Here is a 57,671-nt window from a genome sequence, read left to right as displayed (position 1 = left end):
CAAGTCCCAATGCCAGGTAATCGAGGGCAATATCAATGGTATTCTGATAGATCTCTTCTCCATCGTCAATAGAGGTCATGGAATGATAATTGGCAATAAAATAAAAGGCATCTCCTTTTTCCTGCATCTGTATATGCTGGCGCAGGGCCCCGAAGTAGTTCCCAAGGTGTAGTTTGCCGGACGACTGAATGCCGGATAAAATAGTTTTCATCGATAAATAAGTGCAAGGATTAACATTATAATTCAGAGAGCTTTGCAAAACCGTCCTTTTGGCCAATTTCTGCATTTGAACGAATTCAACATCTTTACATATAATCTGTATGTTGCGGTTTTGAACTCGTTTTGGTTTTGATATTGATCAAAATTCCTGTTCTTTCAAAACACTCTATTTTTCTTCCTTTGAAAATATTCCCGGTTCTAAATCAGGTGTTGCCAGAGGCCCTGATCGTCAGGGCCACACTAAGAGCCTCAACCAGCGCGCCGGCCTTATCCTTTGTCTCAAGATATTCTTTCTCCGGATCGCTGTCAGCTACGATCCCCGCTCCGGCCTGAATATAGACCCTGGAATCCGTTACCAACATGGTTCGGATAACAATACAGGTATCCATATTTCCCGAAAAATCAAAATATCCCACCGCGCCGGCATAGGGACCCCGACGGGTGGGTTCCAGCTCATCGATAATTTCCATCGCCCGGATCTTGGGAGCCCCGCTCACGGTGCCGGCCGGGAAGCACTGCATGAGCGCATCAACGGATGTCTGATCTTCGGCCAGCTGTCCTTTTACATCTGAAACGATATGCATGACGTGAGAGTACCGCTCAATGACCTGCTCCCGCACGGGCTTAACCGTACCCGGCCGACATACACGGGACAAGTCATTGCGTCCCAGGTCAACCAGCATTACGTGTTCGGCGATCTCCTTGGGATCGTTTTTCAGCTCCTCTTCCAGGGCCCGGTCCGCTTCTTCTGTGTCCCCGCGGGGACGTGTTCCCGCAATGGGCAGCAGCTGGGCCGTGCTATCCTGTACGCGCACCAATACTTCCGGGGAGGATCCTACGAGAGCGAAATCCTCGAAATCCAGGAAAAAAAGATAGGGAGAGGGGTTAACCATCCGCAGGGCCCGGTACAACATAAACCGATCACCCTCAAAGTCGCATTCAAAGCGCTGGGAAAGAACCACCTGGAAAATATCACCCTCATAGATATAGTCCTTGGCCTGCCGGACCATTGACTCAAAGGCCGATTGCTCGATATTGCTCGTCAGACTCCCCGGATCTATTGAAAAAGAGTAATCCGTTACCGGATTGGGCTGGAGAACAAGGGTTTCCAGCTCATCGAGTCGTTGCTGAGCGCGGTGGTATTTATCGTCGCTTTCTGCTTCCTTGTCGACAAACACCGTTTTTACGATAATAACCTGCTGCTTGACATGATCGAACGCAAAAACCTCATCATAAAAGGCCCAGATCGCCTCCGGTATCTCCACATCGGCTTCAGGCGCCCGTGGCAGCTCTTCCACTTCCCGCACGGTATCATAAGAGGAAAAGCCCACGGCACCTCCTGTCAGCCTCGGCAGGTTCGGAAGTTTGGGCTCGCTGTGCTGCGTCGTCAACTCTTTCAGGGCTTCAAAATAAGACTGGTCAAGGATCGTGACTTCACTGCCCTTCCGAAGGGAAACCTCCTGCTCCTCATATTTTAACACCTGGTATGGATTGCGCCCTAAAAAAGAATAGCGGGCAAGCTGTTCTCCTCCTTCCACTGACTCCAGCAAAAAGGGATACCGGCTCTGTTCCCTCAGCTTCAGAAACAACGATACCGGGGTCAATATATCCGCCATAAGCGTGCGGTATACGGGGACAGCCGTGAAATTCTTCGCTAACTGTTTAAACTCATCAAGTTGCATATCTGCTTTCCTCTAAACCAAAATAATATCCAAATAAAAAACCCACTCCAGTTTACCTGCAGTGGGTTCTCAAAAAGCTTTTTAATAATCTAACTCATAATCCTGCCACTGCCTGTATGTTTTTCGCTACAGGCCACCACCAATTGCTGTTATTATGAGTTGTTTTTTCCATTACGATCTGAATATAATGTCCGCATCCGCTAAAAGCAAAAAAGAATAACCTCCCGGAAAAAAAAACTTTATTCCTCACCCGTACGCCTCCCTGAAAAACAGGATGCCCCCGATAATGATCCCCTTCAGTATAAAAGCAGAGAAAACCATCATAAGTCCGATTTCCTGGAATAGCAGGATGAGAATGCCATAAAACACAAACAGTGCGATTTTGCCTTTATGTTTTTTGATCGACTGCCTGTCAAAGCTGGGAATTTTATCAAATGGTATCGTGCTCACCATCAAAAACGAAAGCAGGATGATCAGGGGCACGATCACGGTATTGGCACCGTATTTAAAACCTGCAAACAGATCCAGCCGGTTATAAAACGTAAGATAGAAGGCAGCGATCATAATAGCCTGAGACGGTATTGGCAGTCCCCTGAAAAAATCGGCAGGACCCTCCTGGGCATCCACGTTGTATCGTGCCAGTCTCACGGCCCCGCAAAGCGGGGGCAGAGCGCTGAGAATAATCCCGACGAAGGGCATCTCTCCCAGTCCAAAGGTATACAGCAAAAAGCCCGGGGCCACGCCAAAGGAAACCACATCGCTGATTGAATCAAGCTCAATACCAAACTGGCTGGTAGCATTGGAAAGGCGGGCCATAAACCCGTCCAGCGCATCAAAAAGTCCGGCAAACACAATAAGCCAGGCCCCGAAGAACAATCGTCCCTCCGAGATGCTGATGATAGCCAGAAAACCACAAAAAAGGTTCATCAGGGTAAAGAAGCTGGGCACGACGATACGAGGGATCTGTTTACGGGGACGACCGTCTTTCTCTCGCTTCCTGCGGCGCCGAAATCGCTTCCATTTTTGTATGGGATATTTCATTTCAAGAATTTATCGTAGCTAAAATTGTCTTTCCGGCCACAGCTTTTTCTCCTTTCGATACGTTTATTTCCACGTCAGCCGGGACAAGTATATCCATTCTTGAACCAAATTTCATCATTCCAAAACGCTCACCGGCTGTAAGTTCGTCTCCTTTTTGGATATGATAGACAATACGACGCGCTAAAAACCCGGTTATTTGCCGAAAAAATATTTTCATGCCGCTTTTATGCCGTATGCCGAAATCAGCCCGCTCATTCATCGACGAAGCCCGGTGGTCCCACGCCATCAAATACACGCCCGGATGATATTCCAGGTATTCCAGCCGGCCGCTTACGGGCAGGCGGTTCACATGAACATCCAGCGGGGAGAGGAAGATACTTATTTGTATCGCCGCTTCTTTTATGTACTCCCCTTCTTCCACTTCTTCCACAAGTACTATATTGCCATCTGCCGGGGACAGCACCAGGTTTTCCCCGGGTGTGATGTCTCGATCCGGGTCACGAAAGAAATAGAGGATAAAAAGGACCAGCAATGCCATAACCCCATAAATAATATGGGAAACCCAGTGATTCAGGTAATATGCTCCGAGGCTTACCAGAAGCGCAAAAAGTACCGTTGCGAATATGTTAGAATATCCCTCGCGTGCGAACATAATCCTTATCCAAACTGCCTGAGAATATCGTTAAAGGTCACAAAAATAAAGAGCGCAATGATAAGCAAAAATCCTATTTGCTGAAGCCACATCCGCACTTTAGGAGAAGGTTCGCGACGGGTAATGCCTTCATAGATTAAGAACATCAGGTGGCCACCATCCAACACCGGAATGGGGAGGATATTCATGATGGCCAGTGTAATACTCAGAAAAGCGGTTATGTTCCAGAAGCCAATCCACCCTCCCCGGTCGGTGGCCTCTTTTGTCACATTCGCAATGGCCACGGGTCCCCCGAGGCTTTCCCTGACCGCAATATCCCCGGAAAACATTTTACTAAAGCCCTGTACAATGCCGGTCAGGGTGGCATTAGAACGCTCAATACCTATGTTCACCGATTCAAAGAGCCCGTATTTAAATCGATCAATTTCAAATAAACTATCCGGTTCCGGGGCATATATCCCCAACTTATTGTTCGCGTCGGGCAGAATAGTATAGGCGAGTGTTTCGCCCCCGCGATTGATGGTCAAAGAGATGGAATCATCGGCCGTACTTATCAGCTCTACCGCCTCCGACCAATGGCTGACCTCCCGATCGTTGATAGACGTGATAATGTCTCCTCCCTGCAGACCCGCTTCCTCTGCCGGACTTCCGGGCTGTATCCTGCTAATGCTGCTGGGCATGGCATTGGACAAATTGATAAGGCCTTCCTGTCCGATATCATTTAACAGACTGTCGGCCACCGTAACCGTCGCCTGCCGGCCATCACGCATCACGGTATAGCTCAAGGTGGAAGAAGTCATGACCTGAGGAGCAAAAAGCTCATTAAAATACGCCACCTCTTCCCCGTTCACCCCGACCAAGCGGTCCCCGGTTTGAAAGCCGACCTCATCGGCCAGTGAACCTTCACTCACGTATATACCGTTGACGCTGTCCAGCTGTACTTTCGTCTCGCCTGTGCTATACGCCATTCCCGCATAAATAATAACGGCCAAAATCATATTAAAGATGACGCCGGCAGTAATCACTACAATACGCTGCCACACCGGTTTACTGCGAAATTCCCAGGGCTTGGGCTCTTCCTCGAGATAATCGGTATCCATGCTTTCATCAATCATCCCGGATATCTTTACATATCCTCCCAGCGGGGTTGCTCCGATACAGTAATCTGTTTCTCCCTTTTTTATACCGAAAATGCGGGGAGGGAATCCCACTGAAAAACGTTCTACGCGCATCCCGAAAAGCTTGGCTGCCAGAAAGTGTCCCAGTTCGTGAAAGAACACCAGGATTAGCAGCGCGGCTGCAAATATAGCAAGTGTCGATAATAAACCTAAAATCCATTCCATGAAACGTGTCTGTGCTGTTTAAATGGTTCGGGCCATATTTCTGGCCTGTTCATCAATTTTCTTTAACGTGTCTAACGAAACTGTTCCTGAATTATTTAGCCGGGTTAAACAGCTTTCAATAACATCTGGTATTTGAATATACGTAATTTCCTCGTTTAGAAACCGATCCACCGCCACCTCGTTGGCTGCATTCAGGATAGCCGGGGCCAAACCACCCTGCCGTGCCGCCTCCAGGGCCAATTCCAAACAGGGAAACCGGTCATAATCCACCGGTTCGAAGGTCAAATCAAACGCCTGCTGCCAATTGAGACGCGGCACATCAAGTGTCATACGATCCGGATATGTCAATGCATACAAAATAGGCACCTTCATGGTCGGGGGTCCCAGTTGAGCCTTGCTCGACCCGTCATTAAAGGTTATGACCGAATGGACAATGCTTTGCGGGTGTACAACCGCTTCTATGCATTCCAGCGGAATGTCAAACATCCAGTGCGCTTCAATAATCTCCAGCCCCTTGTTCATCATCGTAGCTGAATCGACCGTTATTTTGGATCCCATTGACCAGTTGGGATGATCCAGTGCCTCCTTAACGGTAATCTGCTCCATCTGTTTTTTGGACCATGTGCGAAACGGTCCCCCACTGGCGGTAATAACAAGTTTTTCCACTTCGTCTGTGGGCTCACCAATCAAACACTGCAGCATTGCGCTGTGTTCAGAATCGACCGGGATAAGCCGATCGGTCTGATCACCGATGATATCACGGACAATCGCGCCCCCTACGACTAATGACTCTTTGTTCGCAAGCGCTACCTTATTTCCGGATTTCAGGGCTTCTATCGTAGGCTCAAAACCGGCATAGCCCACCAGGCTGTTCAAAATAATATCCGCTTCTTTCAGGGCGGCAAGGCGGAGCAGTTCATCCGGTCCCGCCAGCAAGGTCGTATCAGAATGACGGATACGTTTTTTCAGGGAAGAAAAACCATCTTCCTCTGCCATTAATGCATATTCGGGGCGAAATTCATTGACCTGCTCGGCCAGCATTCCCCAGCTGCTGTTACAGCTCAGCGCCAATACATGAAACCGGTCGGAATGCTCCCGGATGATTTCCAGCGTCTGCACACCGATCGAACCCGTAGAACCAAGGATGACAATGTTTTTTTTAGAACTCAATAATCCAACTGCTTCAAATTCAAATGACCCTCGAAGATAGACAAAAACCGGTACAACTCAGAATGGAATTTCCATGCGGGAATTGTGTAGAAACCGGTCACAGCACTATTGACTTATCTGTTCAGACGAATCAGCGCCATCATTCGCCCGCTATCCCCTCCCTCACGCCGGTAGGAATAAAAGTCACCGCCCTCATCAAGTGTGCACTCCCCCCGTACTTCCAAATTAGATGCTATAAGCCCTGCATCCCGAAGCTGTGCTGCGAGATATCCTTTCAAATCGACATGAGGCTTCCGGTAGCTGGTTGTATCCACAAACGACGAGGGGAAAAGCTCTGCTACCTCCGTACCCACTTCAAAATTCTTTTGTGAGAGACAGGGGCTCACAAACGCCTCCATCCGGCCGGGATCGGCCCCCTCCCGTACCATCGACCGGACCCCTTTGGAAAGAATTCCTGCGGCAGCACCGCGCCAGCCCGCGTGAAAGGCCCCTACGACATAACTGGAGGCATCCCACAGCAGGACCGCAGCACAATCAGCTACCTGTATGGCCAGCGTAAGTCCGGGCATCGTAGTAATAAGTCCGTCCGTGGACGAATAGGTACCGCCTTCACTGACGACCTGGATGTTATCACTGTGCACCTGATCGGCATAAGCTATCCACTCGGAATCCACATCCAGATCTGACAGCAGCAAAGACCTGTTTTGGGTTACAGCTGTATCGTGATCCGTAGTGTTAAAACCTAAGTTCAGTCCTTCAATGCGACCGCCGCGCGAGGAATAGTGCCCGTTTTTAAGGGTAAACCACGCATCAATACCTTTTGTGCCGCTGAGAGCCTCGGGCGTAAGATATGAAAAATCATTGCCGGAAATGCGCATACAACCGCTTTCGAACGTTATCAAGGGGAAAAGAACGACCCGTCCAGTATTCAAACGAACGGCTGCCCTGTTGAATCAACATTTCCAGTCCCCCTATGGTTGTTGCACCGGCCTGCTCGGCCAGGGCCAGGAACTTTGTCTTCATTGGATTATAAACCACATCATAACAAATGCGGCCGGACAAATATTCCTGGTCAGACTCCTTTACAGGGGACGTGTCCACCCGGGGATCCATCCCGAGGGGCGTGGTATTAACGATAAGCCTGGATTCCTCGGCATAGGAGGTCCATTCGTGATAGGAAATAACCGAAACGGCCGGATAATGGTTGAATGAGTCAACCTTTCCCGGATTCCGGGATACCAGGTACAGTTCATCCATCCCGAGCTCAGTCAGTGCCGTAACAACCGCCCGGGAAGCCCCGCCGGTTCCAAACACAATGGCACGATTTCGTTGCAGCTGGTGGACATAGTCCCCCAGAGGCGCCAAAAAGCCGTGGACATCGGTATTATATCCCTGCAGTCGGACTCCTTCTCCTTTCTTTACAATGGTATTCACCGCGCCGATCGACTCTGCCACAGAATCGACCGTATCCAAATAATCTGCAATTACCTGTTTGTAAGGCAGGGTGATATTTCCCCCGAGGAAGGCATCCTCGTTAAAATAGGAGGCCAGCCGGCTCAACTCGTCAGGTTGAAGTTCTATGGCATAATAACGAGCCTCCGAACCATAAAAATCGAGGGCCGTATTATGCATGAGCGGAGAGAGACTGTGCTCTACGGGATTCCCGAATAAGGCATAATGCGGCGTACCGGCCTTATCACTTTCCAGAAATAATGAAAGAGTCATATATCTTGACACTGGATTGGCAAAAAAAATGCGCACCTGGAAAAAGTGCGCATTTAAGCCCAAAAATGGCAATCATTTATGCAGCAGCTTCCTCAGCTTCCTCTTCTTCTGCCTCTACAGCAGCTTCCATCTCCTCGAGAGTGGCTTCAGCTTTTTCTTTGAAGGTATCCGACTCAACCTCTTCCTTGAAACGCTGCAGATCTTTTTTCATTTGTGCGGGAAGCCCCTGAATAAATTTAGCTAATTCTTCATCAGGCTCTCCATAAAATGTCCGGTAATCGAGGCTGAAATCGACCCGGGTGCGTTCGCCATTATCGAGTGGAGTAAAGCGAACGGTTCCGGTTTGATTGAGGTTACCGTTAATCGTAATCCAGGCAAACCGGGTATTGCGCAAGTTATCAATGATATTCGTTGTCCATTCAAATTTTTCACCTCCCATTAGCGTTGAAAATTCAAATGTTTGAGAATTTATTTTCTTAACTCGATTAATTCGTTCAAAGTAGTGAGGGAAATAGGTAGGATCGCTTAAATATTCATAGACTTTGGCCAAGGGCAGATCAACTTCGATTCTTTCGTGCGCCATAATTTATATACTTCAAGATTGGTTAAAGTTACTAATTGAAACGATAAAAGAGATTATCCAGTTTTAAAGTAGGACTCACCCACAATGCGATAAATTTACGCATTTTTTGGCTCATCAGCAATTAATTTCGCCGTTAATTTCGAGGCATTTTTAACCCATTAAGAAAATTGACAGCGCAAACATACGCCAACCCGTATCTCTCTCCAACCAGCCCGTATCCCTCTCCAAAAAGTTAATAATGGCCAACACTAATCCTCAAACTAACCGCGGCGGAGAAAGTGCGTTTGAACATGGTTCCAGATCTGTTGCTGAACCTTTTCGGGAGACTGCGTGGCATCAACCGTAAAAAAACGCTCTTTAGTTGTGGACATCTCATCAAACCCGGCAATGACCTTTTGAAAAAAAGTATCCCCGGACTGTTCCATACGGTCCCTGTGCTTTTCGCCCATGCGTTTTTTAGCTTCCTCCAGCGACACTTTCATATAGATGGTAAGGTCGGGCCTGCGCTTATGGCTGGCAATACGATTCATACGATCAATCTCATTCAGCGGAAGGGAGCCCCGTCCATATCCCTGGTAGGCGGTAGTAGAATCGTAAAAGCGATCCAGGATAACCACCGACCCCGCCTGGAGGGCGGGCAAGACCTCTTCAGCCACCAGCTGTGAGCGCGCAGCGGAGAAAAGAAGCAGCTCCGTCACAGGATCCACTTCATAGTTCGGGTTCAGCAGGATGTCTCGCACTTTTTCCGAAACTTCGGGCCCCCCGGGATCACGAAAGACCTCGACTTCAGCCCCCTTTCCCTCCAGATGATCTCTCAAATGTGTGATTTGCGTTGACTTTCCACTGCCATCAATCCCTTCAAAAGTTATAAACACGTATTCCCTGGGTTTAATCCGGTTTCAATTTTCAGGGGGAATATAACAATCATCTCTGTCCCATCGAACCGGATTTTAAAGGTCTTCCTCCCGCGTTTAGCGGGCCGGACGGCATGTCAGCGGGCCGGAGCTCCGGTCAAGGTCTTTTGAAAACATTGTTTCCGGTCTTTATAGACACTATATGAAAAGGGTATATGAAACCAACCGAACTAAACAGTAGCCATTATATATACCTTTGTGAAAAATCCCAATCAGAAATCGAACGGATCCATTCCCTGGGGTTGAGGGCTTTGAAAAACCAGGAGTTTTGTTCAATACCAACCCCTGACCGATGTCAAAACCGCGGTGTATATAAGCCTGCAGGTGAGGATTTTGAAACCGCGAAAATGCAGGAATCGGGCAAAACAACGGTTTTACAAAGGCTTCTGGGGTTCTTTATCAAGGGCAATAGCGAGGGCGATGTACAGCAGGAGCGACGTTCCGGAACCGGCAAAGAAGGCAAAGACAAACAGAAACCGCACGACGGTCGTGCTGATCCCGAAGTATTCGGCCAGGCCTCCGCATACCCCGGCCAGTTTTTTGTTGGAGCGGGACTTATATAGTTTTTTTCGCTGGCGGAAGGCGTAACGGTCGAACTGGTACTTCTCATCTGAAAAACGGCGGCCGGTGCGCTTCCGGCCAAGATCGTTTTCGAAGTTAACGTCCCCCTGACGATCATCCATCGATTCAAAGTCATACCTGCTTTTCTGCCGGCTTTTTTTCTTCTTCTTGGCCTGTCGTTCCCGCCTGCGGTCGCCCACGAAAAAGCCAAATCCCACCAGCGTAACCAATATGCCACCGACAAGCGGCAAATACTCCACGATTCCGGACAGGTCGGGGCCCAAATTAAGCCCGATAATGCTTTGAATCATATAAACCATAATGACCAGGAACATCGCAATACCCGCGATAGTGGAAAAATTCCAGATATTCGTATTTTCCTTTTGTTCATCCTCCAGAAATTCGTTCAGCGTCTGCTGAAGCTCGTGATCTTCAAAATCCATGAGTGAATCGATGGACTGCGTGCCGGATTGTTGTCGCGTCTTGGCCGTCATAACTTTTCTCGTTTTGCGTTAACAAAGTTGACTTTGCAATTCCCGATACTCCACTCAATGATCCCTCAAATGATCTGGAGGATAAGACAACCGTACTTGAAGGCTTCTTTAGCTACCTCTATCTTTTACGGAGATAACCGCAGAATGTTACGAAAAAAACAACGAAAACCGCTCCTCGTATAAATGACTCCATAATATCATGTCTGCGATTATTGTCAAGCCCAGACAAGGTAGATCAGGGAGGTTCCAAGTCTTTTGCCACGGCCGTCTGTCCGACCTCCTACCCTAACGGTCTGGCCTCCACTTTACGGTCTCCGTCCCTAACCTTCCATCCTCAAAACATTGCATCGGCTAAATAGATCAAAAAATACAAGCTATCGGGTTATTCAGCGCCCCCCACCCTCTCAATAACCCGCTCTTCGGTAATTATTTTATCCAGGGATACGTCGTGATCGTCCGTGGGCAGGATGGGTATAATATTTTGCTCAAAACAAAGCCCGATGGCCGGGCATACGGTTTTTTTTAAAAAACGGTCATAAAACCCCGCTCCGTAGCCGATCCGGTGCCCCTGTTCATCGCCTCCCACCATCGGCACAATAACCAGCTCCAGTTCAGACGGATGGCGCCTTAGGCTATCTGTGGGCTTTGGCTCCAGCCCCCCCCATTTACGGGGTACAAGATCATCAAATGAGGCCAGTTCAAAGTGGGTGAGCGTTTTGTCCTTAAAATGTGTTAGCGGCACCACCACCTGCTTTCCCCTTTTTATCATGGCTTTAATCAACCAGCGGGTGTTTACTTCCCGGCGTTCATTTATAGATACATAGCAGTGAATGGTCTTTGCAGACTGAAATTCCTGCTGCTGCTGAAGTGTTGCAACGATTTTTTTTGAATACGCTGCATAATCGGAACCGGAAATACGGGCCCGCTTTGAACGCAGCAGCACCCGGAGTTCCTCTTTGGATTCTTCCGCCCCCATCACTACAGTTCGATTAACTTGTGCTCATCAAAGGTCTCGCCCTCATCCAGAGCATCCAGCAACTTGTCCCACATGTCGACACCGTACTTATTCATAAAATAGATGGCCGCAACCGAGCGTTCCTGCAAGCCATCCCTTGGAAACAAGTTCTGTTTAATCCGGCGAATACGATTCAGTTGCGTTTGATCCTGCTGTTTGACCGCTCGATAGACCTTTCCTTTTAACTTGTCCAGTTCCCCAAAATACACCGCCGTCGCCTTACCGGCCGCGCCCTCCAGTGTGGGATCGACGGTAGCAACCTTATCTTTTTTGGGATCGGCAACCTGTTCAACCTTCCGTTTCCACTCCGAGAAGACCGCCTCGATATCCATTTTTTCCGTGCGCTCTATGTAGGCGGAATCAAGGTCCTCAATCCGCCTGTCATATTCGTAAAATTCGAACGGCAATTCACCCAGTATTCGGCTGATAGCCGGCTCCACAAGCGTAGCGGTCATACGTGGGAAAATAACAGGCATCTTCGCTTCAAAATAACCGTACAGTTTTTTCATCTGCCCGTAATATGCAAGTTCTCCGGGTCCCGCCACATACCCAAGGGTGGGTAACAGCCGGTCCTGCAGAAGCGGGCGAAGAAACACATTGGGCGAAAAGCGTTCGGGCGTACTATCGATCTGTTCCAACAACTCGCCGGTGGTCCATTCACGGCCTCCTGCCGCCGCCCAGCCCGCATCCGTTGCACTAATTTTCAGGCGGTTTCCCTCATCCGAAAAATAAAAGAGATTCGAATCATATAACGTAACCTGCTGATAAAACTGATCACTAATCCGCTCGCTCTGTGCTTCCAGTGCCTCCCTGACCGCCCCGGCGTGCTCTACCGACCGCCGGAATACCTCTTTGGTCTGTGCCTTGATGGCCGGGTCGTTACTGCCGGCCAACACTAAGCCGTGTTTCGAGAACAAGCGGGTTATAAAATCGCCAAATGCTTTGGCAAAAGTGGTATCGGGACGAAAACAGCAGTCTAACAACTGCCACACATCCGCCGAAAAATCGGTTTCGTACAGCTCTCCCCTAATTTGACTTCGCAGCTGAAGGAGTTCGTCCGGCAGCCTGATATCCGCTACCGGAGGCAGTGGCTGCGGCCGGGAAGGCAGCTCGAAAGTCTGCAGCTCCTCTCTGCCCAACAGGTGTAGGCGGCGAATCTCATCGTAGTCGTGGTCTTCGTCAGCCAGCCAAAAAACCGGTATAACGGGACGATCAAGCCGCGCTTCGGTTTGCCGGGCAAGATGGATCGTACTGATTATTTTAAGCACCGTGTAAAGCGGTCCCCCGTACACCCCCAGCTGCTGTCCGGTGACCAGCGTCAGTGCCTCCTCTTCTTTGAAGCGGTCCAGGTTGTCCCGGGCAGCTTCCTGCAGCTCATAGGGGTCGTTAAAATCTTTGAGAAGCTTCGCCATCCGGCGTCGATCGCCGGTGTAGGAAAGTTCCCGGGCCTTTGCTTCCACCGACTCAGCATCAAAAGGGTTGTAGTCGTAAAAAGCGCTGACTTCCGAAAAGTCCGAAACGTATGTTTTGAAAAGCCCGGAAAACGGGAGGTTCTGAAAGGAGCAATTAGTTCTGTGCAATGGCTTCAACTTTTGAGCTTCTGGATTTCATCCCGCAGGCGCGCAGCTTTTTCATAGTTTTCGGTGTCGATAGCCGTCTGCAGCTCACTTTCAAGTTTTTCGAGCTTGCTCATCTCCTCCGTTTGCTTCTGTTCTTTCGGCGTAGCACTCAAGTCGCCCTCATGCTCCGAATCCGAAACAATGCCGGCTTCCTCCAGAATCTCGCTATCCACATAAATAGAGGCATCAAAACGCACCGCAAGCGCTATTGCATCACTGGGACGTGCATCCTGTTCTCGCTCTTCGCCGTTATCGTCATAAATAATTTTTGCAAAAAATGTTCCTTCGCTTAGATCATTGATAAACACCTGATGCACTTCCGCACCAAATGCCTGGACCATATTCTTCAACAAATCGTGTGTCATGGGCCTCGGCGGTTTGATATGCTCCAGTTCAAGAGCGATAGCCTGTGCTTCAAACGTGCCAATAATGATAGGCAGACGACGGTTTCCGTGCACTTCATTCAGAATCAAAGCATAGGCTCCTCCACTGCTGGGACTGGTAGAAAGCCCTAATATGTCCATCTTGATTTTATCCAAAGTTATAAGAGTTACTTTTAGAGTTCTTAATTAATGGATACAAATTTACTGATTTTTTGGGTACCCGTAAACTATATACTACTTATTCTTAAACGTATTTCAACTGTTTTTTGTTTGGATGATCTCCTTCTTAATTGAAAAACCACTTTCACTATGATGATGAACAGTAAAAACATATCCCCAAAAATTAATTCCATTGAATGGGGAGAAATTTCAATCAGTGAGGGACAACATTATAAAGACGCGAAGCTCTACCCAGGCGGATCGCGGGAGTGGGACTGGAATGAAACCGGAACACATCACAGCCCGGGCATTCAGCCCGCTGATATCCGGGAACTGCTGGAACAGGGAGCCGAGGTAGTCGTTCTCTCAAAAGGATTCAACGAACGGCTCAAAACAAGCCAACAGGCTGAAACATTTTTAAAGCAGCACGCCGTTCCGTATCATATCCTGCAGACCGAAGCAGCCGTAGCTAAATACAATAAGCTGCGGGAAACAAAACCTGCGGGGGCTCTCATCCATTCTACCTGTTGACGGCTGCAGGCTGAACCTTACGTTTCAGGGATAAACGCCACTGTTTAAAACCATTTTAAATAGTAAAAACCCTTCAGCGGGCTGTATGTTTTGAGCGTAATATATCCTATATTCACTCCCTTAATTTCCATTGACATTATGAACGTTGGCCCCTAATTTCCGACTGACTTAAATAAATTGAAATTGACAGATGCTCTCTAATTATTTACCCATTGTAATCTTAGCTGTAATTGCCATTGTACTGGCTCTGCTGCTGATGACGCTCTCAAAAGTTCTCGGTCCCTCCCGGCCCAACAGGACCAAGCTGCAGCCCTACGAAAGCGGGATGGACCCCGTAGGGGAAGCGCGCGACCGGTATTCGATCAGCTTTTACCTGGTGGCCATGGAATTTATCGTTTTCGACCTCGAGGTTGTATTCGTCTATCCCTGGGCCGTAAGGTATCTCGACTATGGGGTGGGCACGCTGGTGGCTATGACTGTTTTTATTATCACACTGTTTATCGGATTAATGTACACCGTTAAAGTGGGTACCCTTAACTGGGATATGAAAAAAGGAATGTTTAACTAACTTAACTCAGCCTGTTAATATATGGGTATTGAAAGTTCACTCGGTGACGGTTATTTCACCACACAAATCGATTCTTTAACAAACTGGGCGCGCTCGAATGCCGCATGGCCCATGCCTATGGGACTGGCCTGTTGTGCCATTGAAATGATGGCTTTTGCGGGACCTAAATACGATGCGGCCCGGTTTGGCTCTGAGGTAATGCGTTTTTCTCCCCGCCAAAGCGATGTCATGATTGTCGCCGGCTGGGTTAACTATAAAATGGCGCACGCCATTCGCCGCATCTGGGATCAAATGCCGGATCCCAAGTGGTGTATTGCCATGGGAGCGTGCGCCTCAACCGGCGGCATGCACCGCTGTTACGGCGTAGTGCAGGGTTGCGACAATTTCCTGCCGGTGGACGCCTATGTTTCCGGCTGTCCTCCCCGTCCCGATGCCCTCCTGCACGCCCTGATGAAAATTCAGGATAAGATCCGCACTGAACACTCTGTAATGCTCGATACATAATATGGATTTGGAACTATCTGAAACACACCAAACAGTTGTCGACGGACTGTCCGAGGAATTTTCGGATGCGTTTATCGAGGTCTACCAGTCATCCGGTGACACATTCATACGCGTTGAATCCGGGGCTATTGTTGACATTTGCCGGTACCTGAAAAACGAACAGCATTTTATATACTTGTCAGATATCTTTGGCATCGACCGTTTTACCTCGCGGGAACGCTTCGAAGTGGTATACAATCTCATCTCGCTGCGCGCCCGGGAACATCTCTTTATAAAAGTGCGTCTACCGGAAGAAAATCCGGTCATAGAGTCCGTTACGGGTGTTTGGAAGTCTGCAAACTGGATGGAACGGGAAGTCTACGACATGTTTGGCATCGAGTTTACCAATCATCCCGATTTTCGTCGTATTTTTATGCCGGAAGATTTCGACTATTTCCCGCTGCGCAAAGAATTTCCACTGCTGGGCATTCCGGGTTCCATTGACTTGCCAAGCACCACACCCGACCCTGAATAGTTAGATATATTTATGGATACAAAACATATTTCTGATCAAGTAGATTTAAAGTTCTTTAAGGAACATCAGGAAAAGCTGTATCAGGCCCTTGAAGACAAGCACACCACCGTTGAGATGATGGATCAGGACGATCCGCTGAATACCAAGATGGTTCTGAACATGGGTCCCCAGCACCCTGCCACACACGGGGTTCTGCGACTGATCCTGCAGCTAAATGGCGAACTTATTGAAAAGGTAAAGGTTGATGTAGGCTACCTGCACCGTGGCGTTGAGAAAATTGCCGAGAACAAAACCTACCAGGAGTTCATGCCCTATACCGATCGCATGGACTACCTTTCCCCCTACGCCAACAACGTGGCGCTTTGCACGGCCGTTGAAAAGATAGCGAATGTGGAAGTGCCCGAGCGTGCGCATTACATCCGGATGATTGGCTGCGAGCTTTCGCGCATCTCTTCGCATTTGATCTGGCTTGGTACGATGATCATGGATGCCGGAGCCGTATCCTACTTTATCTGGGCGTTCCGGGAGCGTGAGAAAGTGCTCGATATTTTTGACCAGCTGACCGGCCACCGGTTTACCGTCTCCCATGCGCGCATTGGCGGGGTGGCCAATGATATTACGGATACCGCCATGGCCATGATCAAGGATTTTGCAGATAAATTTCCCCGGGAGCTTAAAGATTGGCACAAGACGCTCGACCGTAATCGCATTTTCTTTGACCGGAACAGGGGAGTCGGTGTCCTGGAAACGGAAGACGCGCTGGAAAGCGGGGCCACAGGACCTACGCTCAGGGGATCCGGGTATGCCTATGATGTACGGACTTTTGAGCCCTACGCCCGGTATGACGAGGTGGAATTCGAGGTGCCCACGCGGCTCGAAGGCGACAACCTGGCCCGCTATTATGTACGGATGGAAGAGATGCATGAAAGTATCCGCATTATCCGGCAGTGCCTCGACAAGCTGCCCAAGGGACCGGTACGAGCGGATAATGCCAAGCAGGCTTATCCTTCCAAAGACGAGGTCTATTATTCCATGGAGGGCATGATTCATGACTTCATGATGACCGACACAGGCATTTGTCCCCCTGACGGTGCGGAGGCCTACCACGCCGTGGAAGCAGCCAAAGGCGAGCTGGGATACTATATCCAAAGTGACGGCTCCGGGCACCCGTGGCGCCTGAAAATCAATTCCCCTTCGTTTAAGAATATCCAGATTTTAGAACAAATTTTAGACGGTGAGATGGTTGCGGATACCGTCGTAATCATTGGAGGAGTCGACCCCGTAATGGGAGAATGTGACAAATAATGATATGACAGAACAAGAATTAGCTTTTACGCAGGACGAATTAGATGAAATTGAACGAATCAAGGCCAAGTTTCCGACCAACAAGGCGGCAACGCTGCGCGTGCTGTGGGTTGCCCAGGAGAAATACGGCCACGTAAAGCCGGAAGTACAAAACCTCGTGGCAGATACCCTGGACTTACCCCGGTCCCACGTGCACGGGGTGGCCAGCTTCTACACGCAGTATTACAAGGAAGAGACGGGCACCTATGTGCTTGACGTCTGTACCTGTCTGAGCTGCCAGGTTTGCGGCGGCTATGATATATTACATCACCTCGAGGATGAGCTCGGCATCAAAGCGGGCGAAACGACGGAAGACGGCATGTTTACCATCCAGGAAGTTGAATGCCTGGGTGCCTGTGGGTATGCGCCTATGCTGCAGGTTACGAATGGGGTATACGCCAATAACCTGACGAAAGAGAAAGTCGATAAGCTCATCGAAAACCTGCGCAAAGGCAAGAAGCCGGAATTTGAGTCCATGGTCATGCGTCAAAATGAAAAACGTAAGAAAGAACTGTCACAATAATGGTTGAAGACTGGAAATCATACGAACCGCTTATCATCCCGGACATTCCGAATCTTCATAGGATTGAGGTCTATGAGGAACATGACGGGTACCGTGCATTTCGCAGAATCCTGGACAACCCTGAGGAATGGTCGCGCACGAATGTCACGAATGAAGTAAAAGCGGCGAATATCCGGGGACGGGGCGGGGCGGGTTTTAATGCGGGACTCAAATGGAGTTTTATGCCCCAACCGGATGAGCGCCCCCGTTACCTTGCCTGCAACGGCGACGAGTCGGAGCCCGGCACATTCAAGGATCGCAATATTTTTGAATTTAACCCCCATCTCTTCATTGAAGGCGCCCTGATTGCCGCCTATGCCATGTCCGTCGATGTGATCTATGTCTATATCCGGGGCGAGTATATCGACTGGGTGCGTATATTCGAGAAAGCGGTTGAGGAAGCTTATGAAAAAGGGTATTTGGGTGAGGATATTTTAGGCACGGGCATCGATATTGAGATGTATACGACCTATGGTGCCGGCGCTTATATCTGCGGGGAAGAAACAGGGATGCTCGAGTCACTGGAAGGCAAGCGAGGGTATCCGCGCATAAAGCCCCCCTTCCCCGCCCAAAAAGGACTGTGGGGAAATCCCACGACTATCAATAATATCGAAACCCTGGCCAATGTCCCGCTGGTCATTAATAACGGCGCCGACTGGTACCAGTCCATCGGTGCAGAAGATCATAACGGTCCTGTTCTTTACGGTATTTCCGGACATGTGAACAAGCCCGGCGTGTATGAATACCCCGCCGGCATGCCGGTAGAGGATCTTATCTACGACGTGGCCGGCGGCATCCGCGGGAACAAGGAATTGAAAGCATTGATACCGGGAGGGACCTCCACCCCCGTCTTGCGGGCCGATCAGCTTGAAGGCGTGAGCATGGATTCGAACTCCCTGCGCGATGCCGGCTCCATGATGGGAACAGCGGGGATGGTGGTACTGGACGAGGATACCGATATGGTCGATCTGCTGTGGCGGATTACGCACTTTTTCCATCACGAATCATGCGGACAATGCACTCCCTGCCGCGAAGGCACCGGCTGGCTTGAAAAAGTATTGCTGAAAATCAAGAACGGCGAAGGAGAAATCAAAGATCTCGACCTGCTACTGGATATGACTACACAGATGGAGGGACGTACCATCTGTGCCCTTGCGGACGCAGCAGCCTGGCCGGTGCGTCATACCATCAACCGTTTCAGAGATGAATTTGAAGAACGCTGCAAAAAATCAGTTCACGCTGTTGCATGATGTTATTCATGAGTTAAAGTTAGCGGTTATTTGTTATTTGACGATACTATCTATGAATAAACAAGAACACTTTAAAAACCCAGAAGTTTTGGTCAATGTGACCCCCTGAACGAATTCGATACCGCAACTTATAAGTCATATGCGAGGATGTTGAATTCGCGAGAATGCTGAGACCGGCTAAAAAAACGGTTTTGCAAAGCGTTCAACAAATAGCTTTACAGATAAGCATAGTATTTGAAATAAAGGGCGCCTTACACACAGCGTCTGTCGATTATTTAAACAACTAAACCGATGCCTGAAGTTTTTATAGATAACGAACGTTACGAATTTGAAGGAGACTACATGGCCCTTCAGTTTATCCTTGACCTGGGGAAAGAGGTGCCTTTTTTCTGCTATCATCCCTCCATGTCTATCCCCGCCAACTGCCGGCAGTGCATGGTAAAAGCGGGCCAGTATATAAAGGATGAGGAAACGGGAGAATATGAGCTGGATGAGAATGGAGAACGGAAGATACGATGGTTTCCGAAAATGCAGACCTCCTGTGCCCTCAAGCTATCCGACGGTATGGTTATTCAAACCCAGGAAACCTCAGAGGAGGCCGAACGCGCGCAGAAGGATACCCTGGAGTTTCTCCTGATCAATCACCCGCTCGATTGTCCCATTTGCGACCAGGCCGGTGAATGTCCCCTCCAGATTCAAACCTATAAATACGGACCCGAAGGCAGCCGGTTCGAGGTCAAGAAAGTGCACAAACCCAAGCGCGTGCAGCTGGGTCCGCGTGTCACCCTTGATGCGGAGCGGTGCATTAACTGTACCCGTTGCGTTCGATTTGCCGAAGAAATAAGTGAAACAAACCAGTTGACTATTGTATCGCGGGGAGACAAAAACTATCCCATGACCGCACCCAGTGAAACATTCGATGACCCCTATTCGCTGAATACCGTAGATATCTGTCCCGTCGGGGCCCTGACATCCACCGACTTCAGATTTAAAGCCCGCGTCTGGGAAATGAATCAGACGCCCAGCATCGATATCACCAATGGAAAGGGATGCAATATTGACCTGTGGACCCGGGATAACGAGGTGCTCCGCATTACGCCGCGGCACAATCCCGAAGTAAACGATTACTGGATGCCGGATGAGGGACGCGAGGCCTTTGAACAGTTTAACAAGAATCGTGTTTCTCGTCCCTCTATTACTTTAGACGAAAACAACCAGTCGAATACTTCCTGGAATAATGCTGTTGAAACCTTTGCCGAGATCCTGGAAGCTCATGATCCCGATCAGCTTGCTGTTTTCGGCACCCCCCATGCTTCGGTAGAAGAAAATTATGCTTTCAATAAATTCTTTAACCTGCTGGGCGCCTCCAACGCTCGATTTACGCCTCACATCATTCCGGGCTACGGCGATGATTTTCTGATCACCGACGATCAGGCGCCCAATACGAACGGTTGTCGACTGATTAATTTGGAGGAAACCGACGACACCGGTATACAATCTGCTGTTACAAGCGCAAAAGTCGTCATTATCCTCTCCGATGATCTGGTGGGAAGGGGCGTTCTTTCGGCCGATGACCTGGCGGACAGATACACCATTTCACTGGCGACCAACCAGTCCGATACGACTGAGGCATCCGACCTGGTTATTCCCATCACCTGCGTGGCCGAGCATGCGGCAAGTTATGTTAATATCGACGGACGCATCCAGCGATCATTCCCGGCGAAAGAGACAAAATATACCAACCGGCGGCTCAATTTGGAGATGTCAGAGGGACGCCTGGACCGCTATGGCACCAACTTTGACAACTGGGTGAACGAAGAGCATAAAATCGACTGCCTGCCGGTTTGGGAATTTCTGAATCACCTCGGAGAGCGGATAGGCCTGGAGTTTCAATATGATCACTCGCGTGCCATCTTTGATGAGATGAGCGACCGGATTGATCCTTTGAAAGGGATCAGCTATGAGCGAATGGATGAGGAACTGGGCGTTCAGCTACCCATCGAACAACAAGAAGTAACACAAGCGTAAACAACATTATTACATGGAGCCCGTAACTACTACCTCTTATATTGTCTTGGGAATCGCGCTATTTATGCTGCTGAATTCGGCAGCCATAGCTGTTTATGCTGAACGGCGTGTTTCCGCATTTATTCAAAACCGGCTGGGACCAAATCGTGTGGGTCCGTGGGGACTTTTCCAGCCGCTGGCCGATGTCGTCAAGCTGCTTCTAAAGGAGGATGTGACCCCTGAACGGGGATTCAAAACCGTCCACACCATTGCCCCGGTCATTCCGGTAGTCACGGCCCTGTTGACTATTGCCGTCATCCCTTTTGGAGACGGTTTGTATGTTACCGATATTAATGCGGGTGTTCTGTACCTGTTGGCTGTCAATTCACTGGGAGTCTACGGCGTCACCCTGGGAGGCTGGGCCTCCAACAGTAAATACTCGTTGCTCGGGGGACTCCGGGCGGCGGCTCAGATGATCAGCTACGAACTGCCCCTGGGAATGGCTGTTGCCTCCTGTATCCTGTTTGTCGGGTCACTGAGCATGATCGATGTCGTCAATTCCCAGGAATACTGGTGGAATATCATCAGAAATCCCATCGGGGCGGTCATCTTTATCGTGGCCGCTTTTGCGGAAGCCAACCGAACCCCCTTTGACCTGGTGGAAGCGGAGCAGGAACTGGTGGGAGGCTTTCATACCGAGTACAGCTCAATGAAGTTCGGGATGTTCTTCCTGGCCGAATACATGCACGTAGTCATAGGCAGCATGCTTATTACCACCTTCTTCTTCGGGGGCTACCACCTGCCCTTCGCCGGCTACTGGCTGCCGGAGATGGGATCAACGGCCAAAGCTATTCTGGACATCTCGGTATTTACGCTAAAAACCGTGTTCTGGGTGTTCACCTTTATCTGGGTACGATGGACCATCCCCCGGTTTAAATACAACCAGGTTATGAAGCTGGGCTGGAAGCGAATGCTGCCGATCAGTATCCTTAATTTTATTGGCCTGGCTATCATTATCTATGCCTGGAATCACTACTTGGGTTAGGGAAAACTGGGTGTTACGGACTTAACAAGTGGTCCGCCATTTTCTCACCTCCCTCTACGTACAATCATACGCATGCGTGTAGGGTGTAGGCTTCCCTGAAAGTTGACCGTTTGAAAGTAGAGAAAATTCACTACTTTTACCTGTGAAAACCCGCGATTTAGCAATTCCCAAATCATCTCTATCCTCATCAACAAACAGGAGCAGGGACGGAAGGTTCGAAATATTTATCGCCGGCATGGCATCAGCGGTGCAACTCTACAACCGGAAAGCCAAGCATGGCAGACTCAGCCGTGAGCGACATGGCCCGGATTAAAGAAGCTTGAAGTAGAAAAAGAAAGCCTCCTTGTATAAACAGGGTAGCATCTAAACTAACGACAAACCAAGCTCAAGGAGGGTAAGGGTAATACAGGCGGTTAAGGTAAGAAAGATTGAATATTACGGAATCCTGGTGATCAGGACTGCAATACCGGATCCTGTTCCTTATGCGTAACGTAGTAACTCTTGTACCAGTCAATAAAATTCCGTATCCCCTCTTCAATCCCCACCTGCGGCCTGAAATCCGTATAGTTATAAAAGTCCTCGACGTCGGCCCATGTTTTGGGGACATCGCCCGGCTGCATGGGCAGCATCTTTTTCTGAGCTTGGATACCCAATTGCTTTTCGATTTCACCGATAAAATCCATGAGCTTGACCGGATTGCTATTGCCGATATTAAACACGCGGTAGGGAGCAAAACTGCTCGCCGGATCCGGATCGTCGCCGGACCAATCGGAATTGGGAGAAGGCGGTCTGGGAATTAACCGCGTAATGCCCTCTACAATATCATCAATATAGGTGAAATCACGTTCCATTTTCCCGTGATTGAATACATTGATGGGCTCATCCTTGAGCATCGCTTCCGCAAATAAAAACAGCGCCATATCCGGGCGTCCCCAGGGACCGTATACCGTAAAGAAACGCAACCCCGTTGTTGGGATCTCAAAAAGATTTGAATAGGTATGTGCCATCAACTCATTCGACTTTTTGCTGGCGGCATAGAGACTCATCGGATGATCAACATTGTCCCCGGTCGAAAAAGGCATATTGGTATTGGCCCCGTATACGGAACTTGAAGAGGCATAGATCAGGTGCTTCAGCGAATGATGTCTCGCTCCCTCCAGGAGGTTCAAAAAGCCGGTTATATTACTTTCTATATACCGGTATGGATCCTTTAAGCTATATCGAACACCAGCCTGAGCCGCCAGGTTTATCACGACATCAAATTCTTCTTCCCTGAATAAATCATCAATAACTGATTTATGCTCCAGGTCCGCTTTAATGAATGTAAACCGGTCACTCGTATGGCTCTCTGTAATGGTATCTTCGGCTATTTCATCCTTTTGAATTCCTAACTCAGCCAGGCGATCATATTTAAGATCGGTTGAGTAGTAGTCATTAATGTTGTCCAGTCCCACAACCTGATGATTCTCTTTCATCAGGCGCCTTGTAAGATGAAAACCAATAAAACCTGCTGCTCCCGTTACTAAAATTTTCATATGGATATTAAGAAATTGTTTAATTCTGGCTCAAGTAATAACTTTAAGCACCATTATGTATGAAGGCTACTTGGCAGTGGGCAAAACCTATTCACATATTCATGCGGTTAGTTGGCCCTGATCCTACTTGCTGTTCCAAGCCTTCTATCTAATCATTTAAGCATACGGCAACGGCTGTCGTACCCGCGCCGCTATTACTTATTTCAAATAACGTGCCAAGAATATTTGAACCGGGAAAACAGTCCCATATGGGCCGTTAAGGCCTTTTTTGGCCAATAATCCTTATTATACGCCTTCCTGTAAATCCAATCGAAATGTAAATTGGGTAATTCTTACTCCCCCGTTTGTAAGATTACACGATTGCATTAAACCTTCCTGTCCAGTCGACATTACCCGCTTTTTTTAATTCCGAGGGGGTCCCAATATCAAGATATGCTCCCCCTTCAAATCTCACAGAACTGGCTTTTATCCCCGATTGGATGGCCTCTCTGAAAACATCTCCTATATATAATTCCCCTTTATTTTCGCTCGTTTCATCTCCCGAAAACCCCTCACTGCTGCTCTTGATGATAAAGTCACGCAAAAAACCGGTAAAAACCGGCGTCCACGCTGCGATGATCCAGGTATACATCAAGCTGGTCTTTTCCGGCTTAATAACGATATCTTCAATCGCTCCTTTATCGTTGAAATCGACCATATCCATTTTCCGGGGATCTCTGGCTTTGAATATCCCCAAAACCAGGTCGGCCCCCGTTTCAGCCTGCTTTCCAAGCAGCGAAACGTAAGCACTTGAGGGCCGCAGGATGATATCGGGAAACCCAAACAACACCTTGTCCTCTTTTATAAAGGGATAGGCCTTATTAATAGTCTGCGGGACCCCTCCGGTGGCTTCCGTTACCACATAGGCCAGATCCAATCCGGTCTTCGGTTCCTCGCTGAAATAAGACGGAATGTCCCATTTTCCCTCTCTGAGAATCATGAAAGCCCTCTCAACCGATGCTTTCCTCAGGTTTTCCATCAGATAAGAAGCCGCTGCCCTGCAGCTGCCATCCGGTTGTACTATGGGATAGATCTCCTTGCTGCATGGCAGCGGCGAGATTCTTCTTGCATATCCTGCTGCCGGTATTACCCCGACGATCTCCCCGGAATCACTCATCTGCCGCAAATATTTTCTCCCTGATAATCCGGTGGGATCGGTCTTCTTTTAACACATCGTTGTGGGCTCCACCAATTACATAGCCATCAAATTGTCCGGTGCATAGCTCCCTGAATCCAAAAAAGATATCGTCCCACCATCCCCGGAGCCCCATTTTTCGACCATGCATGACTTCCGATTTCAAATAGAGAATATCTCCCTCATACATGGTTTTCTCATGCTTCTTAATCGCTGTAAGCTGTGAAACGGTGCTGTAGCGATGCCGGTCCTTCAAAGGAATCTTTATTGAAAGCTGTTTCAGGATAGTGATCTTCCACCATTGCATTGTTTCTTCGGCTCTGAGTAATATCCCCCCCAGTTTATGATAGAAAGGCAGGTATTTAGCTAATACGGGAAATCGCCTGACAGAATAGTTTTCCTGTTTACCGCTTTTCTTCCGGGATGTATGCTCCTCTTGAGAGGCCCCTTTATTCACCGGTATCTCAGCCTTCAGACTGTCGGAAACCTGTTGAAAAACCTCATTATATCCTTCCGATGCCTCAGGCTCATCAGTATGATAGTGTTCTGAGTACAAATTAGGCGAGTCAGAAACCAAGATCGGATCCAGTACTTCAGCCCCTTCGGCTTTAAGCAGGTTAGCAATTTCGATGGCTATAATGCCCCCGATACAGTGTCCCCCCAGCCGATAGGGTCCTTGCGGCCAGGCTTCCCGGAGCTCTTTCTTATAGAATTTTGCCATTTCTACGATATCCTCCTCTCCCTTATACCCATCCCAGCCCGACCACTGAAAGGCAAAAACCGGTTGATCCGGGGGAAGGCCTTTGGCCAGATCTTTAAACATTAACACATTTCCGGCCCCTCCATGGACCATAAAAAGCGGAGGTGTTTCCACACTTCCGCGCTGGATCAGCTGGAGAGATCTGAACCTGTTAATGTCTGAATTTTCATTACTTCCGTCACCGTCAATAATTTCGGACAGTTCTGCTATGGTCGGTGCTTGTGTTAGAACGGAAAGTGGCAAATAGATATCGAACCGTTCTTCAATTTTTATAAAAAGAGTAAAGGCATTAAGGGAATCTCCTCCGAGATCAAAGAAATTTGCAGTGCGGGGGATGTTTTCAAATCCCAGTAATTTACTCCATATGTCAGCGAGGCGCGCCTCGGTTTCTGTTTGGTAGGTAGGTTCGCCCTTTTCTTCGGACCCTGACCCAGTCACTTGGTTTGCCGGCCTGGGCAGCGCTTTAAAATTAACTTTTCCGCTTGGAGTATAGGGTATGCTTTCCAGCTCCAAAACAAAAGCGGGAACCATATATCCCGGCAGCGACTCACTCAAATAGGCTTTGAATTCTTCTTCACTGACTTCTCCCTCCCTTTTGCAGACATAGTACGTTACCAGTTGGGTATTACTCCCGTGATTAACGCTGTGGGTAATACAGTGGGCGATTCCCGGGTGTGTAGCTCCTACGGTATTTATTTCACCCGGTTCGACCCGGTACCCGCGAATCTTGATCTGATGGTCGGCACGGCCTAAAAATTCGATCTCACCTTCGTCATTATATTTCCCCAGGTCCCCGGTTTTGTACAATATTTCATAGCCCGGTATATTTGGCGGACACTTGACAAAAGATTTCTTAGTTAACTCCTCCCTTCCGAGATAGCCGTGGGCGATATTTTGCCCCGCAAGATACAGTTCCCCCGTCTCCCCCTCCTCAACGATCTCCATATGCTCATCCAAAATATAAATACTATTATTCTTTATAGCAGTGCCTATCGGAGGAAGGTCCGGCCAGGAGAACGGATCTTCATCCAGCAAATAGGCTGAAACAACATGCGTCTCAGAGGGACCGTATTGATTCTCAAGCACGGAGTCGGGAAGGCTCGAAAAGAATTTTCTCAAATCATCATCCACCCTCAGCTGCTCACCGGCGGTAATGACTTCCGTTAGAGAACCGGGTAGCCTGTCGTTATACATGGCCGCCTCAACCAGGCTTCGCAGGGCCACAAACGGGATAAAAAGGCGCTCAATTTCAAAATAGTTTAGCGTCTTTAATAACGTACGCGGGTCGCGCCGCTTCTCGTCTTCTATTAAAAAAAGTGTTCCACCGGAGGACAACGTTGTGGCGATCTCCTGGAATGATACGTCGAAACTAATACTTGAGTATTGTATTACCCTGGCCTCCTCTTTAAAATAATCCCTTTCCAGTTGCCATTCTATCAGGTTGGATAAGGCCCGGTGAGGCATGGCAATGCCTTTGGGACGACCGGTTGAGCCCGAGGTAAAGATCACGTAGGCTATATCCTCTCCATTAATATCAACCGCAGGCGAAGAAGCGGAAAAGTGACTTAATTCCTCCTCTATGTCCTCCCAGAAAATCACCTGCCCGGTATTTGTTTCAAACCGATCGGCATATTTTTCATGAGTCATTAAGAGGCTTAGACGGGCGTCTTCTCTCATGATCTCCAGCCGGTCCACCGGATAATTCGGATCCAGGGGCACATAGGCAGCGCCCGATTTAAGTATGCCCAGGATACTTGCAATCATCTCCGCTGAACGCTCGAGGCATATGCCGACACGGTCTCCTTTGTCAATGCCCTGATTGGCAAGATAGTCAGCTATTCTGTTAGATTGTTGATCCAACTCCTCATAACTCAGGCTCTCCCCCTCAAAATATAGTGCCGTAGAGTTCTTGTAACGATCAAACCCCTTATTAAGCCATTCTGTAACGGTATTGACTGCCGTGTAAGAACCAGCTACAGAATTGTTATGATGTAATATTTTTTCCATTCTTTCTTCCCCATGATTAGTGATTTTCCCGGGCATATCCCCGGCTGTCCATTCAAGTTATCTCCATCTATTTTTTTGCATCCGGTCATAAATCCCGGATAAGCAGCGGGACAAGGCAATTATTCCTCCCTACTTCTCTCCTCTCCCTCTGTCAACCTTTGCAGGGGCTATTTTGCAGGGGCTATTGTGCCTGAGCCTGACTAAACAGTGTGGGGCACACCAAAATGTTCTTTTTGCTCCCTGCGAAGCTCGTCGATCAATCTTCCCTCCGGAACCTGCACGTCGTCGTACGTCAGTGCTTCATCTTTTTTGACATCTCTCTTCAAGACACATCCCTCCGCAACGCCCAGGGGCAGTAACCTTTCCAAGTGTGCCGTTTCCGCATTCTCACACACCCCATAGGTCATATAGTGACCGATACCGTCAATCTCCTCGCCGGCTTTCAAATCTTTCTTGGCTATGGTAACGACCTCGACGGTGGGAGCTCCTGAAGGGGCTATGGTGGCATCATCAAATAAAAAAGCCCGGGCCACCGTATTCGGGACCTCAAAATGGCATAAATGATAGGGCGTGTAAAAACAGTAATAGGGACCTTTTCCGAGTTTGTACAAGTGCAGGTAATGTTGCTGCTGCGGATGGTCATGCGTCCCGATAACGAAAACGCCGGGGCCGGGTGAAGCCCCCACAACGTAGTCCACGACACCTTCTTCGGTATTCAGAAGCTCATCGGGATACTCCGTAATTGCTTCCTCCAGGGGAGTTCCGGTCTCTACCGTCGGACCATGCATCCCTCTTTTGCCCACTTTCATGCCGGTAGCATTCGCTACTATCGCCTGCTCGAAAGAGATCTTGCTTCCATCCGCAAAGGAAGTGACCATGGAAGGCTTTTGGCCCCATTTTTTGGCAAATCCTTCCTGAGTGGTGGGATTACGGTACTCATCCTGTAACCCCTTGATATTTCCACACAATACCGGCTTCACTCCAATGCCCTTTACAAAGCGATAGAGATTCATGATCACGCCGGGCTGGTCTCCGTCTGCATTGGTAATCGTCACACCGTTTTGATCCGCATACACTTTCAGCAGCGGTCCCACCGTACCATCCAGCTCCGCATTCATCAACACTACGTCTTTTTTATTACGGATCGCGGCCAGTACCACTTCCGCACTAAATTGAACAGCCCCGGTCACCTCAATAATCACATCAATTTCATCGGAATGACACAACAGCATGGGATCCGTCGTTACACAGGATTTGCTTTCCCGGATGGCATTGTCCATTTCTTTCTGGGAATGGACCTCAGCTATATTTCCATCCTCTACCCCTGACTCTTCGTAGGCCGTAACTGCTTTGTCCAGCGTCCGGTTCGAGATTGCCACCAACTGCATTCCCTTTGCGGCTGTTTGGAATTGCAAAGCTATTCCTTTGCCCATAAAACCGGCTCCAACCATTGCGACCCGGATGGGATTGCCCTCCTTTTCAAGTTTTTCTAATGCTTTATCTACAATAATCATGGAAAATCTCCTCTTCTGCCAACATTTATAGTTACTTATTTATTTACCAGTTTCTTATAATCGGACCAGGATTTATCCTTTTCTGACAGTATTCTGGGCTCAACAGGCCAGTTAATATTGAAGGCAGAATCATTCCATCGGATCCCTTTTTCGGCGCCCGGGGTATAAAATTCAGAAACCTGGTAGGTGACTTCGGTCTTATTCTCCAGCGTAATAAATCCATGGGCAAATCCCTCGGGAACGTACAGCATGCGATAATTTTGCTCGCTGAGTTCAACGCCCATCCATTGCATATATGTGGAGGAATCCGCTCGTACATCTATGATGGCATCAAATATCGCGCCTTGGGTACAACGTACCAGCTTTGCTTCACCGTGGGGTTCCTGCTGGTAATGCATACCTCGCAGGGTACGCTTATACCGGTTGTAGGAGACATTCGCCTGGACCACCGGAAAATCAATTCCAATTTCCTTAAACTCATTGACACAATAGGATCGTGCAAAAAATCCCCTTTTGTCCTCCAGCTTATCCAGATCGATAATATAGGCGTCGTTTAATTCCGTTTCTTTAAAAATCATAGTCTTTTTATTCTGTATAGATTGTTTTTAAGATTTCATCTCCACTGAATGAACACATAGCTCTCTTTACTATGCATTATGCACTCAATATTTTTGTCGATTTATGCTCCATGACATATCCAGCTATCCTGTCGCCGATCTCAAGTGAAGCCGTAGCTGCCGGTGAGGGAGCGTTGCAGACATGAATACTTCTGCCCTTATACTTTATCAGGAAATCATCCACCAGGCTGCCGTCCGGGTTCAACGCCTGGGCCCTCACGCCGGCAGGTGAGGGAACCAGATCTTCCGCACGAACTTCGGGGATCAACTTCTGAAGGCTTTTAACGAATTCTTCCTTTGAAAATGACCGGTACAGCTCCCTGAATCCTTCCTTCCAATGCTGTCCGGCAAGTTTCCACAGGCCCGGGTAGCTTAATGACTGCCAGGCGTCCGCAGCGTCGAATGAAAATTTAGAATAGCCCTCTCTTTTGAGGCTGAGCACCGCATTGGGACCCGCATGAATGCTTCCGTCTATCATCCGGGTAAAGTGGACCCCCAAAAAGGGAAAAGAAGGATTCGGTACCGGATAGATAAGATTCTTTACCAGATGGCGCCGCTCTTCCGTGAGTTCATAGTATTCTCCTCTGAACGGGACGATACGGTGCTCGATCTCAACTCCTGCTTCCGAGGCAAGCGTATCACTGTGCAGTCCCCCGCAGTTTATCACATAATCACTCTCAAAATTTGAATTCCGGGTGCCAATGTAACACTGCCTGATATCCGTGTTAATAGAAACAACCTCTTGATTAAAGATAATTTCCACACCGAGCCGTGTCAATTCTTCCACCAGGGCCTCAGCCACTTTTTTATAGCTTACGATCCCCGCTTCGGGTACATGTAACGCCGCGATGCCGTTTACATGCGGTTCCAGTTCCTTGAGCTCTTCTTTCGATATCTTTCGGATATTCAGGCCGTTCTCTATCCCTCTTTCAGCCAGAGTATCCAAATAGGATAACTCCCGTTGGTCGGTAGCAACGATAACCTTGCCGCACTGCTCATAGGAAATATCGAATTCCCTGCAGAACCTCATCATTCTCTTGCAGCCCCGGGTGGTCAGTTCTGCTTTCTTGCTTCCGGGCTTATAGTATACCCCGGAGTGAATCACCCCGCTGTTTCTTCCGGTCTGATGAGACGCCGCTTCCTTTTCTTTTTCAAGAATAAGAATAGACGATTCCGGACTTGCCTTTTTAATGGCGTATGCCGTGGCCAGACCGACGATTCCTCCCCCGATAATTATAAAATTTTTCATAGTTGTTGTTATTAGACTTTTGCGTGTATTGATTGGTCTTCCCAGATGCGCCAGGGGCAATCATCAGCTTTCCATAAATCCTCCAGATGATTTTTATCGCGCAGCGTATCCATCGGATGCCAAAATGAATGATGTTTAAAAGCTCCCAGTTCTCCATTGTTGGCCAGTTGTTCCATAGGCTCCCGTTCCCAGACAGTATCATCTCCCTCGATGTAGTCAAAAACCTCTGGTTCCAACACGAAAAAGCCTCCATTTATCCATGCGTTGTCTTCCCGGGGCTTTTCCTTAAAGGAACTGATTCTGTGTTCCTCATATCCCAGCTTAAAAGTACCAAAACGACCCTCAGGCTGTACCGCCGTAAGAGTGGCCAGCGTATTGTGGGCCCGGTGAAATTCAATCAGATTAGCTATATTGATATTGCTTACTCCGTCACCATAAGTAAGACAAAACGTATCGTCTCCCACATAGTCTTTTACGCGCTTTAAGCGTCCCCCCGTCATTGTCCCGTTTCCCGTATCAATCAAGGTAACTTTCCAGGGCTCTACGTCATTTTGATGAATGTTCATCTCATTATGCTTTAGATCAAAGGTTATATCCGAGCGGTGCAGAAAATAATCTGAAAAATATTCTTTGATCATATATCCTTTATAGCCGCAACAAATGACAAATTCATTGACCCCGTAATGGGAATAAATTTTCATGATATGCCATAGAATCGGTTTTTCCCCAATCTCCACCATAGGTTTGGGCCGAACGCTGGTTTCCTCACTTAATCTGGTCCCGTAGCCTCCTGCAAGTATTACTGCCTTCATGATCTCTCTTTAAAATTTTTGAAGTTAGATATGACACTACATCAAGAGTTTTCTTGTGTAGATCACCATTTATTATTTGCGTACAGTAACAGTAATTCAAAAAATGTGCCAGATGAGATTTATTAATCAGAATTGCGCTCTCTATGCTTCAAATAGCCTTTTTTTTCTATGCTCCCTGTTTTTCGTATTTTTTTTATAGGCGGTTGAGTAAATATTACTACGCTTCAGACTAAGATTACACGATAGGAAATTGGATGTGTCCCTGGCAAATTATCACGAGCTGACCTTCGGCCTTATAGGCCAAGTCCAAAAACTAAACCATAAAGACTATAAGCTGGAGTTAATCCATCCGGGATCTGCCAATTATTATTTGTTGCCTGTTGTTATTACCACGGGCTGGTTTTTTAAAAACATAAAGGGATGGATCAAAATTATCCGGATGACCGGATCCGATTCATGACTGCGCTATTCGTACCAAATATCTAAAATTTATAGCTCAATTCATTTTTCTTAATATCTTTTTTAATAATGGAGTTATTTTCTTCAATTCCAATAAAATTTAACATTTCAAGTATTCCATCTTCAGTATTTAAAGCGTAATACATATCAATAATCATTATAGATCTGGGATATTTCAATATTAATTCTTCAACTCTGCTATAATATTTTTCCCAATATTTTTTTATCGCATTTCTCTTTAAGAAATTGTTGTAAGTTGGATAACATTTATCCCATTCACAATGACTCCAGATAAAGCCATTATGGTTGACCCAATGATTTCGTCCCCTTGTTTTTTTTAAATAGCTCTTTACCACCTCTTGCCTGTCCCTCTTCAAACAAATTATTTTAGTTTGAGGATAATTAGCAAGTATATATTCAATATACGGTAGATAATAAAAAGCAATATCACCTACATAGTGCTCTTTTCGTGATAAGATCCTTTTAATTTTATCATCCAAATCCCTGATAGATCGAATCCACGGTAATACTGGTTTTTCCTCATGAGTAAAATTTGAATCTTTTTGATTATTTAATAACTCACACAGAGAAACCGTACCACACCTACCCGTCCCAATTCCAAATACTAATTTTTTCATGAGTATATTTATTATTAAATCCTGTATTTAATTTTTGAAATTAATGATTTGCTCAATTTTTATACGGGTTTTGCCCAAACAAAGATTTCTTCACTAAATCCAATCACGCAACCTCCTGCAAATATTACTGCTTTAATGTTTTTCCAGTTTTTTGAAATTAGATTTGTCAGTAAACGAAGATTATTATATGTAGATCCCACTTATTATTTGAACGTAGACTAGTGGTAAATCAAAAAATGTGCCAAATGAAATAACTTAACCAGAGGTACGATCTCTATGCTTTAAACAGTCTTTTTTCGTTATACTCTCTGTTTTTTAAATATGTTCTACATACTACAGTCGAGTAAATATTTCAACGCTTAATTCTAACCTTACACAATAAAAAAAGTATCCTATCTTAATTCCCTATTAAGCTTTTTAAAACCTCGCTTGGCAAAGCCAATAGGGGAATTCAAAAATTGCTTTGAATAATTTCTGGTTTGCTTTTTTAAAATACTGAGCCTGTTCGGATAAATTATTTTGCTATCTCCCTGGTAACAAACAACCGGTTTTCCAGAAATCTTGGCTATCTCATTTGCTTGTCCTCTTGAACTTTCAATAAATAGCTTAGCTTTGACTTTTTTATAAACATTTGCCTTGTACTTACCATGATTCCCTGCTCTTATCCTTTCTTCCCGCGTATTATAATCCATCATTACAAGATTATCATATAAAATATTGTTTTTACTTAACCACTGTTCGGTTAATTCCCTATATTTTTCAAGTCGGCATGTAACCAACCAACCGATCTTCCTGGTGGGTATAATATTGGGAGCTACATTTAAAATAAATTGCCTGTATTTATGGCCATCGTCATTTTCCTCTTTTGACGGATCTCTGCACAAAACCCCATCGATATCCACACAAGACGACTTCATGATACCATGATGAAATAAATTCCATTCAAATATTCTTGGCATAGGCAAAACCTCTTTAAATATATCAGTTTTATCTATGGAATTGGATAGTGCATAAACGGCCCCATAGGAGATCCTATAAGGTAGATCACGCTTACGTATTTTCTCTTGAACTTTACTCATCTGATATCCGGAGTGGACACTGTCATCAACTACTAATATTTTTGATCCCTTGACCAACTGATTTCTTTCTTTAAGTGGCCTTCTACCTGAAGACAACAGCTTTCCATCAATTAATCCATCAATATCAGTAATAGGTAAATTAAGATGAAGTCCCAATATATTAGCAACAAGCAAACCACTTCTCGGAATACCAACAATTACATTGATATCCCGGGGAAGTTCTGGTATCCATGCCAGGATATCTCTATTTAATTCACTTATGGTCTTATAATTCATTTTTTGTACCCATTAACCTTAGATTAAGCCAATCATTTTTATCCAGCTTAATTTCATCTTAGATTATCTTTTGGATGTTTCTACAATCTAAATTTTTAACATTTACTTGGGCAAATTTTTTGGAGACCAAGGCAAAGATTGGATGATTTGATTTAAAACATACAGTTGAAACTGCCATGCTTTTCTTTACTTATCTACTTTTACAGATATTTATATACGCAACGTATTTTATAAATATCGTTTAGAGAATAACATCCCAATCCTATTGAATCACAAATGCCCCAGTTCCTTAAGTATTTTTATGTAAAAGCTTTATTTAACGTATACTATGAGTTTATTTATCAAATTATAAAGCCGTTCGTTATTTTAAACTTTAAAAACAGGTAGCAGGTAAGTCAAACGTCCAGTGCAGAAACCTTATGCTCTGATCTTGATGTAGGCCGGGACCGCTTACTTGGATAAATTACAGAATCATCTTCAACAGCCATATATTTTTTATTAGTACGGAGAATATATAGGGCTGCAGATAACCGATGATAAAGATAGGAAAAAGGATTAATTCCATGCCTGAGCAAAGTTGGTAGTATCTTAAGCGTACCCCCAAAAGCTTTAAAAAGCGCTATACTTCCATTCGTCCGGCAATCATATGCACCAGTTACCCAATTTCTTCTTTTATCAAATTTAGGGACAGATTTGATGGTGCTTAAAAAAGGATGCTCGACAATATATTCAGGTACATACAATACTTTTAGCCCGTGCTTCAGGCAGTCCTCAATAAATACGGTTTCCTCGGCGCCGACAATCAGCTCTCTCCCAGCACCAAAACGTTCATCAAAATACAGCCCGGCGTTCTTTATTTTTTCTATGTTAAATCCTATTTCAACACTGCTGATAGAAAAACTTGTTTTTTTCAATTCCAGCCGGGCTTCCGGATATTCCTTGTACTCAGGTTCACCTGTTCTTGTTTTAATTTTAAAAAGGGCAATATCTATATCCGTATTTTCCCGGAAGGTTTCCTTCACAATATCAATATAACTATTTCGATAAGTTACGTCATCATCCGCAAAGAGGCCAATTTCCCCCGAGGCATGTTTTATAGCATTATTCCTTGATCTGGAAACGCCCTTGCCTTTAATTTGCGAAATTGTAACATCTCTCCGCTTCAGTTCATCAGGAATTTCCCTGTACCTGTCACTCGTGTATTGATGTGAAACAATATATTCGACATCATCCCTCGGTTCCAGAAGCACATTTTTGACTCTTTTAATACCTTCATCGATAGTTGATACCAGAATGCTAATCATTTTTCCTCAATTGTACATATTATGGGATAAGTTCAAACATTTAGTTTCGCTTTTTCTAACTTTCCAAAGCCATTTCACGAAATCTCATATTTGTACTTACCAGGTCCTGATATGTTCCCTCCTGAATTATTTTACCATCTTCCATAAAATATAGTTTATCGCAGTTTTTTACGGTGGTAAGCCGGTGGGCAATCATGATCAGGGTTCGCTCGCCCTTCAATGATGAGATAGCATTGGTAATTTCTTTCTCGGTAATATTGTCGAGTGCTGAGGTGGCCTCATCCATTACGAGTACTTTAGGATCGTGATAGAGTGCCCTGGCAATCCCAATGCGCTGCCGCTGTCCCCCCGACAAGCGAGTACCGTGTTCCCCAACAATGGTATCCAACCCATCGGGCATACGATTAAGCATGGTTTCTAATTGTGCCAGCCTCACGGCCTCCATGACTTTGTGATCATCGATCTCGTCCTCAGGCAATCCAAAAGCAATATTAGCACGAAGCGTTTCATCAGCCAGGTAAATCATTTGTGGAATGTATCCGATATTTCTCTGCCAGGCCGAGATATTCTCCTGAATACTTTTTCCATCCAGGAGTATTTCACCGCCATCCGGGTCAAGCAAGCCCAATATGAGGTCCACAACCGTGGTCTTTCCGGCCCCGGAAGCTCCTACAAAGGCTACGGCCTCACCCTTAGGAATAGTAATGGAAATCCCGTCTATCGCCTGCTCCTCACTCTCGGGATAGCGATAGCTTAGATTTTTTATAACAATCTGATCTTCAAATTCTAATTTATTTTTGTTTTTTCTGTCTTTAATAAACCTGGTATTATAATCTTCCAGTTCTTTAAGATCATCAAAAATAGGGTCAAGTGAGACCATATTATACCGTAAGTTAGTATACATGGACACCAGCTGTTGAATAGAGGGCATCAGGCGAACCGTGGCCATCGCAAACAACGTAAGAATGGGAATAATAGCCCCCATTGATCGGTCCTGCCACACTAATAACACCGAAACCAGCAACATGCCAAGTACTGCCGTGGTCTCAACCACCGGCCGGGGGATTTGCTGTATAAACCGTATGTAGGCCATCAAGCGCGTACTCATGTACGCCTCGATACGAAATTTTTCAATAAACTCTTCTTCCCGGTTCAATACCCGGGCATCCTTTATGCCCCCCAACCCCTGATTAAGGGCTTTGATCATCTCCGAGCGCCGCTCCTGCTCCTCCCGGCCATATTCCTTCATCTTTTTTTTGTTCAGCAGGATAAATGTCCCCGCTCCCAACCCCGATAAACTGATAACCAGAATAGTTATTAGCGGCTCCATTACAAACAGAAAAATAAGAATGGACAGGGCCATTACTCCTTCTCGGGCCATTTTGAGAAGTATTGAAACGACATTATTGATAAACACATTGATTTCCTGGGTAATATTTCTCAGAAGCTCAGCGGTATTCCTCCGCAAATGAAATATATAAGGAGCCTGCATGTAGGAGCGCATCAACCGGTGGCTGATGGTATACCGGCGGTTAAAAATGAAACGTGCCTCAAAATAGTTAAACGCAATTATATAGAGGCTTTTAATAATAAAAATACTCACCAAAGCAATCGAGCCCCATATAAGCAAGTCCTCTGCATTTGAAATGGCCAATGTCGAAAGAACGGGTTCCAACCATTCAATCTCCAGCACCCGTTCCGGATCCGCCACAATGGCTACGAATGCCGGAATCATTCCAATACCCGCCACCTCCATGACAGCGGCCAGCAGCATAAGCAGCAAAAGAACAACCAGTTTAAATGGATCTCCTTTGGGTAAAATGTAGAATATTTTCTTTAAAATTGACGACAAAACGCAACCACCAAAATTTTAATGTTAATTCTCATTAATTCTCTGTTAACTTTAAACTTAATTACCCCTGAGATTTTCAATCAATAGTATGGATGTAGCGATAACGCTGACAACAGGTGCAACAACCTCAACATAATCACCAAATGAAGGTTTCCTTCGCACTTGCAGCGACACGATATCATTATTCCTGAGATCAAATTCAAACATTTCCACGGGCTCAGGATCCTGGTACTGGTACCTGAACAGGGCGACTTCAACCAGTTTCCTGTTACTGTCATACCGGGAGACTTTGACCTCTATCTGGGTTTTCGTCCAGTCAATATTGGATTCCCTGCCCCGGAGCTGGGTATATCCCAGACCAAATGAAATCAATTCCGGCAAGCTGATGCCCTCCGGGACAATATACCGCCCGGAGCTGCCCACATCTCCCCATACATTCAGGGTGTCAGTCAGTTCCCCCGCTTCCGCGACCCGGATATACCGGTCACTGAGTTCTTCCTGCATTTGTGCCTGCATAAGCGAGGGTACAAGCATTAAAAATGCGGCAACGATAGTAATAGTAAAACCTCTATAATTATTAATCATGATTTTTTCTCTTTTTAGTATATATTTATAAGCTGTGCTTTATTTCTCTCTGATGATTGATTACAAATACTCCTCATAATTACTATACAGTGACTGATAGTAGCCGTCTCCATAGTAATTTCCGGTTTCCTTACGATAATCAAAGCCATTAAGAACAATGCTTGTTACGTTTGCGTTAATTTGCTTAAGCTCGTCCATCGTTTTAAGCAACATTCCTTTATTGGTTTTTCTGTATTTTGCCACGACAACCGTAGCTTGCGCGGCCTTCAGCAGGGCGGCTGAGTCACTGATGATTCCATAGGGAGGGGTATCCAGAATAATCACATCAAACACCTCTTCCATTTTCTTCAGCAACTTTTTAAAGGTCATGCTGCTTCCAATGATTTCCGGCATATCAGCATTCTTACCTGCTGTTATCACTTTAAGCGCATCTATATCCGTATCCTGGATTAACTGTTGAAAGGGAAGACTGCCATTCAGATAATCGGATAAGCCGGCCTCTTCTGTCAAACCGAAGTACTTATGAAGCTTGGGGCGTCGAAAATCGGCCCCGATAACCAGTGTCCAATATCCCTCCTCGGCAAACGCAACGCCCAGGTTCGCCGCAATGGTTGATTTTCCGTCTCCCTTTTCGGGACTTGTAATGGCAATCGTCTTGGGCGGAGTATCCCCGTTTTGATAAATAATATTGTTTTTAAGCCGCCGGATAGCCTCTGAAGTAAAACTCGTACGATTCTGAATCATTACGGCTTCATCGGGTACCTTGCCCTCTCCTACTGAGAATGATTTCCGATCCTCCTTCGAGACCTTGTCCAATGAAGGCACTACGGTAAGCGAAGGAAGATAATATGTCCGGAGCTGCTCTACGCTATTGACGCTGTTATCCCTGAATTCCCTGACGGCAATAAAGCCAACGGAGAGCAATCCTCCTAACATGACGCCCAATACCAGGAATAGTTTTTTATTGGGACTTACGGGTGCATTCGGGGATTCTCCCGGGTCTATGATACGGCCAAATCCGTACTGCGACTGGCTCCATATAGACATATCCGCATACTGCCGCGACACATTCAAATAGAGCTCTTCATTCATTTTGACATCTCTCTGCAGCTTTGCCAATTCAATCATACCTTCCGGCAATGAATTAAAGTTAGCATCCATCTCCTGCTTATGCGATTGGAGAGCGCTTCGACGAGATGTCAATTGATTTCGTTGTATGCGCAACTCTGTCAGGCGGCTTTGGATTTGAGACACCATCTGCGCCCTGTCCTCACTATTCATTCCCATAAACTCTTCATCTGATGTGAAAAGTTTACCGGAGAGCTCTTTAATTTCACCTTTAAGCCGATCTATTTGCTCATTTACATACTGCAGCCTGGGGGGCGTGGGGTTTCTTTCCAAAACGCCCGGGTTCTTCGAAATAATCAATGTTCGCTCCTGTTCATACTCTGCCAGTCTTTCCTGGGCATTCTGAATTCGTGGTCCGATGGCCTCGGAAAACTGCTCGGACAGCCCCGGCTTTATTCTTTCAAGCTGTTTTTCATAATTAGCTATGTTTTCCTCGACCGACTCGAGTTCTAAATTAATGCGCTGCAGCTCAGCTTCCGTTTCAGCTCTTTGAGAAACCATACTTGAAGCCTGCTCATCAACCTGGACAATACCCGTGGCATCCATATAATTTTGAAGTTCTTCCTCGGCCTCCTGGAGATTTTGCTGAATCTCCTCCTTTTCTTCTCTCAGAAATTCTGCCGTCGACTGGGCAGCCTGCCGATTTTGCTTCGTTGATGTCTCAACATAAATCTGCATGGCTACATTAACGATCTTCGAAGCCTCTTCGGGCGACGTACTGTTAAAATTGACCTCCACTATATCTGCCTCTTCTTCAACCCGAAGAAATTCGATATTGCTTCTTATTCTACCGGCCACTGCTTCTTTTGAGGAACGGTTAATTTCTCCATTTTCTTCTGTTGTCCACAAAATCGGAAACTGATTACGGTCTCCCGGATCCTCTTTTATAAGGCTATCGGCCACTTGAAGCGAAAATTTCCTTGATTGAAGCACCTGAAGCTCGTTTATGACGGTTGAACTCGTCCCATAGCCGGTTGTTTGAGACACAATCTTAGACAACTCATCACTCGGTGACTGGTCAGTGGAACTAATCATCAGAGTCCCGCTACTTTCATAAACAGGAGTAATGGTGTCCGCATAAAACCAGGCACCAGCCACTCCTGCAACCAGGAATAAAAGTACAATCCACTTATATTTTTGCAAGAGCGATACAATTTTTTGTGGATCAAGTCCATTATCACTCTTCTCATTAAAAGTGTTGTTGTCATCAGGGGCATATTGAAATTTATCAATCCCATTTTGAGGACTATTATTATGTTTTTGAAGTGAACCGGACATTTTAAACCTTCTTTTTTATATTATTGGCTTTTTGACAATTTTTAATTGAAAATCATCAATTTGCTTTTGTTAGATTATCAGCGCGTGTGTCAAGTACAATTATCTGCTATTGAGCTCTGATAAAGTGAATTTAAACAAAATGACCATGGCTATACGACCCCTCTTTGTCAATAACATTTTCCTATCCTTCTACAAATAACGATTTACCTTTCTGAGGAGTCATAGTGCCGTTAACTTTCTTCCTTTCCTTATAGGTGTACGTCGGTACCAATGATTTTAAGTGATCCCTGATGTATTCATTTTTGCCCTTTTTAAGATGGGCAAGCAAGTCAGAAATTTTTGTTTCAAGCTCTTCTTCATCTGTTCTTCTACTGCAAATAGCTTTGAAAATTTCCTCATGTTCAGTTTCAAGCACTCCTTCTTCGGCATTTAACAGTTCCTCATATAGTTTTTCGCCGGGACGAAGACCGGTTATTTCAATTTGAATATCTTTATCCGGTTCTAAATTATGCAGCCGGATAAGATCCTTAGCCATATCCAGTATTTTAACCGGCTCTCCCATATCGAGTACAAAAACTTCTCCGCCATCCCCCATGGATCCCGCCTGCATAGTCAATAATACCGCCTCGGGAATCGTCATAAAATACCGTTTCATCTCGGGATCGGTTACCGTAACGGGTCCCCCATTATTAATCTGTTCGATAAATATAGGAACCACAGAACCTCTTGATCCCAAGACATTTCCAAACCGAACGGAAATAAATTTTGTGGGGCCGGTACCATTTCGGGCCATGCATATTTCTTCCGCAACCCGTTTGGTAGCTCCCATCACATTGGCCGGGTTCACCGCCTTATCGGTTGAAACCATTACAAACTTATCCACTTTGTGTTTGCATGCGAGCGAGGCTATTAAACGCGTCCCCCCAATATTGACCTTTATGGCCTCATCAGGAAAACTCTCCATCATGGGAACATGCTTGTAGGCTGCCGCGTGAAAAATGATGTCGGGCTGAAACCGGGCGAAGACCTGATCGATTTTTGATTCATCCGTAATATTTGCCACGCAGGGTATCACTTCGGTTTCTGACCCCTCAAATTCATTCACCAGATAAAACAATTCGGTCTCATCAATATCCAGGGCAACCAGCCGGGTCGGTTTCAGTTTGGCACACTGCTCTACCAGTTCGCTGCCTATTGATCCCCCTGCCCCCGTCACCAGAACTGTTTTCCCGGTGATACTGGCTCTAATGGAATTGATATCAATCTTAACCGGTTCTCTCCCCAGTATATCCTCAATACTTACATTACGAATATGTTTCACACCCACCGGATCATCCGTCAGGGAATGAAAAGAAGGAAGTATTTTAATCTCCATTTCAGGACGGATTTCCTTGATTTCATCAATGATCTCTTTTAAATCTTTTTTGGGCATTTCAGGGAATGCAACAATCAGCAACTCCACAGGAAAGCGTCGAATATGATCAATCATTTCTTTTTTACCGCCCAGGACCCGAACTCCATGCATACGCAGGCCGGGCAAGACCCGGTCATCAAAGATTCCGTAGACCGATAAGTCCCACTGGTTATTTTTAAGAATATCCCGCAGTATTTGCTCGCCCTCACTTTCACCGCCAAAAATGATTGTATACTTTTTGCTATTTTTGGATCTGCTGATGAACTCATGATAGAGCCTTTTACTGATTCTGAAACCGGATATCAAAAGTACCCCATGAATTAAAACAAGAGCGGTAAATACATATTCATAATTGCCCATCTCCTGGTAAAAAGGAGCTATGCCAAAAGAGAGTCCCCCTCCCAACACAATGGCCAGTATAATCCGTACAAGGTCTCTTAATCCCGTATATTTCCAGTTCACCAGATACATCCGAAAGACTGCCATAGCCGCAAGTATTGAGCCGATGATAAGCAGTGTATGCTCCAGCGGAAATGTCCTTACAATATCGGTAAACGGGAAGAGAATGATATATGACAGCAGTGCTGAGAGGCATAGCGAAAAAGCATCGCCCACCAGAAAAAACAAACCTCTTGTAAACTTGTTTCTGTACTTGTATTTCTCTTTATATGATTCAATTTCCATTAGTGCCCCATTCTTTTTTCTCTCGATAGTAAAATTGATGACAAAAACTATGGTTTATGTATTGGTTTCTGTCTTTCAAGTAATAGCTATAAATTTCAATTATTGATATTGTTACTATTCAAATGCATCTTACGTTGAACTTGTTTATTACAAGAGTTATGCCAATTCATTCAATCTGTTGTAAACTAACGGTAAAGCACCTCTCAAAATGAACACAGGTACCTACAAAGGACTTTTTCTTAAGAATTTATTTGATCATGAACCCGATGCAACAGAGCGGTATAAGAAAGTTTCGGGTGGAATGTGTTAATATTATTCATCAGAACGAGTAAAAACTACTCGATTATGATCTCATCCCGCTCTTGCTTAATCGACGTGAGGAAAGACGAAGAACCTTTTTTATAGTTGTAACAACCCGCAATAGATCTTGATCCCTCAGATTACTACCGGATGGAAGGCATAACCCATACTTGAAAACCTCATCAGATATTCCCCTGCCATAATATGGAAAGTCTCGATAAAGCGGCTGCAAATGCATGGGCTTCCACAGGGGACGACTTTCGATGTTCTGATCCTCCAGTGCCAGACGGAGATTTTCTCTGGTTATTCCTCCGGTCTGATTGGGATTCACAAGTATGGTTGTAAGCCACCGGTTGCTGTAGTAATGCTCGGGCTCTTTCAAAAAATAGATACCGCCCGGGGAATTTTTTGTTTTGAATCCGATGTCATCAACAGGATACCGATCTTCGGGATCGAGCCAAGTACCGTCCAGCTCCCGGAAATAGTATTCATGATTGGAACGCCGCTTGCGCACACGGTCATTTATAACTTTTATCTGTCCCCGGCCTATTCCGGCAATGATATTGCTCATCCTGTAATTGTAGCCCAGCTCTGAGTGCTGGTAATGCGGAGCATTATCCCGGGCCTGTGTTGAGAGAAACCGGGCTTTATTTATAAGATCTTCCTCATCACTTAGTAATGCTCCTCCTCCCGAAGTAGTTATAATCTTATTCCCATTAAAAGAGAGAACAGATAATTTACCAATAGTACCACACATTCTGCCCCGTACCGATGAACCCAATGCCTCTGCGGCATCTTCAATAACAGGGATGCCATATTTTGACGCAATTCTCGCGATGCTGCCGACCTTTGCCGGCATACCATACAGGTGAACCAGTATAATCGCTTTGGGTTTACCTTTATTCTTTTCTATTCTATCTATAATGGCCTGTTCTAAAAGCTCCGGGTCCATATTCCAGGTTTCTGCTTCCGAATCAATAAAAACAGGATTAGCACCCAGATATCGTATCGGATTGGCAGAAGCTGCAAAGGTGAGAGACTGGCAAATAACCTCATCATCCCGTTCTACTCCACAAAGGAGCAACGCCAGGTGAAGGGCAGCCGTACCTGAAGTAACAACCGCAGCGTGCGCTCTTCCGGTATAGCTCTCCAGGTCTTTTTCAAATCCATCCACATTTGCTCCCAGTGGTGCGATCCAGTTTGTATCAAAGGCTTCGTGAATATAGTCGATTTCGTCCCCGCCCATATGAGGAGAAGAAAGGTAAATACGAGGTTTAGCTTTTTTCATAAAATTGATCTGGCATGTAACTGGCCCTACGAAGCACCTGATTTCAGTTTTTCTCTATCGAACGAATCGTAAGAAACAGTGTTCGACTATCCTACATGAATCGATACAAGAGTTATGCCAATTTGATATAATCCTATTTAACACGCGATCAATTTGATAGGATTCACCTTTCTAATATTCCCTCTCAGACTGTAAAACGGTTTTTACAGGAAATAACCTCACGGTATAGCCAAAGGTAATGACACACAAATAGTGTTACGTTTATGCATCCTACTGAGTAAATTTTACTTGATTCTCTATCGATTTGTTGTACCCGGAAGAAAAGTAGGTAACTTGGACCCCGCTTCCCTGCAATCGTCCCTGGGAATATTCGAGGCAAGCAAATGGTACGATAATTCCGGATATATGCTTTAGGATGGATTGCTTTGTGGCCGCCTGAATCAAGCAAACATATGTTACTTGTCTCTCTCAATATTAGCAATATATCACGTACGCGCCCTTATCGCATCGCAAATGGCTGATAAGGGCCGCAATGACTCTCTATTTTAGCTTTTAGAGAGAAAAGAGGGAAAACGGTAGACTGGTCCTGCCCGTCGGAGCTTACAACTTTTTTGTCCGTTCAATTGATATTTACCCTACAAATTTCCTTCCTATAACAATTTTGGACCTATTATTGCATAATAAAAAAAGGGTTTTCCTACAAACATTATATAAGAGAGGTCAAGTGGCAGCAACCCAAAACTCACTTGCCTTTTATTCATTTGAATTAAAAGATAACGGTTAAGTGGCTCTCATTTCATCCAGAAAAAATGTGCAGAATATTCAAGATCTAAGAATAATTATGAATTTCAATCGAATATTATTGATTTTACTCTTTTTATTCATCACCCCGGGCATCGTTAGTATTGCCGGGGCCCAATCTATTGAGTTTGGAATAAAAGGCGGATTGAATACCAGCTCTCATCTGAATAGTTTCAGATACGCAGATGGAGACATCGATCTCGATTTAAAACCAAAAGTCACTACAGCTTATCAAGCGGGACTTATCCTCCGGAAAGATTTTTCCCGGGTATTTCGTTTGCAAATCGAACCATCTTTAATCATGCTGGGAGCAAAATATGAGGAAGCGTTTATGCTCCGGGGATTTGAATTCCAAACGGAAAGCAAAACGGAACTGCTGTATATTCAAATGCCTTTGGTATTCCAATTATCGACCAATCCCACTTCAAAATCGGTCAGGGTGCATGGACGAGAGAAAGCCACAACCACGTATCATCTGACCGGCGGAGTTTACGGTGGGTACCTGTTAGATGCCCGTTTTTCGGGGACCAACACAGGGGCTCCCATCGGCGTATCTTTTGAAGGTGATTTTTCCAACGACGTCAAATCCCAATACTCCGAATACGACGGGGGTGCAATCCTGGGAGTGGGCTTTGAATACGGTTCAAGGCAAAAAATTGGATTTGAAACACGTGCCCTGTATGGGGTACTTGATTCAGGCAACGCTCCCGGCTTGTCATTTGAACCTCACAATGTAGCTGTTACCTTTTCTGTTTATTTGCTGTTTTAGTTTACCGTTCTGGGGGTTAAAGAACGTCATTAATATGTAAATATTTACTTCTGTCTAAATAAGGGATTATGTAAATGGGCATGGATACAGATCAAGAGCTCCTTACAAAACTGAAGTTCAGACGACAATTTCTTATTGGTCCCACTGAGTATTCACCTAACAAGTACTGGAAAACGGAAAAACTATATCACGGACTGGTTTTATCAATACACACGGATCTGAATTTCTTTTCAGGTGTAAGGAATGGTTGCAAAATTACGCTCATAGGTATTGCTGTTGATTGCACGAGTCCTTACAAGAACGCCCCGGAGATCATCTCTTCCATTTTGGAATCTTGCGGGGACATTCTTTCCGTTATCACGGCATCCAAACCCCTCGCGGGAAGATGGGTAATACTTTTTCAGGATAAAGAAAATTCTTTTCTGTTTACCGATCCCTGCGGACTCCGGCAAGTGTACTACTACACAGACAATGAACACCTCTGGTACGCATCACAACCGACCCTGATCAATCAGGTAACAAAATTGCCCCTAACTTCCGACGAATCCATTTTACGGTTCAAAAACAGTATGCAATTCAAACAAAAGGAATCTGCATGGATTGGAGATAAAACGGCCTATGAAAACTGCTTTCACCTAATGCCCAACCATTACCTTGATTTAAATGACTGCTGCCAAGTGCGTTTTTTTCCAAATGAACCTATTGCCACTTCGCAAAACGAAAATGAGCTTATCCCTGAAACCGCCCAATATTTACAAAATATTATCCTTGGCCTGGACCACAAGTTTAATATTAGAATCTGTCTTACTGCAGGGTTTGACAGCAGACTATTACTCGCCGCATCCGTAGATATTTCAGACAGTGTAATCTACAGCACCGATACCCTGGGAATCATGGATGGATACTGTGATGATATTTACATACCTAAAAGGCTGGCGCGTAAATTCAACTTGCATCACGAGGTCATAAATTCAGCGACCAATCCGCCTTCCTGGTTTTCTCGCTTACTGGCGAAAAATGTCCATTTGGCCCGGACTTCCCCTCTGTTGAGAAAAACAAAATCCATATACAGTGCGATATCGGATAATGGGGTCGACTATATCCTAATAAATGGTAATGTTACCGAACTGGTAAGGATTCATGAAAGAGCCGTGAATTATGAGCCGTTTATCGATGACGAGACTCGTAGAATAAATTTAAACCCTTTGTTAAACTTTTATGACTACAATAGCGCTTATATTAACCGGGAAATAGAAAAATGGGTTAAAACTTTTGATATATCGGCCATTGATGGAATAACCGTTTTCGATATGTTTTACTGGGAACAGCGAATGAGTAAATGGGGAGCTCTTTTCCCCGCCGAACTCGATATCGCCAAAGAATCAATAAGCCCATTCAACTGCAGATTACTGTTGGAAACTTGTTTCAAAGTACCGAGAGAACAACGAATAGCTCCGGAAATTCCCTTTTTTAGAGGAGTCATAAAACAGCTCTGGCCGGAAATATTATCTGAACCTATTAACCCGGGACCGAGAGGTTGGGGATTACTAAAGCAAAATATCAGGAGACGCTTGCCCGCCGGCATGGTGAAAGTTATTCAAAAAATGATTAAGTGACGGTTGACAGCCTGACAATCGACCATCCGATATGATGATCAACTGCCACTGGAGGTAACCCGTAACCCTGAAAAATAAACAATCCGGACAGAGTTTATTTATACTACCAACCGACAGAGTTTAGGCTACACTACCTAACCAAGAAAAGTAAGCAGCCCGGTCAAGTTCAGTTTATTCTTCCCATCCTCTCACAGAGTTCTAATCACATACCGCTATATGGCAATATCGCTTAATAACAAATTATACCAAGCAATACCCACATATTCATAGACACCAACTTTTAAATTTTCGATATTTTCAATAGCGGGCAGCCCCACCCATCGGTGCTTCCAGCTTCCCTTCAGCCTGAAATTTGTCGGGGATGGAATGGGATCGAATCCAAACTCCCTGAATGTCATCACCGCCCTGGACATATGAGAGGCGTTTGTGACCAAAATAACGGGATGCTGAGGCTTGTTCTCACTTGCGCTCCCGTAACCCTCACTGTACATTTTTGCCTCTTCAAACGTATTACCGGGTTCTTTTTGTAAAAGAATAGCTTCCCTTTCCACGCCCAACAAAAGGGCTGTTTCCTGCAACATCTCGGCCTGGGTTGTTTGTCCCTCGGTAGAAGAAAAACCAGACAGCACCAGTTTGCTGTTAGGAAGTTGACGATGCAGTCGTATCGCTTCATTCAACCTCCCAAGCGCTTTTTGTGACAACAGCGAGTTCGCTGGTAATCTGCTGTCAAATCCATGTCCCCCTCCCAATACTATAATATGGTATCTTGCTTTTTGGTCAGCAAGTTCCCTTTCATAAACGGGGGCATACTGATCTTCAAGCGAATTTAGAATTAAATTGGGTACAAAAGGGGTGGAAATAATCAGAAACCACACCATCACGAAGACGACCAACCCTCTGAACAGGCGGCTTTTTTTAAAAAACCAGGCTCCCATGGCAATAAGTAAAAAAATCCAAAAAATATTAAAAGGATCTATTAAAAATTTGATGAGTACCTTAACCATTATACTGCGAGGATAGTTACCTGTTCATATTTCATAAGAAATCGCATATAAATCCTAATTTAAGGACTCGCTCATCTCCTCATATTATTGAACCATATCTTAATCAACCGGTAAAAATTTCCGGCATTTGAACGCAAAATCCCCAAACCATTTTCTTCCTTCACAGGATGATAGAGTTTGTTTTTTCGCATTCCATGAGTTTTCATAGCCGGACGATACCTCATGGTTCCTGTTGACAGTCCCTGTTGGCCACTGCTTCTGCTTATATAAAATTTATTACGGTCGGAAACGAAGTCCCCATTCCCGCCAAAATCAAGCAGCTGATAACCATGGTGAAAAAGCAGGGTAGTCAAGAGAACTTCATTGTGCCCTTTCCACCCGCTTTTAAAAGCTTTTTCCAAGAATTTAAATGCCTCCGAGGAGATACGATAAATAGGATTAAAAGAGCGAACACGTTTTTCCCTGGAAATTGTTATTTCCCGATGGTTCATCTCCTTCCACCAGTACCAATCCGGCTCCTCATGAAAGTAACGAATATGTGATGTGAGGAAATCTGCGTTGAACTGGGTAAAATGATCAAACAATACGGACCATTTCCCAGAAAATCTCACATCATACTCGATAACCCAGTAATAGTCAGCATTGGTCTTATTGTTGCCAATATATGCAAAAACAGGAAAATGAGCGTGTCCGGGTATTATGGAATTTCCTATTGTTGGAAAATCCATCTGTTGAACGATAGATTCATCAAACAAAAATAGATCTGTTCCTTCAATATCGAAGGGTTGTGACTGGGAAACAATGGTCAGTTTTCTATCTCCCATACTGTCCCGCAAAGAGCGAATGGCGTTTTCAATCTCTTTATTCTTCTTGTGTGTTAAAAAAAGAATTTCTTCTTTCATGTAACGCTGTTATCCTTTTATCAAATTATAATTAAATTATCGTATTTCATTTCCCTTATCCGAATTATAAAGAGGACGTATACTTACTTATACCTATACATGAATAAAGAAATCTACTCTACGGATTTACCGGGCACACCCGCAACGGTTGATTCAGGTTTCACATCCCGGATAATCATACTCTGTCCCCCTACAGTACTGTCACCCCCGACCCGTACATCCTGAAGGGTAGATACCCCAATCCCAACGTCCACCGCTTCCTCAATAGTCGAATGTCCCCCCGTATTTACCCCGGGAGCAAAGCTTGAATACCTCCCAACTTCTGTATGATGTCCCAATGAGCAGTTCATATTGATAACCACAAAATCCTCAATGCCTGACCCGTAATTAATGGCTGTCCCCGGATAGATTATACATCCCTGCCCAACTTTCACGCCCTTTGAAATCCATGCCTGTTCATGAACAAGAGAAGGAAAAACGAGCGTAGAATTAACGGATAACTTTTCGACTATCTGTCGCTTTATCCTGGGAAAAGCAATGCCGATCACTAACGCTTCATGTCTGAGTTCCAGCGCTTGATCAATAGGTCCCAATACCTCAAACCCAAACTGTTCGGTTCCCACTTTTTCCGGGTCGTCGTCAAAAAAACCCTCAATATTATAATCATCGGCGTATTCTTCGATATTCAGGGCAACATGCCCCCCCACACTACCCGCTCCAATGATATAAAGGTTCTTCTTCATTCAATTAGTACCTTCGAAAGGCTGCATGGGCCGGGCATCAGACTGATTGATTCCCTCCCGTTTTATAATTTTTATGATCGTCAACCAGACTATTTTCAAGTCCAACGCAAACGAAATATTTTCAACGTAAAATAGATCCAGGGCGAATTTTTCTTCCCAGCTGATGGCATTTCGACCATTCACCTGGGCCCATCCGGTAATACCCGGCTTAACTTCGTGCCGCCTTCGTTGTTCCTCAGAATACAGCGGAATATATTTGAATAGTAATGGCCGGGGGCCGATTAGGCTCATATCCCCTTTTAAGACATTTATAAGCTGGGGAAGCTCATCGAGGGACAGTTTTCGAATCCAGCCGCCCATCATAGTAATCCGGTCCATATCCGGTAACAGATTGCCTTCAGCATCTCTTTTATCCGTCATCGTTTTGAACTTGATAATATAAAAGGGCTTTTCTTGATACCCCGGACGTCTCTGGTAAAAGAATACATTACCCCTGTTTTGAATGAAAAGCAGGATTGAAATGAGTAAAAAAAGGGGTAATGTGACCGCTAAGATCAGCGCTGCTCCAAGCAGGTCTAAAAATCTTTTCCCGTATTCCCTGTAGAACATCTTAACCACTCATTCAATATCCTTTAGTACAGACTTCAATCCCTCTTTTACCGGTAACTGCCATAATAACTTACACCAGTCATGGTTACCTTCAATCAGTCCGGGTCCTTTTTCAGTAATGACGATATCCCAACCAATAGATCTGTTTTGGGGGTGTAGCCTTGCTGCTTTTTTGACCATTTGTAGAGTTTCTGTCCAGAAAGGGATCTGAAAGCCGGGTATTTTAACATTAGTAATCGGGTGATATTCCTTTTCCCCTTTGGTAATATCACTGTATACAGCGGGACCACTTAACCGACCGGTGGTTTCATCAATGGGAGCAGCCAGGTTACCGGCCGCCATATTATCCACCGGGGAGTCTACGGAAATGCGCAGACGGCAGCCCAGTATATCAACCTCATCCTCGCCATTCAGCTGAGTGAAAATTCTGACGGTATTTACGGCGGACGGGGAAAGTCTGTTCATCTCCGGATGTTGTTCAATATATTCTTCGACTAAATCGTAATCTGAATTTTCCATAAATTCAATAAGGCTTTGCCATCCAAAATCCTCACAGTCTCGAATTTCAACATCAGTACCACAATTACCATCTGCCGGCTTGAATACCAGCTTGCCGGATGGACTAAACAGAATAGCATCAGCGACATCCGGCTTATTCCTGAGATCCTCAATGTCCGCTACCCTATGGGTAAAAAATTCACCGTAATGCTTGTAAAAAAGTGTTTTATTTTCCAAAATATCCCGGTTGTTCCGGGGATTCATTTTTAGCTGGTACTCATACATGTGACCGGTCCCCGCCCACGCCTCTCGCTCGGATGTGGATAGCTCATAGAAGCGAAACTGGAAATATTCCAGAATAGAAATATTGTACTTAAAAACCGACTTCAGAATATCATAGAGAAGTGATATTTTCGATATCCCAGTCTTATTACTCGTATATTCCAAAAAAAGACTGAACTTATTTTTGTCCAGCTGCTTTAAGTAATATCCCAGATATATGGCTCTCTTCATTTTCATTTTAAGCGTTGTGAATTTTAGACCTAACACCTATGCCTATTAATACAACAGTTGTGCCAATATGGTGCAGCCGGTAAATTTTTTACCGAAATAGCGACTTATAACAAAATGATAAACGAGAAAGCAATTTTTAAGGTCGAAATTTTATCAGAAAGAAATTCTAAAATTAAGAAAGAAAGACAAAAAATGGGTTGATTTTATATATTCGAGTAATAATTACTCGACAAAAACATTGAAAGAATGGGCATTACCCCTGAAAAAATCGGACGTCGACAAGTCGACAACCGGTCATTCGACTTTAGAGATCGGCTGCCATTGGAATTAACTCGTAACCACGAAAAATAAACAACCCGGACAGAGTTCAGTTTACACTACCGATAAGTGCGCCCAATTCATTCGCAGCCAAAAATTCTACCTGAGGCCAGCGTTTCGTGACTTTTTGCAACAGCTCCTTGAGAGCATGCAATCCCTCCTCCCTGTTCTCCGGGTCAATATGACCGCAAAAATTCACTCTGTGAGAACTAATAATCGCCGGACGATTCCAGCGGAATGCTGCTTCAATCTGTTTCATGGCATAAGAAACCCAATCGACCCCCCGATCTTCTGTGGGTTCAAACACGACATTTCGGACTAAATATGTTTGACCTAAATCATTTTTTTTTCCCGTATAATTAAATACTTTCTTGTGCTTTCCATTACCTTGGTGTTCCTGCTTCAACAAAGGAGTATCAATATACTTTACTCCATTCTCTTTCAGTGCCTTGTGTATCACCGGGTGCTCACGTCCCCCAGGTGGATTAAAATGATCAGATCTGTATCCATATACCTTCTCGAACGCCTCCAGTCCGTCTGCTATGATATCCGTAAACCGCTCATTTTCCTTAAATTTCCAAAAATCAAATGCAGCCATAGCAGAGATCGTTTGGTATTTGCTCGATGAGATACTGGTATACGACCGATTCTCCAGTGCCGTAATAACTTCGGGATCTCTGGCGGCCAACTTCTCCTCTAACACCTTTAAATTCAGATGTTCCCGACCATGAAAGAACGGAACCATCAGCCTTCTTTCCATTCCCTCTTGCAGAAGTTCCCAGGCACCTATATACGCTTCCGGCTGCTGCTCTGATAGCTTATCAAAGGTGTGCGGAAGCAGTTCGTAATGATAATCCTGGAAACTCTCTTCCCTCATTTTTTCAAAATTTATATTACACGGTACGGCAAACGAAGACAACAATGCGTTACGATCGTTCTTATCCTTCACCGAAGTCAATACTTCGTACAGAGCTTCCAAATCCCTCCTGGTTTCCAGGGTATCCAGCGCATCAAAACGATTGTATATTTTCATCCCCTCTTTGTCCATTCGTTCACGTGCAGCTTTCGAATCAAGTCGAACATTGCCATAATCATCCACCGAGATAACTACAATTTTTCGATTTGTTCTCCAGCCCATCAGGTTTTTGGCGTTCAAGATGATATTGCGTTTCAGATCAGAAATCATATCTCTATCGGCTCATGTTGTGATTTTCTTTCTCTGACCAAATTGATCACGGTATCAAACTCATAATTTTCCAGCAGTGAAGAAAGCTTCGGGTATACGGTGCTTCTGTTGTACCACATAAATTTCATTTTATTACGTTTTAAAAATCCAGCATTATCAAGCTCTTTAAAATAGTAGTCAGGATACCGTTCCGTATCCAGCTCGTACGGGTGCAGATAGATAATGGCCGACCGATTTTTAATAATTCTTTCAAATGCTTTCTTAGTAACCCATTCCGGATAGATACGCAGATATCCCCCCCCGCAGACCGGTATTTGCCGGCCCAACAGTTCGATAGTAGACATCGGAACCTCTGTAAGTTCATATCCTGACGGGGTTTTAATCCTGCTAATCTCCCGGGAAAAGCCGGGCCATCCATACCTGATACCATTGATCGGCATAATGCTGCTATCATAGGTAAAGCCCGCTTCAGCGATCACATCCAGCCCCCATCGTGTTTCAGGTGTGATGGAAAAAGCAGGGGCTCTGTGACCGAACACCTTCTTTCCCGAGATATCCTCAATAAGTTTTTTGGCACTGCTTATCTCTTCAAATGCTTTTTCTCTTGTCATTCGGAAAAATTGCAAATGATTATACCCATGCACGCCCAATTCATGTCCCCCCTCCGATATTTGCTTAATAAGCTCCGGAAACTTCTCGGCAACCTGACCCAACACAAAAAAGGTTCCTTTGACTTCATACTTATCCAAAAGGTTGAGAATTTTCTCAGTCAAACTAACAACTCTCCTGGTCTGCTCGGATTGAACGGAAAATGCGTCCCGCATTGCTATACTGACACCGTCTTCCACATCAACGGTAAAGGCGGATTTTATATCATCTCTCATATACGACTGTGATCCTCATTTATAAAAATTCATTCCTCCCTCTGAGGCACCTTTTTCACTACTTTAGCTGGCCTGCCTATAGCAATGGTCCAGTCCGGTATATCCTTTGTAACAAGGGAAAATGCTCCGACAATTGCGCCCTCTCCAACGGTGACACCCGGCATAACAATAGACTGAGTTCCGATTAAGCATCCTTTTTTCAAATGCACTTTTTGCCTTACATAAGGAAGCTTGCCATAATCTTCATCCGCAAAATATTTACTCATATCTCTTTGATGACAAAGGATAATACTTCGTGCTGCTATATGCACTCCATCTTCTATTTCAATCAATGAGCTATTTGAGGAATCAGGCATACAATCTGCACCAATAAAAACCCCTTCACCAACTTTACATCCTATTTTTCGCCATATCTTGGGTCGAATGGAACGTGCATTAATAGAGGATAACAGTACACTATTGGTACAATATTTAAGTAAGAATGCATTTCGTAATTTTAAAAGTGTCTTTTTTAATACGGTCCAAAAAGAAACCTGCCCGTATTCTTTTTCCGAGAAATTCAAACCAAGTTTTCTCAAGAATCGATATGTTAAACTGTACTTTTCTGCCATAATTCTTTTTACATTTTTAAAGCTTTATAAAATTGAGGTATTTTTCTCAGAAGCTTTAGTGGTATCATATAAAAGGGAGGGGCTTCGCCATTTAACTTCCAGCATTTTTTTTGGATGGCCTGAGACTTAAAAATTTTATGATAATTGCTTGTACTTCTCCCCCCCATCGCAAACCGCAAAATGTAAGCATCCAACCTTTTTACTTTTAGATCATTGAAATAAAAATAGCGCAACACAAATTCATAATCAGCACTGCCCCCTAAATCAGTACGATAGTTTCCCAACCGTTCAATGACTTCCTTCTTTATATATACACTTTGATGTGAGGGCATCCAACCCACTTTAAAAAGAGATTTTCTGAATTCCGGACTTTTATTAACTCTTACCGGCTCATCTTCCTTGTTTACCAATATACTATGTCCATACATGGCATCAATATCATTAGATATAAAATGCTCAGCTATCCTTGAAATAACCTGGTCATCAAATAACCGGTCCCCCGCATGAATTAATCCAACTACATCTCCAGTAGCCAATCGAAACCCCTTATTAATGGCATCATACATTCCCTCATCCGGCTCAGAAATAATAGTATTAATATGCTCTGAGTATTCACGAATAATTGCCATTGTATTATCCATGGAATTGCCATCTACCACAATGTATTCAATTTCATCATATGCTTGATCCACAACAGATTCTATAGTATCCCTTATTTCCTGCTCATTATTAAAGCAGATTGTAATAACCGAGATCTTAAATCCCTTTTTTTTATCACTCATTATTTATTTATAAATGATTATTTAAAACGGTTAAAAATGGATTTATATCAAATTAAAATGGCATGCTATATTACTGCTTCCATCTCAGGCTTGTCTACTTTATTTTCACAAATAGACAAAAACTTTGCTGCTCTTTCTTCGGGAGTGTTTATAGATTCAAATATTTTATGCCCTTTTTGAATTAGCTCTTCCTGGATCTCAGGATTCTGAATCAAATGTTGAATTTTATCTGCTATATCTACTGGATCCATCGGATCAAAATAAACTGCCGCATTTTTACACACGGTCCTGGCAAATGGCAGATTAGAGGTCAAAATTGGTTTTCCCATAGCCATTGCTTCCACATAGGAAGCCGAAAAACATTCCAGCAGGGTTGGCAAAAACATCATGTTACATTCTTTATAGAGAGTGGGACATTGTTCTATCGGCACGGGTCCAATATTTACAATATATTCTTGATGTTTATCGCTTTTAAACTTTTCAAAAGCCTTATCCGGCAATGTCAATACGAATTTGACATTTTTAATCCCGGCTTCCAATAATTCATCTAAAACCTTTGAAATAATATTTAAATTTTTGTGCGCATAATTCGAACTGACTGTTAATAATCGAACCTCATCTTTCCCTTTGGGTGGTAATATTTTGTCCCGGAATACGGGATTCATGAATACCCCGTTGACCGTATTTGAAACTGTATGCACGTCGACTTCCGGCATAAGATTTTTTACTCGTTGATTGACATCATCTGTCTGCACCACTATTGCATCCGATTGCCGGTAGAAAAATAAATCGAACTGTTTTTTTAATTTCCAGTAAATTTTTTTCTTGGTTGAAATCTCATTGAAATAAGGGGATTCAGGATAAATATAATGTGGAATGTTAAATCCCGTAACCAAAGGAGCCTTAGGTATCCAATACCCATGCCCACCCGTGGAAATCACAACATCTGGTTGTATCTTTTTTTCCAGCCGATTAAAATATCGCACCGTTTTAATTATGTTTATGATACTTGCTCCCGTCCTTTTTTCAACTCTGTAGAAATGAAAGCTTGAGTTAAACAAATCCTCTTCTAAGGAATCGTATATATTGTCTCCGAGAAAAATATGATATTCATGTTGGGGAAACTTCGTACATTCATTAATAAAAGAGTTTACAACCTGCTCCGCTCCACCCTTAAAGATAGAGGCTGCATTAATAATTACTTTCATGACTCGTAATAAATGAATAAAACTTATTAGCTATTTTATCCGGACAGTATTCTTGAATACTTTTTTGTGCATTTTGCCGAAACCTCTCTCTTTTTTCTTGATTATGCATCAAATCCTCCAGACGATTCTTGAAATCTTCCTCATTAAATAAAGGGACTAAGAACCCATTTTTATTATTATCAATCATGTCGGAAGGGCCCGCCATACAATCATAAGCAACTATCGGTAGTCCCGCTGAAAGTGCTTCTCCTATCACATTGGGAAAACCCTCCGAACTGGATGTAAAAGCAAATATTTTACTTTTTTTGTAATACTTGTCTACATCCATTTGCTCTCCCTCAAGAAACACATTTTTTCCCGCCCCCATCTCATGAATCAGATTATCCAATTCTTTTGAGAGACTTTGTTTTTTTGCGTCTCCTCCAACAATTACCAGTTTCCAATCAGGATTACCGATTTTTACAAACATCCTGATTAATTGATCAAAATGTTTAGTTTTAATCAATCTCCCCACTGTCAATACAATTTTTTCTCTTTGTTCCTGACCATTAGTTGAGATTTGACGAACAGGATTTCCAATAACTCGTATATTATCATTCCATCCATTAGACAGACAAATTTCCTTTGCTTCCCCTGTTTGGGCTATATAACCCGTTGCACATGGATAAAGCACTCTCCTTAGAAAATTGTGAATCTTGCCCAGATCCTTACCTGGTTCGCTGCGATCTGAAATAAACAACGGATGTGATAATCCATACAATGACAGCAACACCAGGTTATTCCAGTATTCCCCGAAGCTTAGTATCGTATCCGGTTTTATCTTTTTTACTTCCTTTCGAAGAAATCGCATCGTCTTTAAGGTACTGGCAACACGACTTGATTCATCAAATTCAAACTGTGGAAGATGTATATTAATGGAAGGGGGCAAGGAGTGGACAATCTCTCTTTTTTTTCCGATAAGAATAAGATGAATCTCCACATCTTCCTTTTCAGAAAAGCTTATAGCAAGCTGATGCATTACCCGCTCCATCCCCCCAATTCCCAAGGAATGGATAATCAAACAAATCTTTTTCATTCCAATCTCTCTTTTATGACAAAGCTATTTATTAATAAATCACAATATTCAAGTCGATCTTGGATACTGCGTTTGCTTGTATGTTATTTTCCTTAGCTTTAGATTGTCTGGAATTGATTTGATGATCTTATCCCCCCACCTTATAATTACTTTTTTTCTACGATAGTGATAAACGTTTGGAGATCAGATGGCATTGCAGCAATCACCGCAAATTTTGATCCAGTCGAAAAATCGAAATCCTCATAACCTTCTTGAACGATATTCAATATCTCCTCCACTTTTTCTTGGCTGAAATTTGGTTCCCCACTTTTTTT

52 protein-coding genes (2 of these 52 cut by a window edge) are annotated in these 57,671 nt (G+C 44.9%); 11 read left to right on the top strand and 41 right to left on the bottom strand.

The genetic code is table 11. The features are described from left to right. The 14 genes from trpS to BUB16_RS00655 all read right to left on the bottom strand — a co-directional run. Positions 1–211 carry the start of a tryptophan--tRNA ligase gene (gene trpS, locus BUB16_RS00720; protein WP_073059136.1) on the bottom strand. 779 nt of this gene lie to the left of the window's left edge, so the window shows 211 of its 990 coding nt (coding positions 1–211); the start codon lies at positions 209–211; its stop codon lies beyond the left edge, outside the window. Positions 212–422: 211 nt separating this feature from the next. Further along, complete coding sequence (gene trpE, locus BUB16_RS00715) at positions 423–1,901, bottom strand: anthranilate synthase component I (RefSeq protein ID WP_073058900.1); 1,479 nt, start codon at positions 1,899–1,901, stop codon at positions 423–425. A 246-nt stretch (positions 1,902–2,147) separates the two neighbouring features. Then, positions 2,148–2,942: a CDP-diacylglycerol--serine O-phosphatidyltransferase gene (gene pssA, locus BUB16_RS00710; RefSeq protein ID WP_073058899.1), complete on the bottom strand. Its 795-nt coding sequence runs from the start codon at positions 2,940–2,942 to the stop codon at positions 2,148–2,150. A 1-nt stretch (position 2,943) separates the two neighbouring features. Beyond that, positions 2,944–3,594: a phosphatidylserine decarboxylase family protein gene (locus BUB16_RS00705; RefSeq protein ID WP_073058898.1), complete on the bottom strand. Its 651-nt coding sequence runs from the start codon at positions 3,592–3,594 to the stop codon at positions 2,944–2,946. 5 nt (positions 3,595–3,599) lie between these two features. Further along, the gene (gene rseP / locus BUB16_RS00700) at positions 3,600–4,937 is read right to left on the bottom strand and encodes an RIP metalloprotease RseP (RefSeq protein WP_073058897.1); all 1,338 of its coding nucleotides are present in this window, start codon (positions 4,935–4,937) and stop codon (positions 3,600–3,602) included. A gap of 18 nt (positions 4,938–4,955) precedes the next feature. Further along, positions 4,956–6,107 carry a 1-deoxy-D-xylulose-5-phosphate reductoisomerase gene (locus tag BUB16_RS00695; protein WP_073058896.1) on the bottom strand — a complete coding sequence of 384 codons (1,152 nt, stop codon included), beginning with the start codon at positions 6,105–6,107 and terminating at the stop codon, positions 4,956–4,958. A gap of 113 nt (positions 6,108–6,220) precedes the next feature. After that, positions 6,221–6,985 (bottom strand): peptidoglycan editing factor PgeF, encoded by a 765-nt coding sequence (gene pgeF, locus BUB16_RS00690; RefSeq protein WP_073058895.1) that lies wholly within the window; start codon positions 6,983–6,985, stop codon positions 6,221–6,223. Further along, on the bottom strand, positions 6,966–7,832 hold the full coding sequence (aroE, locus tag BUB16_RS00685; protein WP_073058894.1) for a shikimate dehydrogenase: 867 nt from the start codon (positions 7,830–7,832) through the stop codon (positions 6,966–6,968). The genes pgeF and aroE overlap by 20 nt, the downstream gene beginning before the upstream one ends. A gap of 76 nt (positions 7,833–7,908) precedes the next feature. Next, the gene (locus BUB16_RS00680; protein WP_073058893.1) at positions 7,909–8,415 is read right to left on the bottom strand and encodes an SRPBCC family protein; all 507 of its coding nucleotides are present in this window, start codon (positions 8,413–8,415) and stop codon (positions 7,909–7,911) included. Positions 8,416–8,675: 260 nt separating this feature from the next. Then, the gene (gene tmk / locus BUB16_RS00675) at positions 8,676–9,290 is read right to left on the bottom strand and encodes a dTMP kinase (protein WP_073058892.1); all 615 of its coding nucleotides are present in this window, start codon (positions 9,288–9,290) and stop codon (positions 8,676–8,678) included. 413 nt (positions 9,291–9,703) lie between these two features. Further along, entirely contained in the window at positions 9,704–10,384 is a 681-nt protein-coding gene (locus tag BUB16_RS21890; protein WP_073058891.1) for a PspC domain-containing protein, read from the bottom strand. Between the two features lie 382 nt (positions 10,385–10,766). Continuing rightward, positions 10,767–11,360, bottom strand: a complete 594-nt coding sequence (locus BUB16_RS00665; RefSeq protein WP_073058890.1) for a 5-formyltetrahydrofolate cyclo-ligase — start codon at positions 11,358–11,360, stop codon at positions 10,767–10,769. Between the two features lie 2 nt (positions 11,361–11,362). Next, positions 11,363–12,979, bottom strand: coding sequence for a bacillithiol biosynthesis cysteine-adding enzyme BshC (bshC, locus tag BUB16_RS00660; RefSeq protein WP_073059135.1), 1,617 nt, complete (start codon positions 12,977–12,979; stop codon positions 11,363–11,365). A gap of 5 nt (positions 12,980–12,984) precedes the next feature. Beyond that, complete coding sequence (locus tag BUB16_RS00655) at positions 12,985–13,557, bottom strand: bifunctional nuclease family protein (protein ID WP_073058889.1); 573 nt, start codon at positions 13,555–13,557, stop codon at positions 12,985–12,987. 153 nt (positions 13,558–13,710) lie between these two features. Here BUB16_RS00655 and BUB16_RS00650 point away from each other — a divergent pair, with 153 nt between their 5' ends. The 9 genes from BUB16_RS00650 (at position 13,711) to nuoH (ending at position 21,885) form a co-directional block, all read left to right on the top strand. Beyond that, positions 13,711–14,091 (top strand): Mth938-like domain-containing protein, encoded by a 381-nt coding sequence (locus BUB16_RS00650; RefSeq protein WP_084087924.1) that lies wholly within the window; start codon positions 13,711–13,713, stop codon positions 14,089–14,091. Positions 14,092–14,281: 190 nt separating this feature from the next. Beyond that, positions 14,282–14,659, top strand: a complete 378-nt coding sequence (locus BUB16_RS00645; RefSeq protein ID WP_073058888.1) for an NADH-quinone oxidoreductase subunit A — start codon at positions 14,282–14,284, stop codon at positions 14,657–14,659. A gap of 21 nt (positions 14,660–14,680) precedes the next feature. Beyond that, positions 14,681–15,163 carry an NADH-quinone oxidoreductase subunit B gene (locus tag BUB16_RS00640; RefSeq protein ID WP_073058887.1) on the top strand — a complete coding sequence of 161 codons (483 nt, stop codon included), beginning with the start codon at positions 14,681–14,683 and terminating at the stop codon, positions 15,161–15,163. Position 15,164: 1 nt separating this feature from the next. Beyond that, positions 15,165–15,677, top strand: coding sequence for an NADH-quinone oxidoreductase subunit C (locus BUB16_RS00635; protein WP_073058886.1), 513 nt, complete (start codon positions 15,165–15,167; stop codon positions 15,675–15,677). 12 nt (positions 15,678–15,689) lie between these two features. Then, positions 15,690–16,982 carry an NADH dehydrogenase (quinone) subunit D gene (nuoD, locus tag BUB16_RS00630; protein WP_073058885.1) on the top strand — a complete coding sequence of 431 codons (1,293 nt, stop codon included), beginning with the start codon at positions 15,690–15,692 and terminating at the stop codon, positions 16,980–16,982. A gap of 4 nt (positions 16,983–16,986) precedes the next feature. Further along, a complete protein-coding gene (locus tag BUB16_RS00625) occupies positions 16,987–17,544 on the top strand; it encodes an NADH-quinone oxidoreductase subunit NuoE family protein (protein ID WP_073058884.1) in 558 nt (185 codons plus the stop codon). Beyond that, the gene (gene nuoF, locus BUB16_RS00620; RefSeq protein ID WP_073058883.1) at positions 17,544–18,833 is read left to right on the top strand and encodes an NADH-quinone oxidoreductase subunit NuoF; all 1,290 of its coding nucleotides are present in this window, start codon (positions 17,544–17,546) and stop codon (positions 18,831–18,833) included. Before BUB16_RS00625 ends, nuoF begins: the two co-directional genes overlap by 1 nt. A gap of 291 nt (positions 18,834–19,124) precedes the next feature. Continuing rightward, positions 19,125–20,861, top strand: coding sequence for an NADH-quinone oxidoreductase subunit G (locus BUB16_RS00615; RefSeq protein ID WP_073058882.1), 1,737 nt, complete (start codon positions 19,125–19,127; stop codon positions 20,859–20,861). A gap of 13 nt (positions 20,862–20,874) precedes the next feature. Further along, positions 20,875–21,885, top strand: coding sequence for an NADH-quinone oxidoreductase subunit NuoH (gene nuoH / locus BUB16_RS00610; RefSeq protein ID WP_073058881.1), 1,011 nt, complete (start codon positions 20,875–20,877; stop codon positions 21,883–21,885). 452 nt (positions 21,886–22,337) lie between these two features. Here the strand turns inward: nuoH and BUB16_RS00605 are convergent, their stop codons facing one another. The 15 genes from BUB16_RS00605 to BUB16_RS00530 form a co-directional block, all read right to left on the bottom strand. Further along, entirely contained in the window at positions 22,338–23,420 is a 1,083-nt protein-coding gene (locus BUB16_RS00605; RefSeq protein WP_073058880.1) for an NAD-dependent epimerase, read from the bottom strand. Between the two features lie 352 nt (positions 23,421–23,772). Then, entirely contained in the window at positions 23,773–24,576 is an 804-nt protein-coding gene (locus BUB16_RS00600) for a sugar phosphate nucleotidyltransferase (protein ID WP_073058879.1), read from the bottom strand. Next, the gene (locus BUB16_RS00595; RefSeq protein ID WP_170864231.1) at positions 24,569–27,361 is read right to left on the bottom strand and encodes a non-ribosomal peptide synthetase; all 2,793 of its coding nucleotides are present in this window, start codon (positions 27,359–27,361) and stop codon (positions 24,569–24,571) included. Before BUB16_RS00595 ends, BUB16_RS00600 begins: the two co-directional genes overlap by 8 nt. 200 nt (positions 27,362–27,561) lie before the next feature. Continuing rightward, positions 27,562–28,875: an NAD(P)H-dependent oxidoreductase gene (locus BUB16_RS00590; protein ID WP_073058877.1), complete on the bottom strand. Its 1,314-nt coding sequence runs from the start codon at positions 28,873–28,875 to the stop codon at positions 27,562–27,564. A 35-nt stretch (positions 28,876–28,910) separates the two neighbouring features. Then, complete coding sequence (rfbC, locus tag BUB16_RS00585) at positions 28,911–29,453, bottom strand: dTDP-4-dehydrorhamnose 3,5-epimerase (RefSeq protein WP_073058876.1); 543 nt, start codon at positions 29,451–29,453, stop codon at positions 28,911–28,913. Between the two features lie 76 nt (positions 29,454–29,529). Further along, positions 29,530–30,741, bottom strand: a complete 1,212-nt coding sequence (gene lhgO / locus BUB16_RS00580; RefSeq protein WP_073058875.1) for an L-2-hydroxyglutarate oxidase — start codon at positions 30,739–30,741, stop codon at positions 29,530–29,532. 11 nt (positions 30,742–30,752) lie between these two features. Beyond that, entirely contained in the window at positions 30,753–31,553 is an 801-nt protein-coding gene (gene rfbF / locus BUB16_RS00575; protein ID WP_073058874.1) for a glucose-1-phosphate cytidylyltransferase, read from the bottom strand. Positions 31,554–32,035: 482 nt separating this feature from the next. After that, positions 32,036–32,650: a sulfotransferase gene (locus BUB16_RS00565; RefSeq protein WP_073058872.1), complete on the bottom strand. Its 615-nt coding sequence runs from the start codon at positions 32,648–32,650 to the stop codon at positions 32,036–32,038. A gap of 392 nt (positions 32,651–33,042) precedes the next feature. Continuing rightward, positions 33,043–34,005, bottom strand: coding sequence for a phosphoribosyltransferase (locus BUB16_RS00560; RefSeq protein ID WP_073058871.1), 963 nt, complete (start codon positions 34,003–34,005; stop codon positions 33,043–33,045). A gap of 395 nt (positions 34,006–34,400) precedes the next feature. Further along, positions 34,401–35,309, bottom strand: coding sequence for a glycosyltransferase family 2 protein (locus tag BUB16_RS00555; protein WP_073058870.1), 909 nt, complete (start codon positions 35,307–35,309; stop codon positions 34,401–34,403). A gap of 55 nt (positions 35,310–35,364) precedes the next feature. Beyond that, positions 35,365–37,161 carry an ABC transporter ATP-binding protein gene (locus BUB16_RS00550; RefSeq protein ID WP_073058869.1) on the bottom strand — a complete coding sequence of 599 codons (1,797 nt, stop codon included), beginning with the start codon at positions 37,159–37,161 and terminating at the stop codon, positions 35,365–35,367. Positions 37,162–37,218: 57 nt separating this feature from the next. Beyond that, the gene (locus BUB16_RS00545; RefSeq protein ID WP_073058868.1) at positions 37,219–37,746 is read right to left on the bottom strand and encodes a hypothetical protein; all 528 of its coding nucleotides are present in this window, start codon (positions 37,744–37,746) and stop codon (positions 37,219–37,221) included. 60 nt (positions 37,747–37,806) lie between these two features. Further along, the gene (locus BUB16_RS00540) at positions 37,807–40,152 is read right to left on the bottom strand and encodes a GumC family protein (RefSeq protein ID WP_073058867.1); all 2,346 of its coding nucleotides are present in this window, start codon (positions 40,150–40,152) and stop codon (positions 37,807–37,809) included. 181 nt (positions 40,153–40,333) lie between these two features. Then, positions 40,334–42,250: a polysaccharide biosynthesis protein gene (locus tag BUB16_RS00535; RefSeq protein WP_139240128.1), complete on the bottom strand. Its 1,917-nt coding sequence runs from the start codon at positions 42,248–42,250 to the stop codon at positions 40,334–40,336. A gap of 343 nt (positions 42,251–42,593) precedes the next feature. Further along, positions 42,594–43,838 (bottom strand): DegT/DnrJ/EryC1/StrS family aminotransferase, encoded by a 1,245-nt coding sequence (locus BUB16_RS00530; protein ID WP_073058866.1) that lies wholly within the window; start codon positions 43,836–43,838, stop codon positions 42,594–42,596. Between the two features lie 841 nt (positions 43,839–44,679). Here BUB16_RS00530 and BUB16_RS00525 point away from each other — a divergent pair. Together BUB16_RS00525 and BUB16_RS00520 are read left to right on the top strand one after the other, a co-directional pair. Continuing rightward, complete coding sequence (locus BUB16_RS00525) at positions 44,680–45,408, top strand: porin family protein (protein WP_073058865.1); 729 nt, start codon at positions 44,680–44,682, stop codon at positions 45,406–45,408. A 74-nt stretch (positions 45,409–45,482) separates the two neighbouring features. Then, complete coding sequence (locus tag BUB16_RS00520) at positions 45,483–47,024, top strand: hypothetical protein (protein WP_073058864.1); 1,542 nt, start codon at positions 45,483–45,485, stop codon at positions 47,022–47,024. Between the two features lie 212 nt (positions 47,025–47,236). On the opposite strand, the gene BUB16_RS00515 is transcribed toward BUB16_RS00520, so the two are convergent. From BUB16_RS00515 to BUB16_RS00460, 12 genes are all read right to left on the bottom strand, one after another. After that, a complete protein-coding gene (locus BUB16_RS00515; protein ID WP_211483041.1) occupies positions 47,237–47,959 on the bottom strand; it encodes a YdcF family protein in 723 nt (240 codons plus the stop codon). A gap of 140 nt (positions 47,960–48,099) precedes the next feature. Then, positions 48,100–48,930, bottom strand: coding sequence for a hypothetical protein (locus BUB16_RS00510; RefSeq protein ID WP_073058862.1), 831 nt, complete (start codon positions 48,928–48,930; stop codon positions 48,100–48,102). Between the two features lie 113 nt (positions 48,931–49,043). Next, positions 49,044–49,673 (bottom strand): acetyltransferase, encoded by a 630-nt coding sequence (locus BUB16_RS00505; protein WP_073058861.1) that lies wholly within the window; start codon positions 49,671–49,673, stop codon positions 49,044–49,046. After that, positions 49,674–50,282: a sugar transferase gene (locus BUB16_RS00500; protein WP_073058860.1), complete on the bottom strand. Its 609-nt coding sequence runs from the start codon at positions 50,280–50,282 to the stop codon at positions 49,674–49,676. A 9-nt stretch (positions 50,283–50,291) separates the two neighbouring features. Continuing rightward, on the bottom strand, positions 50,292–51,299 hold the full coding sequence (locus BUB16_RS00495) for a sugar-transfer associated ATP-grasp domain-containing protein (RefSeq protein ID WP_211483040.1): 1,008 nt from the start codon (positions 51,297–51,299) through the stop codon (positions 50,292–50,294). A 361-nt stretch (positions 51,300–51,660) separates the two neighbouring features. Continuing rightward, the gene (locus BUB16_RS00490; RefSeq protein WP_073058858.1) at positions 51,661–52,797 is read right to left on the bottom strand and encodes a hypothetical protein; all 1,137 of its coding nucleotides are present in this window, start codon (positions 52,795–52,797) and stop codon (positions 51,661–51,663) included. Next, positions 52,794–53,681 (bottom strand): polysaccharide deacetylase family protein, encoded by an 888-nt coding sequence (locus tag BUB16_RS00485; protein WP_073058857.1) that lies wholly within the window; start codon positions 53,679–53,681, stop codon positions 52,794–52,796. The genes BUB16_RS00490 and BUB16_RS00485 overlap by 4 nt, the downstream gene beginning before the upstream one ends. 29 nt (positions 53,682–53,710) lie before the next feature. Then, complete coding sequence (locus tag BUB16_RS00480; RefSeq protein ID WP_073058856.1) at positions 53,711–54,292, bottom strand: acyltransferase; 582 nt, start codon at positions 54,290–54,292, stop codon at positions 53,711–53,713. An 8-nt stretch (positions 54,293–54,300) separates the two neighbouring features. Further along, positions 54,301–55,074 carry a glycosyltransferase family 2 protein gene (locus tag BUB16_RS00475; protein ID WP_073058855.1) on the bottom strand — a complete coding sequence of 258 codons (774 nt, stop codon included), beginning with the start codon at positions 55,072–55,074 and terminating at the stop codon, positions 54,301–54,303. 65 nt (positions 55,075–55,139) lie between these two features. Further along, positions 55,140–56,282 (bottom strand): glycosyltransferase family 4 protein, encoded by a 1,143-nt coding sequence (locus BUB16_RS00470; protein WP_073058854.1) that lies wholly within the window; start codon positions 56,280–56,282, stop codon positions 55,140–55,142. Further along, on the bottom strand, positions 56,266–57,357 hold the full coding sequence (locus BUB16_RS00465; protein ID WP_073058853.1) for a glycosyltransferase: 1,092 nt from the start codon (positions 57,355–57,357) through the stop codon (positions 56,266–56,268). Before BUB16_RS00465 ends, BUB16_RS00470 begins: the two co-directional genes overlap by 17 nt. A 146-nt stretch (positions 57,358–57,503) precedes the next feature. Further along, a protein-coding gene (locus tag BUB16_RS00460) for a hypothetical protein (protein WP_073058852.1) crosses the window boundary here: on the bottom strand, positions 57,504–57,671 show its final stretch. It continues 504 nt past the right edge of the window; only the last 168 of its 672 coding nucleotides appear in the window; its start codon lies beyond the right edge, outside the window — the gene reads right to left on this strand; it ends in the stop codon at positions 57,504–57,506.

This window comes from Fodinibius roseus (assembly GCF_900129315.1).
GTDB lineage: Bacteria > Bacteroidota > Rhodothermia > Balneolales > Balneolaceae > Fodinibius > Fodinibius roseus.
Note: the sequence above shows the minus strand (reverse complement) of the source record. Positions and strands in the feature narration are given on the sequence as shown.

Bases quoted from the DNA above. Each gene is read 5' to 3' on its own strand.
- lhgO (WP_073058875.1), bottom strand. From the start codon at position 30,741: ATGAAAAATTTTATAATTATCGGGGGAGGAATCGTCGGTCTGGCCACG.
- nuoF (WP_073058883.1), top strand. From the start codon at position 17,544: ATGGTTGAAGACTGGAAATCATACGAACCGCTTATCATCCCGGACATT.
- BUB16_RS00500 (WP_073058860.1), bottom strand. From the start codon at position 50,282: ATGTTCTACAGGGAATACGGGAAAAGATTTTTAGACCTGCTTGGAGCA.
- BUB16_RS00535 (WP_139240128.1), bottom strand. From the start codon at position 42,250: ATGGAAATTGAATCATATAAAGAGAAATACAAGTACAGAAACAAGTTT.
- BUB16_RS00505 (WP_073058861.1), bottom strand. From the start codon at position 49,673: ATGAAGAAGAACCTTTATATCATTGGAGCGGGTAGTGTGGGGGGGCAT.
- BUB16_RS00475 (WP_073058855.1), bottom strand. From the start codon at position 55,074: ATGAGTGATAAAAAAAAGGGATTTAAGATCTCGGTTATTACAATCTGC.
- BUB16_RS00600 (WP_073058879.1), bottom strand. From the start codon at position 24,576: ATGAGTGATTCCGGGGAGATCGTCGGGGTAATACCGGCAGCAGGATAT.
- BUB16_RS00480 (WP_073058856.1), bottom strand. From the start codon at position 54,292: ATGGCAGAAAAGTACAGTTTAACATATCGATTCTTGAGAAAACTTGGT.
- BUB16_RS00515 (WP_211483041.1), bottom strand. From the start codon at position 47,959: ATGGGAGCCTGGTTTTTTAAAAAAAGCCGCCTGTTCAGAGGGTTGGTC.
- BUB16_RS00590 (WP_073058877.1), bottom strand. From the start codon at position 28,875: ATGATTATTGTAGATAAAGCATTAGAAAAACTTGAAAAGGAGGGCAAT.
- rfbC (WP_073058876.1), bottom strand. From the start codon at position 29,453: ATGATTTTTAAAGAAACGGAATTAAACGACGCCTATATTATCGATCTG.
- BUB16_RS00605 (WP_073058880.1), bottom strand. From the start codon at position 23,420: ATGAAAATTTTAGTAACGGGAGCAGCAGGTTTTATTGGTTTTCATCTT.
- BUB16_RS00680 (WP_073058893.1), bottom strand. From the start codon at position 8,415: ATGGCGCACGAAAGAATCGAAGTTGATCTGCCCTTGGCCAAAGTCTAT.
- BUB16_RS00545 (WP_073058868.1), bottom strand. From the start codon at position 37,746: ATGATTAATAATTATAGAGGTTTTACTATTACTATCGTTGCCGCATTT.
- nuoH (WP_073058881.1), top strand. From the start codon at position 20,875: ATGGAGCCCGTAACTACTACCTCTTATATTGTCTTGGGAATCGCGCTA.
- BUB16_RS00540 (WP_073058867.1), bottom strand. From the start codon at position 40,152: ATGTCCGGTTCACTTCAAAAACATAATAATAGTCCTCAAAATGGGATT.
- aroE (WP_073058894.1), bottom strand. From the start codon at position 7,832: ATGACTCTTTCATTATTTCTGGAAAGTGATAAGGCCGGTACGCCGCAT.
- BUB16_RS00485 (WP_073058857.1), bottom strand. From the start codon at position 53,681: ATGAGAGATGATATAAAATCCGCCTTTACCGTTGATGTGGAAGACGGT.
- BUB16_RS00665 (WP_073058890.1), bottom strand. From the start codon at position 11,360: ATGGGGGCGGAAGAATCCAAAGAGGAACTCCGGGTGCTGCTGCGTTCA.
- BUB16_RS00560 (WP_073058871.1), bottom strand. From the start codon at position 34,005: ATGAATTATAAGACCATAAGTGAATTAAATAGAGATATCCTGGCATGG.
- BUB16_RS00595 (WP_170864231.1), bottom strand. From the start codon at position 27,361: ATGGAAAAAATATTACATCATAACAATTCTGTAGCTGGTTCTTACACG.
- BUB16_RS21890 (WP_073058891.1), bottom strand. From the start codon at position 10,384: ATGACGGCCAAGACGCGACAACAATCCGGCACGCAGTCCATCGATTCA.
- pgeF (WP_073058895.1), bottom strand. From the start codon at position 6,985: ATGCGCATTTCCGGCAATGATTTTTCATATCTTACGCCCGAGGCTCTC.
- BUB16_RS00530 (WP_073058866.1), bottom strand. From the start codon at position 43,838: ATGAAAAAAGCTAAACCTCGTATTTACCTTTCTTCTCCTCATATGGGC.
- BUB16_RS00555 (WP_073058870.1), bottom strand. From the start codon at position 35,309: ATGATTAGCATTCTGGTATCAACTATCGATGAAGGTATTAAAAGAGTC.
- trpE (WP_073058900.1), bottom strand. From the start codon at position 1,901: ATGCAACTTGATGAGTTTAAACAGTTAGCGAAGAATTTCACGGCTGTC.
- BUB16_RS00510 (WP_073058862.1), bottom strand. From the start codon at position 48,930: ATGAAAGAAGAAATTCTTTTTTTAACACACAAGAAGAATAAAGAGATT.
- BUB16_RS00635 (WP_073058886.1), top strand. From the start codon at position 15,165: ATGGATTTGGAACTATCTGAAACACACCAAACAGTTGTCGACGGACTG.
- BUB16_RS00645 (WP_073058888.1), top strand. From the start codon at position 14,282: ATGCTCTCTAATTATTTACCCATTGTAATCTTAGCTGTAATTGCCATT.
- nuoD (WP_073058885.1), top strand. From the start codon at position 15,690: ATGGATACAAAACATATTTCTGATCAAGTAGATTTAAAGTTCTTTAAG.
- BUB16_RS00490 (WP_073058858.1), bottom strand. From the start codon at position 52,797: ATGATTTCTGATCTGAAACGCAATATCATCTTGAACGCCAAAAACCTG.
- BUB16_RS00625 (WP_073058884.1), top strand. From the start codon at position 16,987: ATGACAGAACAAGAATTAGCTTTTACGCAGGACGAATTAGATGAAATT.
- BUB16_RS00705 (WP_073058898.1), bottom strand. From the start codon at position 3,594: ATGTTCGCACGCGAGGGATATTCTAACATATTCGCAACGGTACTTTTT.
- BUB16_RS00495 (WP_211483040.1), bottom strand. From the start codon at position 51,299: ATGAAAATGAAGAGAGCCATATATCTGGGATATTACTTAAAGCAGCTG.
- BUB16_RS00520 (WP_073058864.1), top strand. From the start codon at position 45,483: ATGGGCATGGATACAGATCAAGAGCTCCTTACAAAACTGAAGTTCAGA.
- rfbF (WP_073058874.1), bottom strand. From the start codon at position 31,553: ATGAAGGCAGTAATACTTGCAGGAGGCTACGGGACCAGATTAAGTGAG.
- BUB16_RS00650 (WP_084087924.1), top strand. From the start codon at position 13,711: ATGATGATGAACAGTAAAAACATATCCCCAAAAATTAATTCCATTGAA.
- rseP (WP_073058897.1), bottom strand. From the start codon at position 4,937: ATGGAATGGATTTTAGGTTTATTATCGACACTTGCTATATTTGCAGCC.
- BUB16_RS00565 (WP_073058872.1), bottom strand. From the start codon at position 32,650: ATGAAAAAATTAGTATTTGGAATTGGGACGGGTAGGTGTGGTACGGTT.
- BUB16_RS00525 (WP_073058865.1), top strand. From the start codon at position 44,680: ATGAATTTCAATCGAATATTATTGATTTTACTCTTTTTATTCATCACC.
- BUB16_RS00640 (WP_073058887.1), top strand. From the start codon at position 14,681: ATGGGTATTGAAAGTTCACTCGGTGACGGTTATTTCACCACACAAATC.
- pssA (WP_073058899.1), bottom strand. From the start codon at position 2,942: ATGAAATATCCCATACAAAAATGGAAGCGATTTCGGCGCCGCAGGAAG.
- BUB16_RS00465 (WP_073058853.1), bottom strand. From the start codon at position 57,357: ATGAAAAAGATTTGTTTGATTATCCATTCCTTGGGAATTGGGGGGATG.
- BUB16_RS00615 (WP_073058882.1), top strand. From the start codon at position 19,125: ATGCCTGAAGTTTTTATAGATAACGAACGTTACGAATTTGAAGGAGAC.
- BUB16_RS00470 (WP_073058854.1), bottom strand. From the start codon at position 56,282: ATGAAAGTAATTATTAATGCAGCCTCTATCTTTAAGGGTGGAGCGGAG.